At 39.9% G+C, this 57,671-nt stretch carries 42 protein-coding genes and 1 tRNA gene (2 of these 43 cut by a window edge); 20 read left to right on the top strand and 23 right to left on the bottom strand.

What is annotated here, in order from left to right:
* The 9 genes from AC07UV_RS12790 to AC07UV_RS12750 form a co-directional block, all read left to right on the top strand.
* Window positions 1–1,102 carry the 3' portion of a RagB/SusD family nutrient uptake outer membrane protein gene (locus tag AC07UV_RS12790; protein WP_104385658.1) on the top strand. The gene continues 464 nt to the left of window position 1, outside the view, so only the last 1,102 of its 1,566 coding nucleotides appear in the window; its start codon lies beyond the left edge, outside the window; the stop codon is at window positions 1,100–1,102.
* 31 nt (window positions 1,103–1,133) lie between these two features.
* On the top strand, window positions 1,134–2,018 hold the full coding sequence (locus tag AC07UV_RS12785) for a DUF5017 domain-containing protein (RefSeq protein WP_495184040.1): 885 nt from the start codon (window positions 1,134–1,136) through the stop codon (window positions 2,016–2,018).
* Complete coding sequence (locus AC07UV_RS12780) at window positions 2,015–4,666, top strand: glycerophosphoryl diester phosphodiesterase (RefSeq protein ID WP_495184039.1); 2,652 nt, start codon at window positions 2,015–2,017, stop codon at window positions 4,664–4,666. The genes AC07UV_RS12785 and AC07UV_RS12780 overlap by 4 nt, the downstream gene beginning before the upstream one ends.
* Before the next feature lie 22 nt (window positions 4,667–4,688).
* Window positions 4,689–6,134, top strand: a complete 1,446-nt coding sequence (locus AC07UV_RS12775; RefSeq protein ID WP_495184038.1) for a glycoside hydrolase family protein — start codon at window positions 4,689–4,691, stop codon at window positions 6,132–6,134.
* On the top strand, window positions 6,134–7,600 hold the full coding sequence (locus AC07UV_RS12770; protein WP_495184037.1) for an SGNH/GDSL hydrolase family protein: 1,467 nt from the start codon (window positions 6,134–6,136) through the stop codon (window positions 7,598–7,600). Before AC07UV_RS12775 ends, AC07UV_RS12770 begins: the two co-directional genes overlap by 1 nt.
* A 140-nt stretch (window positions 7,601–7,740) precedes the next feature.
* Window positions 7,741–8,418 carry a GDSL-type esterase/lipase family protein gene (locus tag AC07UV_RS12765; RefSeq protein WP_495184036.1) on the top strand — a complete coding sequence of 226 codons (678 nt, stop codon included), beginning with the start codon at window positions 7,741–7,743 and terminating at the stop codon, window positions 8,416–8,418.
* A gap of 65 nt (window positions 8,419–8,483) precedes the next feature.
* A complete protein-coding gene (locus tag AC07UV_RS12760) occupies window positions 8,484–10,766 on the top strand; it encodes an FAD-dependent oxidoreductase (RefSeq protein ID WP_495184035.1) in 2,283 nt (760 codons plus the stop codon).
* Window positions 10,767–10,810: 44 nt separating this feature from the next.
* Window positions 10,811–12,493: a sodium:solute symporter family protein gene (locus AC07UV_RS12755; RefSeq protein WP_495184034.1), complete on the top strand. Its 1,683-nt coding sequence runs from the start codon at window positions 10,811–10,813 to the stop codon at window positions 12,491–12,493.
* 125 nt (window positions 12,494–12,618) lie between these two features.
* A complete protein-coding gene (locus AC07UV_RS12750; RefSeq protein WP_282252500.1) occupies window positions 12,619–13,599 on the top strand; it encodes a 3-keto-disaccharide hydrolase in 981 nt (326 codons plus the stop codon).
* 44 nt (window positions 13,600–13,643) lie between these two features.
* On the opposite strand, the gene AC07UV_RS12745 is transcribed toward AC07UV_RS12750, so the two are convergent.
* Together AC07UV_RS12745 and AC07UV_RS12740 are read right to left on the bottom strand one after the other, a co-directional pair.
* Window positions 13,644–13,937: a Smr/MutS family protein gene (locus AC07UV_RS12745; protein ID WP_282252502.1), complete on the bottom strand. Its 294-nt coding sequence runs from the start codon at window positions 13,935–13,937 to the stop codon at window positions 13,644–13,646.
* Window positions 13,938–13,982: 45 nt separating this feature from the next.
* The gene (locus AC07UV_RS12740) at window positions 13,983–14,402 is read right to left on the bottom strand and encodes a hypothetical protein (protein WP_495184033.1); all 420 of its coding nucleotides are present in this window, start codon (window positions 14,400–14,402) and stop codon (window positions 13,983–13,985) included.
* 295 nt (window positions 14,403–14,697) lie between these two features.
* On the opposite strand from AC07UV_RS12740, the gene AC07UV_RS12735 reads away from it, so the two are divergent.
* On the top strand, window positions 14,698–15,444 hold the full coding sequence (locus AC07UV_RS12735; protein ID WP_495184032.1) for a copper homeostasis protein CutC: 747 nt from the start codon (window positions 14,698–14,700) through the stop codon (window positions 15,442–15,444).
* A gap of 34 nt (window positions 15,445–15,478) precedes the next feature.
* Here the strand turns inward: AC07UV_RS12735 and AC07UV_RS12730 are convergent, their stop codons facing one another.
* Both AC07UV_RS12730 and AC07UV_RS12725 read right to left on the bottom strand, forming a co-directional pair.
* Window positions 15,479–15,649 carry a spore protein gene (locus AC07UV_RS12730; RefSeq protein ID WP_120262149.1) on the bottom strand — a complete coding sequence of 57 codons (171 nt, stop codon included), beginning with the start codon at window positions 15,647–15,649 and terminating at the stop codon, window positions 15,479–15,481.
* 32 nt (window positions 15,650–15,681) lie between these two features.
* Window positions 15,682–15,752: transfer RNA gene (locus AC07UV_RS12725), tRNA-Cys, on the bottom strand.
* Window positions 15,753–16,131: 379 nt separating this feature from the next.
* Between AC07UV_RS12725 and AC07UV_RS12720 the strand changes: the two genes are divergently transcribed.
* Window positions 16,132–16,761: a porin family protein gene (locus tag AC07UV_RS12720; RefSeq protein WP_495184031.1), complete on the top strand. Its 630-nt coding sequence runs from the start codon at window positions 16,132–16,134 to the stop codon at window positions 16,759–16,761.
* A gap of 115 nt (window positions 16,762–16,876) precedes the next feature.
* Window positions 16,877–18,007: an AI-2E family transporter gene (locus AC07UV_RS12715; RefSeq protein WP_495184030.1), complete on the top strand. Its 1,131-nt coding sequence runs from the start codon at window positions 16,877–16,879 to the stop codon at window positions 18,005–18,007.
* 183 nt (window positions 18,008–18,190) lie between these two features.
* On the opposite strand, the gene AC07UV_RS12710 is transcribed toward AC07UV_RS12715, so the two are convergent.
* The 4 genes from AC07UV_RS12710 to AC07UV_RS12695 form a co-directional block, all read right to left on the bottom strand.
* Window positions 18,191–19,747 carry a hypothetical protein gene (locus AC07UV_RS12710; protein ID WP_495184029.1) on the bottom strand — a complete coding sequence of 519 codons (1,557 nt, stop codon included), beginning with the start codon at window positions 19,745–19,747 and terminating at the stop codon, window positions 18,191–18,193.
* 747 nt (window positions 19,748–20,494) lie between these two features.
* Window positions 20,495–21,397 (bottom strand): Abi family protein, encoded by a 903-nt coding sequence (locus AC07UV_RS12705; protein ID WP_495184028.1) that lies wholly within the window; start codon window positions 21,395–21,397, stop codon window positions 20,495–20,497.
* Between the two features lie 239 nt (window positions 21,398–21,636).
* Window positions 21,637–22,299 carry a hypothetical protein gene (locus AC07UV_RS12700; RefSeq protein WP_495184027.1) on the bottom strand — a complete coding sequence of 221 codons (663 nt, stop codon included), beginning with the start codon at window positions 22,297–22,299 and terminating at the stop codon, window positions 21,637–21,639.
* A gap of 47 nt (window positions 22,300–22,346) precedes the next feature.
* Entirely contained in the window at window positions 22,347–22,895 is a 549-nt protein-coding gene (locus AC07UV_RS12695; RefSeq protein ID WP_495184026.1) for a hypothetical protein, read from the bottom strand.
* Between the two features lie 3,219 nt (window positions 22,896–26,114).
* On the opposite strand from AC07UV_RS12695, the gene AC07UV_RS12690 reads away from it, so the two are divergent.
* From AC07UV_RS12690 to AC07UV_RS12675, 4 genes are all read left to right on the top strand, one after another.
* The gene (locus AC07UV_RS12690) at window positions 26,115–26,927 is read left to right on the top strand and encodes a sigma-70 RNA polymerase sigma factor region 4 domain-containing protein (protein ID WP_495184025.1); all 813 of its coding nucleotides are present in this window, start codon (window positions 26,115–26,117) and stop codon (window positions 26,925–26,927) included.
* A 17-nt stretch (window positions 26,928–26,944) separates the two neighbouring features.
* On the top strand, window positions 26,945–27,214 hold the full coding sequence (locus AC07UV_RS12685) for a hypothetical protein (protein WP_495184024.1): 270 nt from the start codon (window positions 26,945–26,947) through the stop codon (window positions 27,212–27,214).
* Window positions 27,215–27,217: 3 nt separating this feature from the next.
* On the top strand, window positions 27,218–28,039 hold the full coding sequence (locus AC07UV_RS12680; protein WP_495184023.1) for a nuclease/transposase family protein: 822 nt from the start codon (window positions 27,218–27,220) through the stop codon (window positions 28,037–28,039).
* A gap of 786 nt (window positions 28,040–28,825) precedes the next feature.
* On the top strand, window positions 28,826–29,416 hold the full coding sequence (locus AC07UV_RS12675; protein ID WP_495184022.1) for a porin family protein: 591 nt from the start codon (window positions 28,826–28,828) through the stop codon (window positions 29,414–29,416).
* 73 nt (window positions 29,417–29,489) lie between these two features.
* On the opposite strand, the gene rpsJ is transcribed toward AC07UV_RS12675, so the two are convergent.
* The 4 genes from rpsJ to rpsL all read right to left on the bottom strand — a co-directional run bounded on the left by rpsJ (window position 29,490) and on the right by rpsL (window position 33,081).
* Window positions 29,490–29,795 (bottom strand): 30S ribosomal protein S10, encoded by a 306-nt coding sequence (rpsJ, locus tag AC07UV_RS12670; RefSeq protein WP_028070501.1) that lies wholly within the window; start codon window positions 29,793–29,795, stop codon window positions 29,490–29,492.
* Window positions 29,796–29,923: 128 nt separating this feature from the next.
* Window positions 29,924–32,047 carry an elongation factor G gene (gene fusA / locus AC07UV_RS12665; protein WP_495184021.1) on the bottom strand — a complete coding sequence of 708 codons (2,124 nt, stop codon included), beginning with the start codon at window positions 32,045–32,047 and terminating at the stop codon, window positions 29,924–29,926.
* Window positions 32,048–32,180: 133 nt separating this feature from the next.
* The gene (gene rpsG, locus AC07UV_RS12660; protein ID WP_046671863.1) at window positions 32,181–32,648 is read right to left on the bottom strand and encodes a 30S ribosomal protein S7; all 468 of its coding nucleotides are present in this window, start codon (window positions 32,646–32,648) and stop codon (window positions 32,181–32,183) included.
* Window positions 32,649–32,667: 19 nt separating this feature from the next.
* Window positions 32,668–33,081 carry a 30S ribosomal protein S12 gene (rpsL, locus tag AC07UV_RS12655; protein WP_100340149.1) on the bottom strand — a complete coding sequence of 138 codons (414 nt, stop codon included), beginning with the start codon at window positions 33,079–33,081 and terminating at the stop codon, window positions 32,668–32,670.
* 360 nt (window positions 33,082–33,441) lie between these two features.
* Here rpsL and AC07UV_RS12650 point away from each other — a divergent pair, with 360 nt between their 5' ends.
* Window positions 33,442–33,921: a hypothetical protein gene (locus tag AC07UV_RS12650; RefSeq protein ID WP_495184020.1), complete on the top strand. Its 480-nt coding sequence runs from the start codon at window positions 33,442–33,444 to the stop codon at window positions 33,919–33,921.
* A 74-nt stretch (window positions 33,922–33,995) separates the two neighbouring features.
* Here AC07UV_RS12650 and rnr read toward each other — a convergent pair whose 3' ends face one another.
* The 3 genes from rnr to fsa form a co-directional block, all read right to left on the bottom strand.
* Window positions 33,996–36,128 carry a ribonuclease R gene (rnr, locus tag AC07UV_RS12645; RefSeq protein WP_495184019.1) on the bottom strand — a complete coding sequence of 711 codons (2,133 nt, stop codon included), beginning with the start codon at window positions 36,126–36,128 and terminating at the stop codon, window positions 33,996–33,998.
* Window positions 36,129–36,388: 260 nt separating this feature from the next.
* On the bottom strand, window positions 36,389–36,817 hold the full coding sequence (locus AC07UV_RS12640) for a Fur family transcriptional regulator (protein ID WP_120262141.1): 429 nt from the start codon (window positions 36,815–36,817) through the stop codon (window positions 36,389–36,391).
* 130 nt (window positions 36,818–36,947) lie between these two features.
* Window positions 36,948–37,607: a fructose-6-phosphate aldolase gene (fsa, locus tag AC07UV_RS12635; protein ID WP_120262140.1), complete on the bottom strand. Its 660-nt coding sequence runs from the start codon at window positions 37,605–37,607 to the stop codon at window positions 36,948–36,950.
* 179 nt (window positions 37,608–37,786) lie between these two features.
* On the opposite strand from fsa, the gene AC07UV_RS12630 reads away from it, so the two are divergent.
* The gene (locus tag AC07UV_RS12630; protein ID WP_282252550.1) at window positions 37,787–39,007 is read left to right on the top strand and encodes an MFS transporter; all 1,221 of its coding nucleotides are present in this window, start codon (window positions 37,787–37,789) and stop codon (window positions 39,005–39,007) included.
* A 52-nt stretch (window positions 39,008–39,059) separates the two neighbouring features.
* Here the strand turns inward: AC07UV_RS12630 and AC07UV_RS12625 are convergent, their stop codons facing one another.
* The 7 genes from AC07UV_RS12625 to AC07UV_RS12595 form a co-directional block, all read right to left on the bottom strand.
* Entirely contained in the window at window positions 39,060–39,515 is a 456-nt protein-coding gene (locus tag AC07UV_RS12625) for an aspartyl protease family protein (protein ID WP_495184018.1), read from the bottom strand.
* A 128-nt stretch (window positions 39,516–39,643) separates the two neighbouring features.
* Window positions 39,644–40,582, bottom strand: a complete 939-nt coding sequence (locus AC07UV_RS12620) for a malate dehydrogenase (protein WP_120262138.1) — start codon at window positions 40,580–40,582, stop codon at window positions 39,644–39,646.
* 398 nt (window positions 40,583–40,980) lie between these two features.
* Complete coding sequence (gene tamL, locus AC07UV_RS12615) at window positions 40,981–43,311, bottom strand: translocation and assembly module lipoprotein TamL (protein WP_495184017.1); 2,331 nt, start codon at window positions 43,309–43,311, stop codon at window positions 40,981–40,983.
* Window positions 43,277–48,562, bottom strand: coding sequence for a translocation/assembly module TamB domain-containing protein (locus AC07UV_RS12610; RefSeq protein WP_495184016.1), 5,286 nt, complete (start codon window positions 48,560–48,562; stop codon window positions 43,277–43,279). Before AC07UV_RS12610 ends, tamL begins: the two co-directional genes overlap by 35 nt.
* 320 nt (window positions 48,563–48,882) lie before the next feature.
* Window positions 48,883–49,257 (bottom strand): DoxX family membrane protein, encoded by a 375-nt coding sequence (locus tag AC07UV_RS12605; protein WP_495184015.1) that lies wholly within the window; start codon window positions 49,255–49,257, stop codon window positions 48,883–48,885.
* 22 nt (window positions 49,258–49,279) lie between these two features.
* Window positions 49,280–49,582: a DUF4342 domain-containing protein gene (locus AC07UV_RS12600; protein WP_335994128.1), complete on the bottom strand. Its 303-nt coding sequence runs from the start codon at window positions 49,580–49,582 to the stop codon at window positions 49,280–49,282.
* Between the two features lie 225 nt (window positions 49,583–49,807).
* Window positions 49,808–52,444: a valine--tRNA ligase gene (locus AC07UV_RS12595; RefSeq protein ID WP_495184014.1), complete on the bottom strand. Its 2,637-nt coding sequence runs from the start codon at window positions 52,442–52,444 to the stop codon at window positions 49,808–49,810.
* A gap of 397 nt (window positions 52,445–52,841) precedes the next feature.
* On the opposite strand from AC07UV_RS12595, the gene AC07UV_RS12590 reads away from it, so the two are divergent.
* Together AC07UV_RS12590 and AC07UV_RS12585 are read left to right on the top strand one after the other, a co-directional pair.
* Window positions 52,842–54,725 carry an LTA synthase family protein gene (locus AC07UV_RS12590; protein WP_495184013.1) on the top strand — a complete coding sequence of 628 codons (1,884 nt, stop codon included), beginning with the start codon at window positions 52,842–52,844 and terminating at the stop codon, window positions 54,723–54,725.
* A gap of 4 nt (window positions 54,726–54,729) precedes the next feature.
* Window positions 54,730–56,655: an LTA synthase family protein gene (locus tag AC07UV_RS12585; RefSeq protein WP_495184012.1), complete on the top strand. Its 1,926-nt coding sequence runs from the start codon at window positions 54,730–54,732 to the stop codon at window positions 56,653–56,655.
* A 6-nt stretch (window positions 56,656–56,661) separates the two neighbouring features.
* Here AC07UV_RS12585 and AC07UV_RS12580 read toward each other — a convergent pair whose 3' ends face one another.
* Window positions 56,662–57,671 carry the 3' portion of a hypothetical protein gene (locus AC07UV_RS12580; RefSeq protein WP_495184011.1) on the bottom strand. The gene runs 67 nt beyond the window's last position, so only the last 1,010 of its 1,077 coding nucleotides appear in the window; its start codon lies off the right edge, out of view; the stop codon is at window positions 56,662–56,664.

Below are 57,671 nucleotides of genomic sequence, written 5' to 3'. Positions count from 1 at the left end.
ACTGTCCTCTACGCAGTCTCCCAACGACCCTTACCCAGCTCAGGCAACACTGGCGGCTTTGTATACGCAAATTGTGAAAGATATGCAGGAAGCCGAAAACCTGGTTCACGAAAGTGGAGTAGTGGCTAATGAAAGAGTGAGCAAAACAGCCGTCCAGGCCGTACTGGCCCGTGTGTTTTTAAAAATGGCAGGACAGCCTCTCAATGACCACGCTCGCTATCAAAATGTTATCGAATATACGGATAAAGTGATTGCTTCAGGAAAACATCAGCTGAATCCCAATTATAAGCAAATATTTATCAACCATTCACAAGATATCAATGAACCGAAAGAATGTCTTTGGGAAGTTGGCATGTTTGGAAATAAGATCGGCAACATCGATCAGGCTGGTATGGTTGGTATTGAGAACGGTATAGAATGTCCCGATGAACGTATTGGATATTCGGGCGGAGCAATGCGGATTACAGCCAAATTATACGATTTGTTTGGTCAGAAAGATACGATGCGGCGCGATTGGAGTATTAGCCCCTACCGATTTGTGACTACTGCGGGAGTTACGCAAAAACAATATTATAGTGGAGCTCAACTTTATGATCGAAACCCTGGAAAATGGAGACGGGAATATGAGACCGGTACCAAAGTAAGAAGTGCCAATTCAACCAATTTTCCAATTATAAGGTATAGCGATGTATTACTGATGAAAGCTGAGGCAGAAAATGAGGTCAACGAATCCCCAACTACTGCCGCCTACCAAGCAATCAATCAAGTGCGTAGGAGAGCTTTTGGTAAGGCGTTAAATGAGGTTAATGGAGATAGTGATGCGCCTGGCGGAATGGATAAAATAGCCTTTCTGGACTATATAAAAGACGAGCGCCTGCGCGAATTTTGTTTCGAGGGTATCCGGAGACATGATCTAATTCGTTGGGGAATTTATATACCTACGATGAATGCCTTGGGACGCGATATTTCAGTCAATGCGCCCGCAGCACACCGGTATGGTGGTAATGCTGGCCTGAACACGACGGAGAGAAATGTGCTGTTTCCCATACCAAATACAGAGATAACTATTAATAAACAGATTGTCCAAAATCCAGGTTGGTAAATCTGGTGGATCACAAAATAAATAGACACAGATGAAAATATCGATGATGTATCTCATGCTGGCCGTATTGTGTGCCAGTTGTATGAAAGAGGATATTGCCAGTGCCGATATGGAGGTCAGGACGAATGCCTCAAGTTACAAGGTAGGTGATACCGTTGTATTCCGATTTGAAGGAACCCCTGACAATATTGTATTCTATTCTGGAGAGAACGGACACAACTATGACTTGAAAGATCGCCTTTATGCGGATAACGATTTACAGGTAGATTTCAAAACACTCGTACAATGGGGTGTTATTTATGACAATCTAAAACTATTCGTTTCCAATAATTTTAGCGGAATATACACTAGAGAAGAGGTTGACAAAGCCACTTGGACCGATATTTCAGACAAAGCCGTTTTCTCCACAGGGCAAGATAATACGCCTTCCGGAACCGTAAGTCTAAAATCGTATCTCAATCCGGTTGACACGGGATCAACATATTTGGCATTCCGGTACACTGACTTCCAAAAGCCGCAACAGAACAGATGGGTCATTCGTACTTTTAATGCGGTAAAGGTATCGCCAGAAGGCGTGCAGACTAATGTTGCTACGATATCCAATGCGGGCTGGAATGCCGTAAGTTTTCTAAATGACAGTAAGGTATGGACGATTTCCGCAACGCAGCTATTGATGTATGGCGGTGTTGCATCCGATACCGACAATGATGATTGGGTGATTACCAAAGGTTTTAAAGTAAAGGAGTCCATTGCAGACAAAGGAATAGCACTAAAAAACGTCAGCTCAAACCTGCGGGAATACAAATATGTATACAAGACCCCAGGTGTCTATAAAGCTGTGTTTGAAACCTCCTCCGACTGGTACAGTGGTCGTAAAGCAGGGTACGCCGAAGTGACAATAACCATTACACCATGATCGATATGCAACGGTTAAATAGAGGATACAGTCATTGCGCTGGGGTATGGAGGACGATGATCATACTGCCATTTTTATGCTTCGCAAGTGTTTTCGCACAAAGCGAGGCTGATGTACGCCTAGAAAATAGTGTGATGCAACTGATCTGGCGTGAGGGTAAAAATGGCTATCAGCTTCAATCCCTCGCCTTGAAAGATGGAGCGGGAGGAAAAAAGCAGCTAACGATGGCGACACAGCAGCGAACGATCCTTTACGCTAAAAATAAGCCGTTAGATAAATCTGCAACTGTTTATAGTCATGATGGGAAGCCCATTCATTTTCCAGACTCTCAATATCGCTATGTAATTCCAATCTGGTCACAAAGTTTATCGTCTGTGAGCCTGAATACTGCAGGAGAAGTATTGCACTATCAACCGACTATAGTGGCTTCAGCTTCGCACTCGGGGTTGAGATTTCAATACGAAAACGAAAAAATTGCCCTGTCAGAAGAATGGAACCTTGATCCAGATCATACGCATGATATCCGTGTACAGATGATTTTAAAAGCGAAACAAAGCGGTTATTATTCCCTGTCGTCGCCATCACTGGCGATTGGTGATCGCAAGCAGTTTCAGTGGGCGGTGATTCCGGGATTGTTTCAAGGGGCAGCGCTCAATCCTGACTTTGTGGATGCCTACGCTTACGGACATGGCATCCCTGATCGTCCGGTCATTGTCCGAGAACGTACAGCCTCTACATTAGCGGCGCTGTTAACGACACAATCTGGAGTGACCTTAGCGACCGTAGCTGAACCCGGAACTGCAAGGGATCCCTGGTTGAAAGACACAAAGACTCATGCGGACTGGAAACTTGGATTGTCATTGATGAATCGAAATAACGAGCTTACACCGACACTCTATCATCCAGTACTGGGTGAGGCTGGGTCTTACTTGAACGAAGGACAAGAGATAACATTTTCTTTTCGCTATACAATCCAGCAAACCTCGTGGTACAATGTTTTAGGGCATGCGATAAAAGATGTTTATAAGTTTAGTGATTTTTTAAAATTGAAAGAGACGAATCGTTCCTTAACGGATCGTCTTTACGCGATGTATGATTATGTCTTAGCAGATAGTACTTCCAAGTGGCGGACCGTAAATGATAAGAATACGGTGATTGGTGCTCAGGATTATCTGGGTGGCGTGTATGGATCTGCAAAAGATGCCATGAAAAACTCTGATTATGGTGCGATGTGGATGCTGGCTAGACTGACTGGAGATACCACGCTCAAACAGCAACGACTCCCTGAAGCCCTAAACTTCAAGTTGCAGCAACAACAGCGGAAACCTGGGTTCTTTTATGGATCAGCTGCCGGGCAGTATTACCTATATCGCAGTCAACAGTTTACCGAAGAATGGGGGCCGTATAGCGAGCCCATTGGCACCAGCTATTACATGTTGATGGATATCGGCAATATATTACTTTTTGAACCAGATCGATCTGATCTTAAACAAGCCTTGCGTAAAGCCGCAGATTGGCTGTTGTCAAAAATGCATCCCGATGGGCATTGGGAGGTTGCATATGATAATAAGTCAGGCCGTCCCATGTTTGAGGACCTATCCGATCTCCGACCAACATTTTATGGACTATTGGTTGCGCATCAGTTGCTAAAGGACGAAAAATATCGAGCTGGCGCAATTAAGGCCGCAAACTGGTTTGTCGAACATGCAGCAAAAAAAGGATGGTTCCTGGGTGTCTGTGGTGATACGCGATTTGCACCTGATTTTGCAACAGCACAGTCTATACAGGCCCTCCTCGACATGTATACATTGACCAAGGATTCACGCTATCAAACAGCGGCTTATCAGGTAGCCAAATATTATACAACATCGATCTATACGCATCCCATCCCATCTCGGGAGCTCAAGCGCGTGAATGGGACTGCTCGTCAAGATTGGGAAATCAGTCAAGCGGGGCTGGGATTTGAACATGGAGGTATTATGGGCTCTGCAAATCATCATGGTCCTATTCTGCTATCGAGTCATGCGGGGTTGTTTGTAAGACTTTATGCGCAAACGAAAGACAGCCTATTGCTGGATATGGCAAGAGCAGCAGCCTGGGGACGGGATGCTTTTGTGGATGCCAATACCGGAGTCGCTTCCTATTACTGGGATGCGATGAATAAAGGGGCAGGACCATTTCCTCATCATGCCTGGTGGCAATTGGGATGGATTACCGATTATCTACTCTCCGAAGCAGCGGTTCGTTCCAATGGTAAAATCTCCTTTCCCAGTGGATTTATAACACCTAAAGTTGGGCCACACCGCAGCTACGGTTTTGATAAAGGGAGGATATTTGGCGCGCCCGTCGATTTGAAAATGGAAAAGGGACTTATCGACCTTGATAATGCACAAATAGATTATATCCTGGCAACGAACAGCGATAATAAGCAGCTCTATATTGTTTTGCTGAACAATAGTGTGGATCAGCAGGAGATTCAGCTCAGGGTGGATAAAGGCCAATCCCAGCGTCTATTTGGATCAGGTCAGCTGGAGGCCTATCTTCTCAACGCCAATGGGGAACATGAAATAGAAATGCCAGCATCTCCGGACTGGAAAATCACCCTGCCGGCAACGGGACTAAAAGTAATGAAAATCAACTATCAATAACCATTTAAAATCAACTAATAGTATGAATAGCAACATTAAAGACTTAAAAAACTTTTGGATTTTACCAGTATTCTTTGGACTAATGTTTACGGTTTTAAGTTGTACAGGGATCGAAAAGAGCTTACAGCAAAATGAACAGCAAAATCAACAACAAGTAGAGCATAAACTTGCACGAATGGCCTCTGCTGCCGGGCAATTGGATTCACCCATGGTGAAAAGTTTGGCTTATCAGGTTATCGTCAACAATGATACCTTGGACGTATGGCAAGAAACCTGTTATGATCTGGCCCAAAATGGTGGGCAGACGGATGTACATACCGCATTGTTTAAGTATGTGCCAGGTACACAGGTCAAGATTATTTGTAACAGTGCATTCTCAAATTTTACGCTTTCGCCTAAAAGATTGAATATTCCGGTTGTGAAGAATGGAAATGAATTGACATTTACCATCCCGGAATATTACAATTATGCGTTAGCTATCCCTGGTCGAGCACCCTTGCTATTATTTGGATCTCCCGATTACAGTGCCTATAAACCTGGGGCGGTTGTTTTTGCCAAGGGAATACATTATGGCGTAAACGGAGTTTTTAAACTTGAGTCTAATAAAACCTATTATTTAGAAGAGGGAGCAATTTTAAGAGGAAAGGTATTGATCGAAAATGTGTCTAATGTCAAACTGATCGGTCGAGGTTATATTGATGATCGTACTGCTCCTGTCGCTGGAAACTTTGTCAAAGTCTACCGTAGTCAAAATGTGGAACTCCGGGGATTTGGCGTTCGGCATGCCGCTTTAGGGTGGCAAGTGGATATGGTCAATTCGTCGAATGTCAACGTTTCCCATCTCAATCTATTGAGCTTTGGGCAGAACAATGATGGTTTGGATTTGGGTTCAGGATGTCAAGATGTGCATTTCTCCCACTGTTTTATTGGATCGGGGGATGATGGTTTTGGTTGGCACGCAACAAATGCGGCTGCAGATGGTGAAACCCCACTTTTAAATTGTAGCGCCCACGACTGTTTGATCTGGAAAAACCAGGTGGGCGTAGGTATTCGTATAGGTTCTTCCTTAGAAACCAGTAGTGTCGAACAGCTCACATTCAAAGATATTGATATAGCCAAAATGACTTGGGGAGGTCATTCTGTGGCGATACCACATTCGGATTGGGCTGATGTGAGGAATATCACCTTCGAAGGGATCCGTGATGAGACCATCGGAAATACACGATTCGTGCTGATGTATATTAAGCAGAACTCGAATTCAAATCCAGTCTATAGACCTGGAACCATTTCTAATATTCGATTTATTGATTGTGTCAGCAGTGCCACAGCGGCAACCTTCGAGGGTTATGATGCGGAGCACATGATTAAAGATGTGACCTTCAAAAACGTAAAGGTCGGGGGCAGGAATATGTTGCAATCTGATATCGTCGCGAATTCCTTTACTTCGAATATCACTGTTGTAGATTGATGTTAAAAATATTTTACGAGAACTTGTATTCAAATGGTATGCGTAGCTATCAATTAATCATAACGATCCTATTGCTTTTTTTTACAATGACTGATTTGAGTGCGCAGAATACCGGGGAGCTCGATAAGATTGCAGCTTCACAAGGTACCGCCTCGCATCTATTATTTTCTGTGGATCTCCATAAAGAGGAGCTTATTCATCCAAGTGATTTTGAGCGAGATGACGAGTGTATAGTTCGCGGTGGTATTCCTAATTTTCTTGCTAAAATTGCCAATGGTCAAGATGTGACCGTCGCATTTATCGGTGGTAGCCTGACACAAGCAAATTATTGTTACCGGATGCAGATTTCCACCTATTTGCAGGCACGTTATCCATCCACCCGATTTAAGTGGGTCAATGCTGGCGTATCTGGAACAGGTACGGATTTGGGAGCCTTTAGAGTTCAGGAGCAGGTATTAACACAGCACCCCGATCTGGTTATCATAGACTTTGCAGTCAATGGCGCCTATGCAGCAGGCATGGAAGGTATAGTCAGGCAGATTATCCAACATCATCAGCATACCGATATCTGTTTAATTTATGCCATCTTGGCTGCACAAACCAAGGTATATAATAATGGAAAGATACCGCCACATATTGAAGCTTTGGAAGCATTGGCCGATCATTATAGTATTCCTACAATACACTTGGGAATGGAGATTGCGCGCTTGGAATCTCAGGACAAGTTGTTGTGGAAGGGAGATGCAGGTTCTGCAGGAGAACGTATTTTATTTTCTACGGACGGAATCCACCCGCTGAAAGCAGGTGGTGATCTTTACGCTGCAGCCATTGCCCGTGGGATTGAGAAGATGAAAGGATGTTCAAAAATGGATATACATCCATTGCCTCAACCGCTGATATCTGATGAATGGGATATCGCAGGGATGTACATGCCTACTGATATTGCTGATTTTGATGCTAAATGGGCCGTCCTTCCTACAAAAGAATCCAAATTAAAGGCGTTCAATGGGTGGTTTGACACGATGATGGTAGCTGGGGAAGAGGGAGCGCGGTGTTCATTCACTTTTGAAGGCGATATATTTGGTCTGTTTGATATTGGCGGACCCGAGGTGGGGCAGCTTGAAGTATGGGTAGATGGCCGTCAGGTAAAACTACAGAAATTACAGTCAGATAGTTTTCAGCCCTATGAAATGACAATAGGGGATAAGGGTGATACTCTGTTGAATCGTTTTAATGCCTACTGTAATAATCGATATCGAGGTCAATATGATTTGATCAAATTGCCAAAAGGGAGGCATGAAATCAGTTTTCGTATATCGCCATTGAAAGCCGATAAAAGGATAATTTTGGGACCATCTCAACAAGAAGATATTGTTCAATACCCCGAGAAATATGACGCATCTGTAATTTATTTAGGACGGATACTGTTACGCGGGAAACCAATTTTAAATACTGCTAGAAAATAAGAAGTATGAAATCATCATGATTTGAAAGCAGCGTGAACCGAGTAAACCGAACGATTGAGCTCATGAATGCTATTGAAAATAAATACTTATGAATAATGCCTTAAAGGGGAAAATCGAGTAATGAATAAAAAAATAATTAGATGAAAGCAATTCAATTAATAAAGCTATTCGGCTGTCTACTACTCAGTTTGAGTATATCTTTTACCTACGCCCAAGCTGTATTGACACAGCAGCAGAAATGGGAGGAAAAGATACAGCGCTATGAACGTCTGGATAAGCAAAATCCACCACCTGACAATATCATCTTATTTGTTGGTAGTTCGACCATTGAAAATTGGAAAACACTAAAGGACGATTTCGTTGGTCAGGCTGTACTGAATAGAGGGGTCTCCGGAACCAAGACAATAGATCTGTATACCTATAGAGACCGATTGATTACACCGTATAATGCAAAGCAAATTTTTATTTATGAAGGTGACAACGACATTGGGTTGCATTGGTCTACAGATCGTATTGTAGAGCAGTTTGCTGCCTTATTTAGTGAAATACGAAAAACCAAACCGCATGCTGAGATAATTTATATCTCCATCAAACCTTCACCGCGCCGATTGAAAGATAAAATACAGATCGAAGAGGTTAATGCGCGTATTAAACAGTTTTTAAAACAACAATCTGGGACTGCCTACGCGGATGTATATTCTAAAATGCTGGATGTTCACGGTGATTTAGTTCCGGCATACTATCGGGAGGATGGTCTGCACCTAACCGTCGAGGGGTACACTATTTGGAAAGATGTGATTTCCGAATTTATAAAATAGACGAATTTACCCCAGTATAAGGGGTGTTGAATAAGATGATAAACTAGATAAAAAAGAAAGTATATATGATTTATAGCAAGGGAGGAACCTCCAGAACATTAAAGAATGAAGTTGTTACCGCCGATTTAGCGGTTGTGGGCGGTGGTATGTCTGGCGTGTGCGCTGCGATTACAGCAGCTAGGCAAGGTTTGCATGTGGTGTTGGTACAGGATCGGTCTGTACTTGGAGGGAATGCCTCCAGTGAGGTTAGATTGTGGATATTGGGTGCCACTTCTCATATGGGTAACAACAATCGTTGGAGCCGAGAAGGTGGGGTTATTGACGAAATATTGGTTGAAAATGTGTATCGCAACCCCGAGGGTAATGCCGTTATATTGGATATGATTTTACTTGACAAGGTAAAACAAGAACCCAACATCCGATTGTTGCTTAATACCAGTGTCTATGAAGTCCACAAAGAAGCTGGTGAACGGATCAAATCATTAAGTGCTTTTTGCAGCCAGAATTCCACACAATATACCCTTGAATCATCTTTATTTTGTGATGCTTCTGGAGATGGTATAATCGGTTTTCTCTCTGGAGCGGCTTTCCGCATGGGCGCTGAAACAAGGGAAGAATTTGAAGAGGCTATGGCACCAGATATTTCCTATGGAGAGCTTTTGGGGCATACACTCTATTTCTATACCAAAGATGTCGGAAAATCAGTGTCTTATACTGCCCCTGCTTTTGCCATGGATGTTACCAAAGAAATACCACGGTTCAAAAATTTCAATGCCAAAGAGCATGGCTGTAAATTATGGTGGGTGGAGTATGGTGGGCGTCTAGATACCGTGCACGATACCGAAGAGATCAAATGGGAACTTTGGAAAATCATCTATGGTGTGTGGGATTATATCAAAAATTCAGGACAATTTCCTGAAGCCGACACGCTGACGTTGGAGTGGGTTGGAATGGTTCCCGGAAAGCGAGAAAGCCGTCGGTTTGAAGGTGATTATATCCTGACACAAAAAGATGTGGTCGAGCAGCGTCAACATCAAGATGCCGTAGCCTATGGTGGCTGGTCCATCGATCTGCATCCTGCGGATGGTGTCTTTAGCGACCGTCAGCCCTGCAACCAATGGCATAGTAAAGGTATTTTCCATATCCCTTATCGTTGTTTATATAGTCGTAATATTCAAAACCTCTTTTTGGCGGGTCGCCTGATCAGTGTATCCCATGTCGCATTTGGTGCAACTCGGGTAATGGCGACATGTGCGTATGTCGCACAGGCAGTAGCGATTGCTGCAAAACTATGTGTTCAGCATCAACTTGTTCCACGGGAACTAGGTCAATCCTATTATATGACCGAATTGCAAAAAGAACTGCAACGAGCAGGTCAGTATATACCAGGTTTTCATTTGTCCGATAATAGCGATCTTGTACAGCAGGCAGAACTCACTTCTTCAAGCAATTTGGACTTTAAGGGATTCTCCAAAGAAAATATTTTGTGGAAAAATCTGGACATTTCCGCCGCACAACTTCTTCCTGTCGTTGCGGGTGCCTTGCCTATCTTTCTTTTGGAGATTGAAGCTATGCAACCAACAATATTGGAAGTAGGGCTGAGAAGCAGTGAAAGGAAAGGTGGTTTTACGCCAGATCAGGAACTGGGAAAAATTAAAATTAGTGTAAAACCTGGTGTTCAGACAGTAACATTGGATTTTGGATTGAAGATACATGAGGATCAATATGTTTTCCTTACGTTTCTCCAAAACGAACATGTGCGATTGGCCTATACCTCTCAGCGAATATCTGGATTGCTTTCTGTTTTTAATGGGGTAAATAAAGCGGTTTCAAATAATGGTAAACAAGTAGCCCTGTCAGGATCTGGAGTGGATTCATTTGAATTTTGGACGCCACAACGCCGGCCCGAAGGACATAATCTCGCCATTCAGCTAACAGCGGGACTGTCCGTCTTTGGGATCGAAAATGTGCGTAATGGTATTGATCGGCCGACAATTCGTCCGAATGCCTGGGTCGCTGCAACTGACGATCAGCAACCAATAATTTCGATTAAATGGAAGCAGAAGCAGCGCATAAGAAGGATAGAAATTAATTTTGATACCGACTGGGATCACGCGATGGAGTCCGTATTAATGACCCATCCTGAGACCGTTATGCCCTTCTGTGTGCGGAATTATAGCATTGAAGATGGAAATGGGAAGACTATTTATACGCAGCGGGGCAACTTTCAGACCAGAAACGTGATAGAACTTTCGGAATCTTGTGTTACAGACCAACTGATGATATCTCTTGAGCACCCTTCTCCAGATGTACCAGCTGCCGTTTTCGCTATCAGGTGTTATGCATAGTCTTATAGAATGATAATATTCAGTAATTTAATAGTTGATACAAGATGATAGATACAGTAGTTATAATCGTTTTTTCGGTATTCATCATGCTGGTTGGGATAAGCTTCTCACGAACCGGAAGAAATTTGAAGTCCTTTTTTGCTGGAGGAGAATCCGTGCCCTGGTTTATAGGGGGGATGTCCCTGTTTATGAGCTTTTTTTCAGCGGGTACTTTTGTCGCATGGGGTTCAATAGCGTATAGTCATGGCTGGGTAGCGATTACCATTCAGTGGACTATGTGTATAGGTGGGCTGATTACAGGTCTTTATCTGGCACCCAAATGGAAGGCCACAGGGAATCTTACTGCGGCCGAGTTTATTAAGGAGCGCTTGGGGAGTACAGTGCAGAAGTGTTACATCTATGTCTTCATGATTGTTTCGGTATTTCTCAAGGGCTCAGTGTTGTATTCTGTAGCCAAACTTGTTTCCGAATCATTGGACTATCCCTTGATTCCAGTTACCATTGTGCTGGGAATCCTAATGATTGCCTATACCGCCATCGGCGGTTTGTGGGCCGTAATGGTGACGGATATTCTACAGTTTGTCGTCCTGACAGCGGCGATTGTAATTGTCATTCCATTGGTTTTTGACGAAGTTGGTGGTGTACAGTCCTTCTTGGACAAAGTTCCAGATGATTTCTTCAACGTTGTAAACGGTGAGTATACCTGGGGTTTTATTTTAGCTTTTGCATTGTATCATATTTTTTATATCGGAGGCAACTGGACATTTGTACAACGGTATACCAGTGTTGATACACCACGATCGGCGTCCAAAGTTGCTTATTTATTTGCTGCGTTGTATATTGCTAGCCCGATTTTGTGGATGATCCCACCAATGGTTTACAAAGCGATCAATCCGGATTTGACCGGTTTGGCGACAGAGACGGCTTACATTATGGTTTGTAAGCAGGTGCTCCCTGCAGGATTGCTTGGATTGATGCTCACAGGAATGTATTTCTCTACATCGGCATCCGCAAATACGGCCTTAAATGTTGTATCAGCTGTTTTTACAAACGATATCTATAAGGGAACGTTAAACCCGCAAGCGTCAGAAAAAAAGCTGATGTTTATTGCTCGTGCATCATCTTGGTTTTTTGGATTTTTTATGATTATTGTTGCGCTGATCGTACCATTGATTGGTGGGATAGTCGAGTTCACCCTGAGTATAGGCGCCATTACAGGCGGGCCATTATTGGCGCCACCGATATGGGCGTTGTTTTCAAAGCGATTGACAGGAAAGGCTACTGTATATATAACTGCTGTCAGTTTAAGCATCAATCTGCTGTTTAAGATTATTTTTCCTTTGTTGATAAACTATAAACTTAGTCGAGCCAACGAGATGCTGCTTGGTGTTGTACTTCCCTTCGTTTTGTTGGTTTGTGTCGAACTGTATGCGAAATCACGCGGGAAGATAAGTGCAGAATACCTTGCACTCAAACAAACTAAAGCCGCACGTAAGGAAGCTGTACAGCAGATTGATAAAGAAGAGGAGATGGCACTGAAAAATCAGAATAAATTTGGATTGAAGATGATAGCATTTTCGCTCACCTTTATTGCGCTGTTGCTTTATGTACTGTGCTTTTTCTTTGCCGACCGTTCTCCATTAGTTGGTGGAATTGCTACGGTAATACTTATCAGTTCATTGATCCCATGGCGAGCAGCCCATCGAGTTTTTATGGATCGGATTTAAAATCCGGTTAACTTGCAAGGCATCGTATTCTTAGCGTTTTTTAACACGATACTCCTTGGATACCAGAAGCGAAACAGTTAAATTGCTGGAAATTTGTTGTCAATTAGAATATAAACATAAACAATATGAAAAGAAAAGCGGCATTTCTTTTAGGGCTTTTGGCTTCCGCTGCGCTACCGCAAGCAACTTTCGCTAAAGATTTAATAAAGGAATCAATTGTTCAAAACCAAGAAATTGAAGGAAAAGAACTGATCGGGCGATGGGATATCGAGGTAGACGTCAATGGTACCTCAGCACCTTCCTGGCTTGAAGTGAAATTGTCAGGTTATAAGACGCTAGTAGGTCACTATGTGAGTACTTCGGGGAGTGCAAGGCCTGTTTCACAAGTTTTTTATGAAAATGGAAAGTTTAAATTTGCGATACCACCACAATGGGAAGGCGGAAAGATGAACTTAAGTGTGGAAGGTGAGATCCAAAATGGAACATTACAGGGTACAATAACGGAACCCGATGGAAAGACGCATCGCTTCAAAGGTGTACGTGCACCCGAATTAAAAAGAACGGCTGCCGTTAAATGGGGAAAACCGATCCAGCTTTTTAATGGAAAAGATCTTTCTGGTTGGAAAGCTACAGGTAAAACAAATCAATGGATTGTGAAAAATGGGATCTTGACCAGTCCACAGTCGGGTTCTAACCTTGTTTCGGAACAAAAATTTGAAGATTTTAAATTGCATGTTGAATTTAAAATTCCTTCGGGAAGCAATAGCGGTGTCTATCTAAGAGGGCGTTATGAGGTGCAGATTGAGGATAGCCCAAAAGATGCACATCCGAATGCTGTACTTTTTGCAGGGGTCTATGGCTTCCTGGCAGCAAATGAAATGATGAATAAAGGGGCTGGAGAATGGCAGACCTATGATATTACATTGGTGGGACGTCTGGTGACGGTTGTAGCGAATGGTAAAACAGTGATCAGCAACCAGGAGATTCCGGGGATTACCGGTGGTGCGTTGGATAGTAAGGAGGCCGAACCGGGACCATTGTATTTCCAAGGAGATCACGGACCTGTTGAGTTCCGTAAGGTCGTCGTTACACCTGCAATCAAATAATACAAAAGATTTATTGAAGAGACTGCCGCCGAGGTGGTCTCTTTTTAAACTCCAATGATGACAACGACAATGTCTTCATTTTGGTAAGAAGTATAGTACCGATCAATTGAACCACTTTCTTTATAGTCCTGTAATTCCTTAAATATCATTTTTTTTAAAGTACCTTTTCCTTTTCCGTGGATAAATTTGATTTCGTTCATTTCCCAATAAATGGCTGCGTCTAAGTTGGATCTCAGGAAATCAATGGATTCTAACATAAGTTCTTCAGCTGAGTAGTCTTCCCAATCTTCAAGGAAAGCATCAGCGTGTAGATCAACTATAGCGGGTGGTTTGCGCATGATTCAATATTTTACAGTGCCGCAAATGTAAAACAAAACAACGACTTAATAGCTGAGGTCCGCGAGGAAATAAACTGCATCGGCAAATTTTTCATGCCATTTTTTTATAATGGCTGCCATTTCATATTCTTCCTCTTCGGCATGAGTGAGCATCAATAGTTCGATCCCATCCAGTAATTGTTTGTGATCCAGAAAGAAACCATCATAGTCGCGGTAGGCTGAGACCGTTTCCTGAATAAGTTGTAGGCTATCGTGTCGAATCAGAATCATTGTATGACGGGAGGAAATACGGTCCAATAACCATTCCTTTTTGAAATCAGATGCGATATGCCTATTACATGCTTGGTTAAACAATATTTCGAATTCAACAATCTGGCTTTTTAGACTATGTATAGCGGACTGGAGTTCCTCAAAAGTATTGATGATCCGTTCCTGTGTCTCCATATTTCTTGATATAATAGCCATGATATTTTACTTAAAGTTTATATGATGTTGGTTCTTAATGTTTTAAATAAAAGCATGTAAGGTATATACAAATAGTTTGGCGAAATGTTTTCCCAATTATGAATAATAATAGACTGGTGATCTGTCGAATGCTGTACAACGTGAGTTAGAAGCCAACTGCTTTTGTGAAAATTTGATACCATTTAAAGCTTATTCCAGAAAGAATGGCTTTACTTTCTCAATAGTGGAAAATAGGTAATTTGCGTTTTTTTTACGTTATTCGCATAGCATAAAAACAGGTTAAAAATTGAATTGAATGAAGGAGAAAGCAATCGGAAATTATCAATTAGAAATATGTTCCAATTCAGTCGCTTCGGCGATCGAAGCTGAAAAAGGTGGAGCAACACGTATTGAATTTTGTCAAAACTTAGAGAATGGAGGAACAACACCCTCTTTTGGTCAATTGAAGTTGGTACGTGAGCTTGTGCATATCGGTATTCACGTGCTGATTAGGCCACGTGGAGGAGACTTTCTATATACAGAAGAAGAAGTGTTGGAAATGATCACCGATATCGAGCTGTGTAAGGAATTGGGCATGGATGGCGTTGTCATAGGTGTGTTGAATGCAGATGGTACCGTGGATAAGATCAATACGAAGCGTTTGGTTGATGCCGCACGTCCTATGCATGTGACATTTCATCGTGCTTTTGATCGTGTGGAAGATCCTTTTAGTGCATTGGAAGATATTATTGCTTTGGGTATTGATCGTATACTGACTTCAGGTTTGAGAAATTCAGCTTTATCGGGTGTGCCTTTACTGCAACAATTGATCGAGCAGGCAAATGGGCGTATTGTGATTATGCCGGGAGCTGGAGTGGACTCTTCTAATATCCAGACGATCTTAGCGGAGACCGGGGCTATTGCTATACACAGTTCGGCAAAAGAAAGCCAGCCTTCAAAGATGCAATTTGCACAGGATCAGGTCAAGGGAATGGATGAGGCACAGTGGATGAGCTCAAAAGAAAAAGTCCACCAAATGGTAGACTTATTAAAAAGCCTTTAAAGTATAACTTTAAAGGCTGCTAATTTCTTTTTGCTTACTTAGCTAATTGATTTAAGATAGCATCGTTTTTAACGATTTGGTTGTCAGCTTTCATTTTTGATCTTGAACCTAACTCAACGTTAGTTCCTAATTTCAAGAACTGAACTTCAACACGTGAAACAGTTTTATTTCTTCTATCTTTTCTTTTTAAACGTGTAACTCCCATTTTGATAATATTTTTATTGTTTAAATAAAACGAGGTCGGAAGCGGATTCGAACCGCTGTAGGAGATTTTGCAGACCTCAGCCTAGCCACTCGGCCATCCGACCCTATTTTTTTCCTTCTGAAGGTCTGCAAAAATAAAACTTATAATTGGAATTAAAAAATCTTTGTGATAAAAGTTTTGTGTTTTTGAGCATTATTCTGAAAACCAGTCTGGTAGTTTTCGACTCGGTCATCACTTCGCATTCATAATTGTCTCGCCATTGCGTGCAAGCATATGGATAAAGTAACAATTTTGGCGATCCACTGTATCTTTTAGAGGACATTCAAAAAAAATCTGGCCCGACTTTTTTCGTTTGTTTTTGAGTGTATATGAGCAGATTATGGATTTTGGAATAGATATTGCAAATGAGACTGTCAGAAATCTCATACAAGAAATATATGAGAGTAAATGATAAAAGAACAAAGTAAATTAAATTAGGAAACATGAAAAAACTATTATTATCTGCAACAATTTTATTTGGTTCAATAGGAGCTTTTGCACAAGGTGGATTGGGATACGGACTACGTGCGGGTGTAAATATTCCTAAATATTCATTTGAAAATGGAAGCTCTGAGTCAAACACGGGTTTCTTTGTAACGGGTTATTTGGACGCCCCGATTTCGCCGAACTTTTCCATCCAACCGGGATTGTCTTTACAGAATAAGGGGAGTAAATATTCTGCCACTGTTGATAATGCTTCAGGGGAGTTAAAACAAAGTATTATGTCTTTGGATATTCCAGTAAATGCAGTGGCTAAATTTCCTACAGGAGGATCGGGTAATTTCTTTATTGGAGCAGGGCCTTATGTTGGATTTGCACTCAGTGGCAAGAACAAATTTGAAGCAAGTACGGATAATGCTAATGTAAAAAGAGAATGGGATGTCGAATTTGGTAGTGGATCAGGTAAGGAATTGAAACGCACTGACTTTGGTATAAACTTTCTTGCTGGGTATCAGTTGTCCAACGGTTTCCAGATCAATGCAGGTTACGGCTTGGGTTTAACAAATTTAGCTCCTAATAGTGGCTCAATTAAAAACCGTGTTTGGTCAGTCGGTATAGGCTTTGGACTATAAGAAATATAAGTACTTAAACTTATTATGAGGAAGAAGTCCCTGCATTTGTAGGGACTTTTTTATTTCATAAACTTAAGTCAGCCGAAATTGTTATTTTTATTCAAAAGAATATTCAATGAAAAGATTCCTCTCTTTACCCTTCTATGTCAAGTTAGCCTGCGTATTAATTAGTATCCTGCTTTTGGGATATCTGGCCAAGATTGGTGATACCATTCTTGTCCCGATGATTTTGGGCTTACTGTTTTCCCTACTTTTGATTCCATTGAGCAATTTTATGGAACGGAAGCTACGTTTTCCAAGGACATTGGCAGGAATACTCAGTGTGATTCTGTTTTTTGGGGTATTGGGCTACGGTCTTTTCCTGTTGGCCTCTCAGCTTACCTTGTTGAAAGAAGACTTTCCTGCATTTAAAGAACAGATCATGGATGGGGCAGGTAAATTGCAGAGCTGGGTCAGTCAACAGTTTGGGATACAGCATAAAGAACAGATGGAATTCATCAATAAGACGGCTTCAAAGTCGGTTGATTCAGGTACGCTGTTTTTGGGAACGGCACTGGTGTCACTCTCCTCCTTGTTTATTTTATTTGTTTTTACTTTCTTGTATACTTTCTTTCTACTGATTTATAGAGGTCATATCGTGAAGTTCCTTTTATTTGTCAATCGTGTCGAAGACCGGCCAATTGTTGTGGATGTGGTCAGACAGATTCAATATGTGGTTAAGAAATATTTGATCGGTCTGTTGATTCAGATGAGCTTGGTTTCCCTTTTAGTTTTTATTTGTCTCTCTTTAATTGGTGTAAAATACAGTCTGCTTTTAGCCTTGATTACAGGTGTATTCAACGTATTGCCTTATGTAGGTATTTTCTCCTCAATGCTTATCATAGCTATTTTGACCTTTGCAACAGCTTCGTTTACGCACGTGGTATTGGTGATCTTGGCATTGATTATTGTGCACATGATTGACAGCAATTTTATTGTTCCCAAAATTGTGGGATCAAAGGTAAAGGTCAACTCCTTATTTGCCATGTTGTCCATTATTATCGGTGAGATGGTTTGGGGTATTTCGGGAATGTTTTTAGCAATCCCTATTTTGGCTATTGTTAAGATTGTAATGGATCGCATTAAAGAGCTGAAACCTTGGGGATTTCTGCTAGGTGAGGAGGATAGCAAGGATGAGGTCTACAAAGACTTATTTGAGACTTTAAATCCGATTGAGAAGAAGATTATTGATGAGGGGAAAGAGTAGTTTTATTCAAATCATTACCCCGATTATTTGGTTTCATAATTTAATGGCTATTTTCTGCTATAAATTGAGGCAAGCAGGTAGTGGTGAGTCAGATTGGATTATAAAGGCAAACAGGAGATTCCTTTTCGGATTTCTTGTTTGCCATGTTTTCTAATTGGCTCAAAAGAGAGGCCTTTTGAACAGTTATTGGACTCTTCGTGGTTCAATACCGATTGTATACATTCCCGAGCTGTATTCTCTCGTTGTATAGGACGATCCATCAAAAGCCGTTGCAATCTTATCTGCAAAATTAACAATTACATCCCCCAATTGGTCACTTTGTTTAGTGACTTTATAAGATACTGTAGATGTTTTATCTTCTTCTAAGCTTGCCCCAAATTTTAATCCAATTTTAGCTTTTTCATTTCCCAACGAAGCATCAATTCCAAAGTTGGTAGCGAATTTAACTACGCGGGTTTCAGATCTGCTTTCTTCTGCTGTGTCGTCGACCTCCTCTACGATTATCTTAATAGTTGATGCATATTCGCTTAAATCCCAGTTGAATAAAGGGATATTTAGAGGTACTTTTTTAGGAGTGATGGACTCCAGTAGCCAAATATCCTGGAAACGAGAGTTAAATGTTCTGTACTTAGCATCATATAAGTCTGAAGGATCTATAGTAATATATTTATCAAAACTAGCTCCTACGGAATTCTTTGCATTGACTAATACGTTTACTTTGAACCTAAAACTCCCTGCTGTCCATGGACTGTAAGGTCCACCCGACCATCTCGGGCCATTATAATTCTTATTGTTGCGTGGATCTCCCTCTTGATCAGAAATAACTCCTAGGCTATTGGCGTCATTCATACTGAATGATGTGATATGTTCTTGATAATCGTAGTTGAATTTACCTTTTGGCTGTCCAGGGGTAATATCATAATAGATATAGTCTCGTTGCCAGCCATCTGTGTTTTTATAGGTGTCATAAGCTGTCTTTATTTTAGAATCAATTGCAGAGGCATTTATTGTTGATGCTCTAAGTTTTGACGATGATTTTTGATTACTGTCATTTAAGCCGTTAAATGCTTCATCTAAAAATTCGAAGGTGTATAAACTACTTTTCAATAATTGTTTTTCGGTACCTATTGCGTTATTCTTATTAGAAGCTGAAACTTTTGATAGGTTAGTCTGTCCAGAACTTACTCTTACCACCTCATTCTCTTTTATAACGACAATAGGGAAGGAAGGGGTGTACTTGGCATCTAAAATATATTCTTCACCCTTTTCATTCACAATAGGGACATTGGCCGTTGTATTTAATGTATAGGCTACTTGAGGAATTTCTGTTTGAGTGTTCCATTTTTCAGCCGAAAAACTATTCATCGGTAGCTTAGGGACAAAAATTGTAAGCGTTGGATATAGTCGATCCAATTCATTTAAATTTTCTTTCTTTTCATATTGTTCAGCAATAATATCCTTGAATTTTTTATCCCCAATCATTTCATCTTTTACCATCTGATAAAGAATATCATAATCTTGGTCAAACTTTTTTAGAGCTTCATTTTTTATAAAAGCTCTTAATTCCGAGTTGGAGGCTAAAGCCTTAGCAAAAGCTTTAGAAAATTCCTGTTTGTAGACAGATTTGGCATCTAATAAATTTTGTTCGATTTGTTGTTGATCGCTCTCAGAAGAGAGGTTATCCTTCTTACAGGCTATAATGCTTGAAAGTAAAATAGCTGAAAATAAAATTTTTCTCATTTTTGAAATTTATTTATATAATTAGATGTCGTAAATATAAATATTTATTTTGTATATGTTGTTTTTTTTATTTATTATTTTGTTTTTATTTCTCTTGTTTTTTAATTATAATGACTTTTTGTCATTATTTTGGGTGTTTTTAAAGGAAATAATAACTATTTTTGAAATTTAGTTTCTCTGAATTTTTTGTATATTGTGGTTTTTGATTTCTTTTATTTTCAAATAAATGTTATGCTTATGTGTTTTTCTTTGATAATTTAATGTTAAGGTTAAAATGTACAGAGCTTTAAACTTCATGGCTTAGATTTGCGTGAAGCAGTTAACTGGGCTACTTTCAATTAAATATTGAAAATGATTAGGAATAAGCAGCTTAGAGTTTTTTTGATTTAGTATTGGAATTCTAAGCACTAGATTGCTATTCACAACGAAAAAATAGTTGGTTTTGCTAGGTTATTTCTTGGGGATACCCAATATCGACCTTCTCTGATAGAGGGATTTGATAGAAAGCAAATTAATACCGTGTTATTGCCAAGTTGAACATCTAAGTAGATTCAGTGCACAGTGAGTTCCGTTTTGAGTCCACCTTTTCAGGCTCTTTCATTGCGCCGGCATAGTTTGAAAATTATAACCTTGATGTTAAAGCAAATAATTGTAGTTAAGATTGTCTTGAATTACTGCAATACTAAAATGTCGATTTCTGGATAAGACCTGCCTTATTTTTTTACAGAGTAAAATTTGTTTTAAATTTTATTTCCATAGAGCTTCTGATTCCCAATTTTCTTTTAAACCTAATGCATTCGGATCAACATTTGGATATTTCTTTAATAACCCTATTAATTGGATAGTAAATGAGTTTTCCGGTTGAACGATATTTAATAAATATTTCATGCAGCATAAATGGATATAAAGAAATTGAAATTCATGTGGCTTCGGAACATTCTGAATCCATGAATGGGGAGGATTACTCAAAAGTTTTGGGCTTCCAGGTAAATTTCTGTTCCATAATCTACTATGATGAGCACAATAATTTCTTATTTGGGCTATAGACTGAAGCCAACTTGGGAGATAGGTATGGTTAACAGTGCCGAATTCTTTAGCAATGATATCTTTAGAAACTACGTCATTCTTTAGGTTTCCATATAATTTTGATAATGCGCCAAAACTTGTTTGTTCTAAAGATTTCCAAGCAGGAGGGAAGCGTCCATCATCTTTATGTTTCTTTTTGTGTTCCTTTATAAAAATATCTTTTGATCTACCGATTTCTTCCTCCAGAGCAGCTAAAGTTTTTACAAGGTCACTGGCATTCTGAAAAATATTGAAATTTTGAAACCACCATGGGTCAAACTCATGAGAAAGATGATAGATTAATTTGGTTCTTAAGCTTATTTCAAGTTTTTCAATAACATCAAACAATAGTATTCTCAATTCTCTATCAAAATTGTATAATGCCAGTACATCACTAAATTTAGCATTTGGCTTGAACTTGTGGGCAGTTTTATCTTCTTGCATTGGCCACCAATAACCAGCCAGTCTATAGTAACTGATATGAGATAAATAATGTTGTATATTGTCAGATTCAGAGATAAATAATCCGCGATCTTTTAATTGTTGAATTTGGTCATCTATCGTGAAAGCTTTCTTTTCATACATAGAATGTGGCTTAAAAAGGTTATAAAACAAAAGACACGCCCTGGGACGCTGTTCTTACGGGTAGCGTGGCGTGTACTGTTGCTACAAAGATAAGTATCTGTTTACTTTTTTGCAAATTTAAAATAAAAGTGTAATGAACATAAACCAATATATTAGATGTCAGAAAAATTTTAGGACCATCCTGACAATTGCATCTTCTTAAGGTTGTGGAAAGATTATGTGAGTAAAACTTCAAGAGTTTAAACATCCTCCTTATACAATAACCACTTCTCAGCTGTTTTAGGCAGCTTTCTATGTGGTAGTAATTTAGGTTTTTTGCGTTTATTGGACAGAGTTGTGATTGCGCGCGATACGAGGATAGGTCGAAAAGAGTCAGGCAGTTGTATTTCTCCGCATCCTGCTTTGGTTAATAAGTCTTGGTAAAGTTTATAACCAGTAACGCCCTCTTTAAAATACCCATCCTTTAGCCAATCTTCAAGTATGCTCAAGACCAAAGCCTGGTCTTCTGAAGAGACATCATAATCTGGATCTACTGGAATGGAATAGGATTCTATCACGGTTGACTTTTTGTTAAAGCTGCCCGTTCCCTTAAATTTAATTGTTTTCTTACCGGTATTCTTCTTTTCTATTTCTGTTTTCGTGGCATATATCTTAATGGTAGCCTCTTCAAATGAATTCTTGAAAAACATATCTTTGGGTAATTTTCCCAAGACCCTTGCATAGAAATTAGTGTGATTGATATCATATGCAGAATCAGTCGTGAGATCCTCATTATCTTCCACCTCCTTGACGTCCTTGCCAATCAAAAACGCAAATTCCTCCTGTGTGTAGCCTTTGGCTTCACGATGCATTCGGACTGTGGTATTAAGCTCGTACGAAAGTGTGGGTATGATAATCGGCATATAATGAGTGATACAAATTCAAATTTAGGAAATAAAGGGTAAAAGACTCAATCTTCTTTCAATTCCATGTTGCGGACAAAGCGAATAAGTTTGCCTTTCTTGTCGTCGGCGTCATTCGATTGAATTTTTAGCATTTTTCCCTCTATGTATAAACTTTCTAAAGATGATGAAATATCTGAATCTGCTTTTTTGTCTTCTTCGGATAAAAAAGAGTTATAATAAGAGGTGATTTCAGCACGTAGACGCGGGGTATCAAAATAGCCATCCTGTATAAGTGAATTAAGTGCAGCTTTAATGCTCATCTTTTTCAGAATGGGTATTCTAGTTTTTTCTATTAGTTGATCATCATTTAGCAGTTCATCAGGTAAAATATCCTGCATAGTTAATCCGAAATGGTTTAAAGCTTTTTTCGTAAGCTCAGGAGAGTATTTCTCATTATTATATTCACTTTCAATACCGCCAACTCTTGTAGGATTTGTTTTGTCTGTAATAATCCGAGAAAACTCTCTTCCTGATATTTCCTCTTCAAGATAGAGAACTCTAAATGTGTCTATAATGTGTTGAGCAAACGCTGTAATTTTCCCTTTTGGTTTCATTACAGCTAATAGCGTTAAAATTTATAAAATCAAATGTTATGTTAAATTTGCATTTTATTTAAAAAGTGTTTATATTTGTTTAATTAATAGAAGATTGAAAGTCTTCATTGGTGTTTAAATCAAAGAGTCTTGTGCCTGTATTTTCTGACGCCACACCGCAAGACAGCAGATTAAACACCCATGTCTATACTTTTATGTTATATTTGCATAACAGATAGATGTGGGTACTGCTGTAAATCCGTGGTGTGTAAGGCGTCAGAAACTTTATTTCAGGTACGGTGTGCAGTCCCACATTTATCATGAGGAGACCTACCGAAAAGACTCGTTACCAATAAACGAGTTATGAACAAAAAACAGCCATTAAAAAACATTATCACGGCCCCCGAGTAGCTCGGTGACCAAAGTCATACGATGACTTTCCTAGCTGCTGAAGACGTATCGAACCAATTATGAATTACTTGAAACTGTCATTTTAACGTCTTGCGCTTCTCGCATTTACAACAATTTTATTATTTGTGACCTAAGCTAGGCTTAGGAGCAATAAGATACGTTTGTAAGTATCAATATCCGAGTCAGCAGGTCACAACCTTCAACTCCTTTAAAAATGAACAGTTTTTACAAGGGTGGGAGTGAACTGCCTACTGGACAAGATTCCTCTTACTCAAACCAAATTAAATCAAAAAAAATCAGGGTTCAATTACCTGAGTTACTAGACAGTTTTCAACTGTATTTTACCCGTATATTCCAAGTACGTGTTAAGCACTACTTAAGCACAGATATAGCACTATTTACGCAATCGTTGCGTAAGAAAATTGACAATGGAAAAATGTACTATAAAGGTACTTGTCCAGTGCTACAAAAACGTTCGCAGAGCAACGATCAAAAAATAATTAAGCGGGAGATTTCTTCGAGCAGCCTTCGGGCTTTGTTCGGCTGGCCTTCGGGGCTGCTCCGTACCTGCGTCGGCCCTTCTTCGGGAGTGCTTCGGCTGCTGTTCGGCTGTTCTTCGGGACGTTCCCGAAGCGTAGCCGAACATGTCTCGAACAAGCCCCGAAGAGTTCCCGAAGCGTTGCCGAAGAGCACCCGAAGGGGAGCCGAAAGGGCATCTTCTTCTGACAATTTTCGAATTAACTTCGCCCTTTCTTCTACCTTTTATGCAGTGGGCTATCCGTCTCCCTCGAATTTTCCTTTGATTTTTCCCGAGGGTGACCCGAAGCCCATCCGAAGAAATTCCGAGCAACGCTGGGAGAAAGGGCGAAGTTGGTCAGGAGTTGGTAGGTACTTAAACTCAGCTAAAATTTTTCGAGCCAAACAGCGTCCGCACAAGGACCTTACTAGTTTGACACAACAAAAATGCAAGCATGAGACAAGCCTGACCCTATCACAAGACTGTCCAAGCACAGCCTAAAGACAAGGATCGTACAGGAAAACCAATTTCTAAAGCATAGAAAATAGCGGATCACTAGCATCAGAAACTACAGTCGATTCACCGTTAAGCTACTGGGAGTGTACCAAAAAGGTACTGGGAAGATACTAAAGAGCTACCGGAAAGATACAGGCTTGCGGTAGCAATCCGTTGAATCTCTGGTGGAAGCTGGGTAGCGCAAACAACAGTCCATCAAAGAAAAAAATGCTTTGGCAAGTGGAGCGGATAAATACCGTGTAAAAATTAAAGGGTTTCGGCGCGTCTGTAGGTTTGAATTAGGGAAGAAGGGCTGTCGTTTTTCAAAATGAAATAATCGCTCAGAACGCTTTAAAATACGTTGGTCATTTATCGAGTTCATAAACGAATTTCCAACACCCTGAAGGAATAGTAGGGGAAGGTAGATTAGAAGAATATGCTGTTGGACAATTAAAAACCAATGAATAAAAAAATAAGTGTTAGGAAAAAGATAAAGCCACCGGAATAAAGGTGCTATACATTTTTATACGCAAATTATTTTGCGTGTAATGATACGGACGTTCTTTGACTTATTGGTATTGAAGAAATAGGATTTAAGTTGGCGAGAAGTTTTGCAGATCGGTCCGATTATTAAATGAGGCATCTTGTTATGCCGTAGGGTGAGCGTAAGGACGACTCACTAAATACCCTTTTTTAATAAAGATGTTGGGTTAAATTTTAGCCTTTGTTCTTGATTATTATTGCTATAATAGGAGCTGGGTTATTGATGATATCAAAATGTAGGGATATACAACAAATTAGCATTTAAAATTTATTCTTCCAGATGTTGATGACCTTAAGATGTAGGGTATACACGAATACTATATAATTGTCTCTAATCATAAATTTGATGTTAGCAATCACAGAAAATAACGTATACACAGCTTATGGAACATTCCTTTGTGATTCGGTTAGTTGTCAGTGCTTATACATTTAGAGTAATAACAACTCGTAATTCCGTTTCTGAAATAAGTTTGAAATTGCCAGCTGCAACTAAATAGGAATATACAACTTCAAACGCTCTTTGGCTTAATAAGGAGCTGAAAAGCCTAAAAATTAGCAAAACAAAGTTTTATCAATCCTTCGGGAGGTACTTGATAAAATAAGTAATAATATTCAAGAAATTATATATTGAGGCATCTTGTTATGCCGTAGGGTGAGCGTAAAGGCGACTCACTAAATACTCTTTTTTAATAAAAAAATGAAATCACCGACAGTGTCTCGGTCTATAGCCGGCTTTCGTTGTTTTGGATTTAGCATAGCAATAATAGAAATTAGGCTGTGGTGATTTTCGAAAGATTAAGGGATATACAACTTCAAACGTTCTCTGGCTTAAAAGGAGTTGAAAGTCTAAAAATTAGCAAAGCAATGTTTTCCTGATCTTTTCGGAGGTATTTGAAATGTTAGCATTAAAGTTCACGAAATTATATATAGAGGCTTCTTGTTGAGCCATAGGGTGAGCGCAAAGGCGACTCACTGAATACCTTTTTAATAAAGAAATTGAAATCACTGACAGTGTTGTTGATCCATAGTCACCTTTAGGATCCTTTTAGTTATCAAAAGATTAGGTATATGCAACTTCAAAAGATTTCTAGCTTAAAGGAGTTAAAAGTCTAAAAATTAGCAGAACAAGCTTTTCCCGGTCCTTCCTCAATACCAATAAGTTTTTATAAACACATAAGGATTTAGACTTACCCGGCTTCGGTTTCCAAAAAATCCGTCAAGTCCGCCGGAGCTGTGGTAAGTTTTTGACATACTGTTAACCCTAAAAACTAAATATGAACCTAATTTTATCTAATAAAGACATTAAATCAGCACTAGAAAGCCTGCATCAAGGGGATGAAACCGGCCTCAAATTCTTCTATCAGAAGTTTTATGACTACTTCTTCTTTCGGGCACAGCGTGCCACGGATGATGAATGTGCCGGCGAAAGTATCGTTCAGGAGGCTTTCCTCCGTCTCTGGCTTTTCCGTGAAAACGTAAATTCCGAAGCCGACATACTTGACTTTTTAAAATCTCAGGTCAGATCTGCCATTCGGGCTTTCTATCAAAAATCCCGAAATAGATTTCATCGCAGCCTACTCCGTCTGGACAGCATCGAAGACTATCAGGAGTTTATGCTGGGCTACGAACTGGAAGAAGATCAGGAAGAAGATGTCGTGTATCTTGAACAGCTGGAAGAGGAGAAAAAAAAGAAACTGGAACGGTTGCATGCAGTTCTTCCCAACCTGAATACGGACCAGCAGCTCTTTATCCGGCTCTGTCTCAAATATAGTTTCAACTACGAACGTATCGCTTATTATATGGGCGGAATATCAGACTATGAGATTAGTCTGAGAGTGGAGAAAACAATTGAGCTGCTGCGCAACATCCTGAATAGTGAAGAGAAAATGCAACTTATCGCAAAGCCTGCTGAATTCAGGCTGAATGGTGAAATGACGGAAGACGAAGCCGAAGTCTTCCGTATGCGCTATGAACTGCAATATTCCTTTGACCGGATCTCTGAAGCATTACAATTGGACGGTGGACAGGTGCGCACATTGTTCATAAATGCGCACGCAAAAATTAAGTCCGTAAAAGAAATGGCATAAACCAAATAAATAGAGATATGGCTAGTGATACAATAGTGCTGACCCGCAAAATTCAGATATTCGTGAACTGCGACGATAAGGAAAAACGGACGGAATACTTTAAAAAGCTATTCGAATGGCAGGATCTTGCTTTCCGTGGCGCCAATATGGTGATCACGCATCAATATGTGCAGGAGAACCTGAAAGACCTGGTCTATCTACAGGATGATGTCAAAGTAAAGCTGGCAGACCGGACAAAGGATTCAGAAGGTATACTGAATACTTCACGGATGAACACCACTTACTGATTGTTGTCCGGTTATTTTAAAGGACGGGTACCAACGGAAATTCTGTCCCAGATCAATACTTCTCTGATCAAATATTTTCAGGCGGACCGCCTCTCCTACTGGAAGGGTGAAAAATCGCTCCGCAATTACAAAAAAGATATACCCATTCCTTTTCCCGGCAGACGGTTAAACTTGAGCAAAGATGAGAATAATCGAGATTTTAGATTTACACTGTTCAAAATACCTTTTCGTACCTACCTTGGTAAAGATCGCTCGGATAAAAGGGTACTGCTCCAGCGCGCCCTTGTGGGGCAGATCAAAATCTGTAGCAGTGCGATCAAAATCGTCAAAGGCAAAATTTTTCTGCTGCTGGCGCTCCAGCTTCCGAAGAAGATTAAGGAGTTAAAAGGTAATGTTATCGCCGAAGCTTCCCTCTCCATCGAACATCCAATTGCCGTGACTATCGGTAAGGAATCCTTTCAGATCGGTAACAAGGAAGAGTTCACCTATCGCCGTATGGCTATCCAGGCTGCAAGGCACCGATTACAGAAAGCCGCCGCATTTGATAAGGGGGGGCGGGGAAGAAAGCGAAAGATGAAGAGCCTGGAGCACTATAATGATAAGGAAAAAAACTATGTAAATGCTAAACTTCACCTGTATAGTAAGCGGTTGATCGAGCTATGTGTCAGAGCTCAGGCGGGTACTCTTTTATTGGTCAATCAATTCAATAAAGAAGAAATCGCCAAAGAGGATCAATTCCTGTTGCGCAACTGGAGCTATTATGGCCTTATCGAAAAGATTAAGTATAAAGCCGAAATGGTCGGTATAAACCTTATTGTTGAATAGTAGTTCTAAAAGAACGCACGAGTTATGTATAACTACAAAACCAAATCCGAGACTTGGGAAATACCGAATGTGTTAGAAAACTGGAATTATTTGATCGAATAAATTTAGTTGGCAGGTTATAGTGCTTCACTTTATATTCACCATTGCTTCGCCCTTTGTTCGTACCATCTTTGGCATGCTCTAATATATTCTCTACCTATTCTCCACTGATTCCCTACATAATAAGTAGGGAATCAGTAGAGAATGAGTAGAGAAAAGTAAGGTGATAGGCGAATAAGGGGCGAAGTGTTTCCGAATGAGTTATGAAGAAACAATGAACAAGTTGCAGCAATGGTAATCGCACTAACTTCCTGCTTTCTTTGTCATTTTTCCTGAATTTCTTCGCTTGTTGTCCCACTTGTGGTCTACTATTGGCCTACAATCACCTTACTGTAGTAAGTCAATAGTAGGAAAACTGTAGGCCAATAGCAGGTGAAACTTAGAAGGATGTTAGAAAACAATAGGAAGAATGTGCTTATTTAATCGTATAGTACTTGGTTTAAATTTCTGGACAAAAAAAATATTTTGGATATGGCTATGTAATTTCTTCTGTCGGGGCAGTTCAAACATATCTCTACGCTGTACAAAATTACTGATAAATCTGTCTTCCTCATTGTTAAGAAATTCTGGATTTAATTGCGCTTTCAACATGATGAATTTCTAAATTTGATTTTTCTACGATAAAAGTTTTTAGTTGTATTTCGATATATTAATTCTTATTTTTGTTCTATATTTAATTTATTTTTAATGAAAAGAAAATTACTCTCAATCGCTGCAGCACTATGTTTTATTGCTGGAGCAAAAGCACAGACTTCTTATGGTATAAAAGCGGGTCTCAATTTTTCAAAATTAAAAGCAGCAGAAGGTAATATTAGTGAAACTTCTAACACCTCTACTAATTTTTATGTTTCTGGTTATGCGGATATGCCACTAGCAAATAATTTTAGTATTCAGCCTGGAGTTTCCTTACAAGGTAAAGGAGGTAAAGATGTTGAAGATACAAAGTTAAATTTGATGTATATTGAAGTTCCTGTCAATTTTGTATATAGCATACCTACAGGAGATGCAGGAAATGTCTTTATAGGTGCTGGTCCATATGCTGGATTTGGTATTCACGCTAAGGCAAAAAGCGGTAACGTAAGTGAAAGCGGTAGTTTTGGTGATTTTGGTGTTAAAACTTTTGACGCAGGTCTAAATGTTTTGGCTGGATTTAAACTAACTAATGGATTCCTGATTAATGGGGGATATGGTTTGGGATTGACAAACATAGCTAAAGACTCAGGGGAATCTTCAATTAAAAACCGCGTATTCTCAGTCGGTGTTGGTTACCAGTTCTAAGTAAAAAGTATAACAAACGAAAAAAGGGCTTTTCTTACGAAAGGCCCTTTTTGTTTTCAGTGACTGAAATCTATCACACTTTGATTTCTACTTCAACACCTGAAGGTAATTCAAGTTTCATCAATGCGTCAACAGTTTTAGCGTTTGATGAATAGATATCCAACAATCTTTTGTAAGCACACAATTGGAATTGCTCACGTGCTTTTTTGTTAACGTGTGGTGAACGTAATACCGTATAGATTTTTTTCTCAGTAGGCAATGGAATAGGACCACTAACAACTGCACCTGTAGGTTTTACTGTTTTTACGATTTTTTCAGCTGACTTGTCAACCAAATTGTAATCGTAAGATTTCAATTTAATTCTGATTCTTTGGCTCATTTTTATTTATTTAAAATGATTGCTAATTAGAGCTATTCACAACTAGCAATCGGTGTGTATTTTTGATTTAAGGGACAAAGATAAAAGATTATAGTCCTTCATCTTTGTCCCTTTATTCTTGAGTTCTATTATTCAACAGAACCTTTGATTTTACCTTTTGATTTTGCGATTACTTCTTCAGCAACGTTACGAGGAGCTTCTTCGAAGTGATCAAATTCCATTGTAGATGTTGCACGACCTGAAGTGATTGTACGTAATTGAGTTACGTAACCGAACATTTCAGAAAGTGGAACCAATGCTTTGATTACTTGTGCACCATTACGTGAATCCAAACCTTGCATTTGACCACGACGACGGTTTAAGTCACCCATTACATCACCCATGTTTTCTTCTGGTGTTAAAACCTCTATTTTCATAATTGGTTCCATTAACACTGGAGAACATTTAGGCAATCCTTCACGGTATGCTTGACGAGCAGCTAATTCGAAAGACAATGAATCTGAATCGACAGCGTGGAATGAACCATCAATCAAACGAACTTTCATTCCTGATAATGGGAATCCTGCTAATACACCATTTTTCATTGAAGTTTCAAATCCTTTTTGAACAGAAGGGATAAATTCTTTAGGGATTTTACCACCAACGATTTCATTAACGAATTGAAGAGGTGATTTAGTTAAATCGAAATCTTCGTCCGCTGGAGAGATAACAACTTTGATATCCGCGAATTTACCACGACCACCTGATTGTTTTTTGAATACCTCACGGTGCTCAGTAGTACCGTTGATAGACTCTTTGTATGATACTTGAGGAGCACCTTGGTTTACCTCAACTTTGAATTCACGTTTCAAACGGTCGATCAAGATCTCTAAGTGAAGCTCACCCATACCAGAGATAACTGTTTGACCAGTTTCTTCGTCAGTTTTAACAACGAATGTAGGATCTTCTTCAGCTAATTTACCAAGACCAATACCTAATCTATCTACGTCAGCTTGAGTTTTAGGCTCAATCGCTAAACCGATTACCGGCTCAGGGAAAGTCATAGACTCTAATACGATAGGTGCTTTTTCGTCACAAAGTGTATCACCAGTTTTGATGTCTTTGAAACCTACAACAGCACCGATATCACCAGCTTCGATGAAAGGGATAGGGTTTTGCTTGTTCGCGTGCATTTGGAAGATACGAGAGATACGCTCTTTGTTACCTGAACGCGTGTTCAATACATAAGAACCTGCATCTAACTTACCAGAGTAAGCACGGATGAAACACAAACGACCTACGAATGGGTCAGTCGCAATTTTGAAACCTAAAGCTGCGAAAGGCTCGTTAACAGATGGTTTACGCTCGATTTCTTCGCCAGTTTCAGGGTTAGTACCTTTTACAGCCTCTACATCAAGAGGTGAAGGCAATAATTCCATTACTAGATCCAACATGGTTTGAACACCTTTGTTTTTGAAAGATGAACCACATACCATAGGAACGATCGCATTATCTAATACGGCTTTACGTAAAGCATCTAAGATTTCGCGCTCAGTCAATGAATTTGGATCTTCGAAGAATTTCTCCATCAAAGTCTCATCATATCCAGCTACTGCTTCTAATAATTTCTCACGGTATTCAGCAACCTCGTCCACCATATCTTCAGGAATAGGAACTTCTGTAAAGGTCATCCCTTTATCATGCTCATTCCATACGATACCACGGTTGTTAATTAAATCAACAACACCTTTGAAAGTATCTTCAGCGCCGATAGGTAATTGTAAAGCGACAGCGTCAGAACCTAACATTGATTTTACTTGACCAACAACTTTTAAGAAGTCAGCTCCTGAACGGTCCATTTTATTAACGAAACCGATACGTGGAACTTTATAGTTATCTGCCAATCTCCAGTTCGTCTCTGATTGAGGCTCAACACCATCAACCGCAGAGAATAAGAATACTAATCCGTCTAATACACGTAATGAACGGTTTACCTCAACCGTGAAATCCACGTGTCCAGGAGTATCGATTACGTTTACTTGGTATTTACTACCACGGTATTGCCAGAAAACTGTAGTAGCAGCAGAAGTAATTGTAATACCACGCTCAGCCTCTTGCTCCATCCAGTCCATTGTTGAAGCACCTTCGTGAACTTCACCAATTTTATGGTTTACACCTGAGTAGTAAAGGATACGCTCAGTTGTTGTAGTTTTACCAGCATCGATGTGAGCAGCGATACCGATATTTCTAGTGAATTTTAAATCTCTTGCCATAATATTTTTAAGCAGCTGGCCTTATCGGCCTTATGTGTTTAAATGTAATGTTAAATAAGTACACCGACCTTGATAAAAGATTGTTCGTTTATCGGAGGTCGGTGTAATCATATTTTTTTGAATGTCTTCAAAATTAGAATCTGAAGTGTGAGAACGCTTTGTTAGCTTCCGCCATTTTGTGCGTATCTTCTTTCTTCTTAACAGCAGCACCTTCACCTTTAGAAGCTGAAATGATTTCTCCTGCTAATTTTTCAAACATTGTTTTTTCACCACGTTTGCGAGCGTATGAAATTAACCATTTCATACCCAAAGCGATTTTACGGTCTGGACGAACTTCCATAGGAACTTGGAAGTTAGCACCACCCACACGGCGTGATTTAACTTCAACAGCAGGCATAACGTTGTTCAAAGCTTTTTTCCAAGCTTCTAAACCGCTTTCTTGTGTTTTTTGTTCTACTAATTCTACTGCATCGTAAAAAATAGAATAAGCGATAGATTTTTTACCATCTACCATCATATTGTTTACGAAACGTGTTACCTGAACGTCGTTAAACTTTGGATCAGGTAAAATGATTCTCTTTTTCGGTTTTGATTTTCTCATTTTTCTTTCCTCCGTTTAATTATTTCTTTTTACCTTTTGTTGGAGCTGCAGCTGCTTGTCCTGGTTTAGGACGCTTAGTTCCGTATTTAGAACGACGTTGGTTACGACCTGCTACACCTGAAGTATCTAATGCACCACGGATGATGTGGTAACGCACACCTGGTAAATCCTTAACACGACCACCACGGATCAATACGATCGAGTGCTCTTGTAAGTTGTGACCTTCTCCAGGGATGTAAGCGTTGACCTCTTTACCGTTTGTTAAACGTACACGAGCTACTTTACGCATTGCTGAGTTTGGTTTTTTAGGGGTAGTAGTATATACACGTGTACATACACCTCTTCGCTGTGGACATGAGTCCAACGCTGGTGACTTACTCTTATCAACCAGAGCTACTCTACCTTTTCTAACTAATTGTTGAATAGTAGGCATTTACCTGTTTTTGTTTATAAATTTGATACCTAAATTATTTTAAGTTCGCAAAGATACTGATTTCGTTTTGAATATTAAATAGTTAGTATATAAAATTTAGATTATTTTTTTGAAAAGACCATTCATCATCCTTGCCTTTATATAGCGGTAACCAACTCTGTCTGAAATGTACTTTCAAATTACTGGCTTATCTCTCCCTCGCGAAGAATACGCATTTTATTTTCCAGTTTCCCTACAATTTTCAATCTACTGGTTTCTGAGTATATTGGAGATTTTGCTTGATTTTTCTGCCCTTTGGTAGGACATTTGTTGAAAACCAACAGGTAATTTTTAGTAGAAACAAATTAAAGTATTCAAGTTATGAAAATGAAATTAATGTATGCAATGGTATTGGCGCTGGTGACCTTCGCTTTTGTTGGATGTTCAAAAGATGATGATCCAAAACCGGTGAACTTCAAAGATCATGATATCACGGCAACAATTACCGTGTCAAAAGAATTTAAAAAGGCTGAAAATGATAATTTTGAAGTATCTATCAGCGGAATGAAAACAAACAGTGTTTTTGTGGACTGGAATGTAAATGGTGTGAAAGTGACTGATGACATAATAAAATTAGGGACCGATGATTTTAATGGAGGAAAAACTGTCATATTTAAATCATTGGAAAAGTTTCAGGTTGGTGATTTAACTATGAGTGGATTTAAATTTGGAACGACACCATTTACTGTCACCTGGAAAATTGAAGATAATGGGAAAGTAGTGGAAGAAGGTAGCAAAGTTATCGTTAAGAATGCTGATCCTCAGTTTTTGAAGATATTCAGATTTAGCGAGGTTGAATAAAAGCAACATACTTTTTTCAAAAGTAATCACAAAATAAAAAAGGAGAACTCATTCTCCTTTTTTATTTTGTGATGCTAAGACAACAACGTAAAATCTATCTGCCTTTTATCCAGATCTACTTTCTTCACGCGGATCTGAACCTCATCACCCAATTGGAATTTCTTTTTCTTCCGCTGGCCAATAATCGCATAGTTCTTCTCATCCAGTACATAGAAATCATCCGTGATATCACACAAGCGTACCATACCCTCACACTTGTTCTCCTGAATCTCCACATACATGCCCCATTCGGTCACACCTGATACAATACCCGTGTATTCGGTACCAATTTGGTCTTGTAGGAATTCCGCCTGTTTGTATTTAATAGATGCACGTTCAGCTTCAGCTGCCTTTTTCTCCATTTGTGAAGAGTGCTCCGACATTTTCTCGTAGTGCTCGGCATTGACCTTTGTCCCGCCATCCAGGTAGAACTGCAAAAGACGATGTACCATCACATCCGGATATCGACGGATAGGGGAGGTGAAATGGGTATAATAGTCAAATGCCAATCCATAATGGCTTGTTTTCTTCGTTGTATAGATTGCCTTGGCCATGGAGCGCACCGCCAGGGAGGTCAGCATATTCTGTTCCTTGCTACCTTCGATCTTGGTCATGATAGCGTTGAGGGATTTCGCAGTTTCTTTGTCTGTTTTAATGGTCAATTTGTGGCCAAAACGTGCAGCAAATTGCGAAAATGTAGTCAATGTCTCAGGGTTCGGAACATCGTGGTAACGGTATACAAATGTTAATTTGTTTTTACCACGGCCTTGCTTACCAATATATTCAGCCACTTTACGGTTGGCCAACAACATAAAGTCTTCGATCAACTTGTGGGCATCTTTACGTACTTTGGTATATACACCCGTAGGCTTGCCGTTTTCATCCAAGGTGAATTTAACCTCCTCACTTTCAAAGGCAATCGCACCATTTTTAAACTTACGTTCACGAAGGATATAAGCGAGCTCATTTAATTTTAATAGCTCATGGCTGAAATCACCGGATTTCGTCTCGATAACTTCCTGTGCTTCTTCATAGCTAAACCGTCTGTCCGAATGGATAATCGTACGGCCGAACCATTGCTCATGAATAGTCGCTTTTTCATCCATTTCGAATACTGCCGAAAAACAAAGTTTGTCTTCATGTGGGCGTAATGAACATACGCCATTGGACAAACGCTCCGGAAGCATTGGAATGACTCGGTCTACCAGATAGACTGATGTCGCGCGGTTAAATGCTTCTTTATCCAACTCGGTATCCGGAATCACAAAATGCGATACATCGGCAATATGCACACCGATCTCGTAATTGCCATTCTCCAGTTTTTGGAAAGATATGGCATCGTCAAAATCTTTAGCATCCGCAGGGTCAATCGTAAAGGTCGTGACCCCTCTGAAATCACGTCTCTTGGCAATCTCTTCCTTGCTGATTTTCTCCGTGATTTTATTGGCCTCATCTTCTACCTTCTTCGGGAATTCCAATGGAAAGCCATAATCTGCCAGGATCGCATTCATCTCGGTGTTGTTTTCACCTTTGACGCCCAGAACATGCTTGACTGTTCCTACCGGATTCTTACTACCACTTGGCCAGTCAATGATCGAGACCACGACTTTCTCTTTGTCATTGGCACCATTCAGATTGTCCAGTGGAATAAAGATATCGTGCAACATCTTGCGATCATCGGCGATAAAAAATGCGAAATTATTTGAAATGCTGATCGTTCCGGTAAAGTCGGTTTTGGCCCGTTGTAGGATTTCAATAACTTCACCTTCTTTTTTGCGGCCACCTTTTCTTTTCTCAAAAGTGTGCACCTTGACAATATCGCCATGCAGGGCTTGTCTTAGTTTACGCGGCGCAATATAAATATCGTTTTCAAATTCATCCTCAGGAATAATATAGGCGGAACCATCTGCCGTCATATCCACTTTTCCGGTGACATATACTTTAATTTGTTTCAGGTTAAATTTTCCGCGTTCTACTTCCACAAAAAGTCCGCTTCGCACATTTTCCTGTAAAATATCTGCAATGGCAACTTTGGAATCGTTGTCCGTCAGATTCAATTTGGAAGAAACTTGTTTATAGTTGAGTGGCTTGTTTCCTGATTTTTCGAAAATATCGATGATCAGTTGTGTTAATACCTCTTTATAGGGATTATCTTTTCTTGTCTTCATTCGTTTTATTATTTACTCATTCGTATTAGCCACCAAGTCATTTGTATGATCGCTAGTGTGTAAAACAGTGGTTATTAGACCCGCAGGTACAATAAACCAACTCTATGCGCAATCATTCTTCAGTATGATTATGGTGTTGATACAAGGTACAAAAAAAATCAGCATTCACCTGTACAATAGCCGAGCCAATCGGAGCGAATCCAATTCTCAAACTATAGACAGATCAAGCGAAAAATTGTTTTGAAGCTGTACGTTGTGATTTATTTTTTACAATGATTACATACACCGAGCGCGTTTACGGCAATCGCCTCCAAACTAAATCCATCGGGGATAGACACTTTTGGCAATGTAATTTCGTCCAGACAATAGACCGAGTTGCATACTCGACAGATGAAGTGCACATGTTGGTCATGATGGTCATGTTCGGAGCAGTTGGTGGAACACATGGCATAGGTAGCGGTCCCGTGTAGATCAAAGATCTTATGGATAATACCCTTTTCCTCAAAACTGGCCAATACACGATACAATGTCACACGGTCAATATCCTTACCCAATAATTTCTCCAGTTCCGGCTGGGAAATAGCCGAATCTTTCGTTGAAATAATTTCAAGCACCTTTAAGCGGGGTTGGGTGATTTTTAAACTATTTCGTTTCAGAATTTCTGGATATACAGTATTGGATTGTTCCATGGACTTATTCGTTAAATCTTAGATCAGTTACAAAAATACGGAATTTATCCGCATAAGAAAACCGATAAAGTTAAGATTATTGTCATCTTCCCCTTATCGGTTCAAAACCTATACCGAAGTATAGTCTATTTTATTTACCTGCAGCTTTAGCGTGGTCAGCCAAGAATGTCGCTAAACCGCTATCTGTCAATGGGTGTTTTAATAATGCTAACATTGCTGATAATGGACCTGTCATTACATCTGCACCGATTTTAGCACAACCTAAGATGTGTGCACTATGGCGCACAGAAGCTGCTAAGATCTGGGTTGGGTATTGGTAGTTATCGTAGATCAAACGGATATCTTCGATCAATGCCAATCCATCTGTAGAGATATCATCCAAACGGCCAATAAAAGGAGATACATAAGTAGCACCTGCTTTGGCCGCCAATAGCGCTTGACCAGCAGTGAATACCAATGTACAGTTTGTTTTAATGCCTTTTTTGCTGAAATATTTAATTGCTTTCACGCCATCTTTGATCATAGGAACTTTTACCACGATCTTGCTGTCAAGAGCTGCTAATGCTTCTCCTTCTTTGATCATTTCTTCGTAAGTTGTAGAAATAACCTCAGCACTCACGTCGCCGTCAACAATTGCACAGATTGCTTTGTAGTGGTTGATTACGTTCTCATCACCGCTGATACCTTCTTTAGCCATTAAACTTGGATTGGTCGTTACACCGTCTAATACGCCTAAGTCTTGGGCTTCCTTGATTTGCTCTAGGTTCGCTGTGTCAATAAAAAATTTCATTGTGTATGTTATTGAATGATAATTATTTGATTATTTAAATGTTCAAAATAATAGGTGCAAAGTTATTGATTATATTCCAGTATTACACATCTATTTCGATGAATTATAGCATTATTTTTGCAAAATAGAATCTCTTCCCGTTCTTTTTTGTTATACTTTTATAAGTATTATCTTTATATATGCAGGTTTTTAGGTCTCTCCATTATAGAAACTTCCGTTTACATGTAATAGGACAAGCAATTTCCCTAATGGGGACTTGGATGCAGCGGATAGCAATCAGCTGGCTGGTCTATGAACTGACAGGTTCGGTCTTCTGGTTGGGTTTCGTTCAGTTTATTTCCTTATTACCCTCCCTGGTCTTGTCTCCTTTTATCGGAAGTTTTGTTGATAAACATAAGAAGTATAAACTGGTGTTATTGACGCAGATCGGCCTGATGATACAGGCAGGTATGCTTACGTTGCTGGTTTACCTCAAATTGGAGACTGTGCTGTGGCTCTCGGTTCTTGGTCTGATACAAGGGGTCATCAACTCCTTCGATGTGCTCGGTCGACAGTCCTTGATGATGTATCTGGTTGGCGACCGTAAGGATCTGCCCAATGCCATTGCACTCAATTCGACCATCTTTAACGGTGCACGGATGCTGGGACCCGCCATCGGAGGGATCTTACTCAGTACCTATGGTGAATTGGTCTGTTTTGCATTGAATTTTATCAGTTTTGTGCCCGTTATCATTACATTGTTGATGATGAAGGTGGATGAAACCAAAGTGCAACTAAGTAAAGGTAGCAACTGGGAGGGGCTGGTCGAAGGTTTTCGCTACCTCAAACGTTCGCCGCATATCTCTTCCTTGATTATTATCATGACTTTTTCCAGTTTGATCGTCATTCCTTACACCTCACTCTTGCCTGCTATAGCAAAAGAAATGTTTCATGGGGATGAGCGTATATTTTCCTGGTTTGAAAGTGCTGCTGGATTGGGGGCCATGATCGGTGCATTTAACATGGCTCGACTGAAATCGGGAACGAATCTGCGCTATCAGGTGATGGGAGCGGCTGCACTGATGGGGCTAGCGTTGTTATTCCTAGCACATTCAAGTATGTTACAGATGGCTTTAGTCTATGTGATGCTGGTTTCCTTTGCTATGATGATGCAGAACTCCAGTATCAATACCTATATTCAGACACATGCCATACCGATCTATCGGGCACGGGCTATTTCGTATTATGTCATGGCCTTTCAGGGTATATTTCCAATAGGTACACTCATGATTGGTTCCCTCGCAAGTTACTGTGGTCTCCGAACTACCTTATATCTGATGGGTGGACTGGGAATAGTTATTGCGCTGCTCTATTATACCTACCTGCGGATGCATATCCATAAGCGGCTTTTTAAACTGTAGTATTGAGTAGTTAATATTGCGCATTGAGATTTTCGGAGTACCAACCGAGGACTTACTTACTCTTTATTTTTCGGTCCCGCAAGCGTAATGTTTGTTTCGCATAATCAATGACGGCGCCATAGTCGGCAAAAATATCACCCCCTAATACCCCAATGACCGGGTCAAGTTCCATTTGCCCGTAGGCATAATTGATGGAACTAAGGTCCAATACTGCGGTTTTTAATTTATTGATTAGCCATGTGCCGATATGCAGGCTGGGGATTTCCATTGTAAAACTCTCCATGGAGTTGGTGCCGAGACCAGTTGATAGGGTTTCCGATGGTTCCAACAGCAACTGATCTTCCAGAAGATGCGCCATTTGGGTTTTATCAAATACGGTTTTAGATGCTCCCGTATCGATGACCATTTTAAAGCTGCGTTCATATAGTGTTACATCAACGAGAATATGTGTTCCTTGCCCCTGAAGATCTAAGATTTGAAAAGGTACTGTTGTCATATTCCCAAACATAACCAAAAATTTAATTAAAAAAAAAGTTTGGGTAGCCTTATCTTCCTGTGAAAGTAAAATCTTTTTTGCAACATGAAAAAAGGCCGTTATTTAGAATAACAGCCTTTCCTCTCGTTAGTTTATGTTGATTACAATACCTTTATCTCTTTCAATACATTATTCATGGTACGTACGGCATCAGCACTTTTGCTGAATTTTTCCTTATCTTCCTCATCCAGTTGTAATGGAATAATACGGTCCCAGCCTTTTTTGTTAATGACAACCGGAACACCGAGATTAATATCCTCCTGACCAAATTCACCTTCGAGGTAAACAGAAGCGGTAAATAATTTACCTTGATCACGTACAATACTTTCTACCACTGCGGCAGTAGCGGCACCAGGAGCATACCAGGCCGACGTACCGATGAGGCTCGTTAATGTTGCTCCACCTACCATGGTCTTATGGACAATCTCTGCCTGCTCCTCAGCTGTAAGAAAATTACTGACCGGAATGCTGTTCCACGTGGAGTGCTTTATCAGTGGAATCATAGTTGTATCACCGTGGCCACCAATGACAATGGCATTGAGATCTGCGGCCGATGCATTTAATTTTTCACTCAGTTGATATTTGAAGCGTGCTGAATCCAATGTGCCTCCCATTCCGATAATCCTATTTTTAGGCAAACCACTTGATTTGAGCGCGAGGTAGGTCATCGTATCCATTGGGTTGGAGACAATGACAATAATGATATCCGGAGAGTGTTTTACTAAATTCTCTACAACCGATTTGACAATATTTGCATTTGTCCCGATCAATTCCTCGCGGGTCATTCCCGGTTTGCGGGGAATACCCGAGGTGATGACAGCAACAGTAGAGCCCGCGGTGGACAGATAATCATTGGTTACACCTTTGATTTTGGATTCAAAACCCAGTAGGGCTGCGGTTTGAGCCATATCTTGCGCTTTTCCTTCTGCAAATCCTTCCTTGATATCCAATAATACAATCTCCTCGGCGACATTTCGACGGATTAAATTGTCTGCTGTAGTTGCTCCTACAGCTCCAGCACCAACAATAGTTACTTTCATATGTAAATTATTTGTTTGTTTATGGCCATATGGAATATCCAGTCCATTTTCACTAATGCTTGTACTGTTTTTTGACATGGATATTTCATGAGCATTTATGTGGATTAGTAAATAATGCTTGAATTTAACGAATTATTGTCAGTTAATCAATCAATTTCACTGGAATAACTTGTTTTTAAAAAGATCATGGAAGCGCCCATACGGATTTTGCTAATCGTGATACCCTTCAGGCATTATGGGTGGTATAATCTTTTATTGCCTACTAATGGATGCAAATGCTTATAGAACCAAAAAGCAAAAAAAGACTGTCCTAAAAGACAGTCTTTTTTATGTTTGAGGTAAATTTTAGAATGAAAATTTACTGATTTCAAATTTCATCCAAATAGTATGACTCAGTTCTAGAACGGATATCCAATAGCCAGATTGAACATCAAGTTATCTTTTCGCCATTGCGAACTGCCAAAATCTATATCCTTAAATACCCAACGTTCCCCTTTAGGTAAGTAGGGGATACGGAATGGAATTGAAAAATCTGTCCGGATGATCAGGAAGGTAAAGTCGAAGCGCAAACCGGCTCCGCCACCTACGGCAAGTTCATTCAAAAAGTTTTTGCTGAACTTAGCCCCGGGCTTGTTTACATCTTCTCGTTGTAACCAGACGTTACCTGCATCAATAAATGCTGCCCAATGTACAAAACCAGCCAGTTTAGAACGATATTCTGTGTTCAGTTCCAATTTGATATCACCGGTCTGGTCAGCATAAAATAACCCATTGCTCAATTTCTCCGGAGCAACGGTTCCCGGACCTATAGCGCGCGCACCAAAGGCACGGATGCTGTTTGGCCCACCGACAAAGTATTGCTTCAAATAGGGAAGGGATCGCGAGTTTCCATAGGAATAACTCAAGCCGAGACTCACTCGGGATGCCAATTGTGAATTCTCAGACAGTTTCATATAATGCCTTCCGTCGCCGCTTAATTTAATATACTGAGAGAAGTAGGCATCGAATAATTTAAATGTCTTGCCCTTATTGAAGTCTGCCCCTTTGATTAAACCAAGGATATTGCCCGAAAGATCCAAATTTCCTTTGAAATAGAACGTATTCTTCAATTGCTGCTTCATCGTATTCTGGAACGTGAAGTTGTAGTTTGGTCCGATCGTAAACTGTGGGTCAATGGCATGTCGCAAAGCGGGAATGGTATCCATCTGCCTTTGATAATTCTCCGAAATACCTTTAGGCTGAACATAGGTAATTTCCAACAGGGCAAGGTCATGCTGCTTTTCCTCCGATTCTTGCCAGATATAACCATAATCTAGGGCGATCGAATTGAGCGTATAGGCCTTACGACGATTTAAGAATTCATAACGTCCCTTGACATAGGTTTTAGGAATAAAACGACGTGAGGGATTAATACTGCCAAAAGGAGACAGGATCCGGGGAAATGTCAGGGTTGCTTCCATTCCGTAGCGGTAATAGCTGGAATTCAGATCCGCATTTCCTCCGGTTTGGGTTTCATATCCTCCAAAGACATTAAAGCTCAATTGCTCGGCACCCTTAAATGCATTGCGCAGGGTCCAGTTTACGTTGACCTCTGTGCCATTATAGACCGATGCCATTTTGCCCAGTAGTTCTACCCGCAAGGATTTTTTTGGTAGTGGTGTGAGATAGTAATAGACATCCAGTGCATTGGGTGCTTCCTTACTATCCACAAAGTTGTTCTTGAGAAACTTCCAGCTGTTCAGATTGACCAAATGGCTGATCGTCTGGTTGTGCGCTGTACGGTTGTACGTATCTCCGGGATGAAAGAAGATATGTTTTGCGATAACGGGTTTGCGGAATGTACGATTACGGTCAATAAAATAGTAGCTGCTGTCAAATAATTCTGCATTTCGGGTCGACCGTTGGTAGCCCGAACTGGTCTCCGTGTAATTCGGAAAAATATAGATCTTATTGATTTTGGACGGAACCTTCGCTTGCGGCGGTGTTTCCTTCTTTACGGTTACGTACATGTCAACCCTGTTGTTCCGATGCGAACTGTCGACTTCAACCAAAATATAATCTGGACTAAAATAGTAATAACCTTTGTTTTTAAGATCATTATCAATGCGGTTACGTTCATTCAGCACAACATCAAGACTGTAATGTTTACCTACCTGCAAAAGACTCTTGTCTGAGGATGATCGGATATCCCGACCCAATTGGCTTGTGCTATCGATATCAAATTTGACCGACTGGATTTTGTAGATGATATTTGGTTTGGCGGTATAATTTACGGTTGCTTTTTTTTCTTCCACCAGCGTGTCGGATTTTACCTCGGCATTGAAAAAACCAATGTTCTCCATACGGTTCCGCAGCAGATTCTCATTGTATTCACGGTTGACATCACTCAACAAAACGGGTTCTTCACCAATTTTCTTGAAGAACCTCTTGATCATGTTTTTATTGGCAGAATCACCGGCCATATTATTAAAATAAAGCTTAAACGGAACACCAGCCAGACGTTTATTGGGTTTGGGCATCAATGCCGACTGAAGATAGGTTGCAAGCTTTTCCTTATTCTCCTTTGAAATGGTATCTGAGTCTATAATCACATTGCCTTTGACATACAGGCTTTCCCCCTCTTTCAAATTCTTGGTGGAAGAACAGGAGGCTATTATTGTGCCCAGTGTCAATATTCCGATAGCAAATTTCAGTTTAGCTCGCATGATAACTCCTTTCCTCATCTTCATTTTTAATCGCAGTCGTTCTGATCGTATCTAAATTTGTTTTTGGACTTGGATTTTTTGGTGCATTTTTGCTTGAGTCCAATTGTTGTTTACGTTTTTCTTTTTCACGCTCTTCAATACGTTTTCTATATTCTGGACTATGGAGCATCAAACTGTCTCTAATGACTGTACGTACGCTGTCCCGATAGACGGAATCCGTTTCCATCCGCTCCACATTAAAGCGTTTTCTAAATCCTTTGCTATCGGTATCATAATATTCCTTAAGTTTTTTGGAACTCATCCAGATCTCTTTAAACTTATTATAGTCCATATTGATAATAAACCCGATACCTGTTTCAACATATTGTCCCTGAAGGGTCACCTGATATTGGTTTTTGCGATAAACGCGGGCGAAATAACGGCCGTCTTGAGATAGTTGATAATCCAGTTGGATATCACCCGCAATATTGTTGGCGGTCTCTCCAGGCCTTGTATTGCCCTCAACCTCGAAATTAGAGCCTACGGTGATTTTCAGGCGGTCATTCAAGAGCATTTTTGATACACCAATATTTAAATCTGTTCGGGTCTGTCCAGCTCCGGTTGCATAGTCCTGCTCGGAGGTTAAGTTGAAATCCAGTTCTACACCGGTGATCAACTCTGAAGCCAAACGGTTCAACTGTCCGCTCAGGAACGAACTGATACTATTCCGAACAATAGCCTCAGTACCGCCACCACCGGATAAACTTTCAAATGGATTGGTCGACATAAATCGTCCCAATACAATGAGTGAGAATACCTGTTTATTGAGCTCTGATGGATTTTCACGGAGTGTCGTCAGCGCATTGTTTACTTTGCTGACCACATCTTGAGAGACAATGGAGTTATTTTCGTCCAAATCAATATCAAAACCCAATTGTGGCTGAAAGAGTTTGTCGGTAATTTTCAACAAAACATTAAATGGTACCCGTTGTTTATACAGGTTCGCATTTTCTGATCCCAATTGCGTTGCCACCAATTCTAAGGTAGGCGCTTTGGTCGTATATGCTGCCGTAATATTAAGTCGCGCGTCCAATGGATCTCCATTCCAGGTGATGGTACTTCCTTTTTGGAAGGTAAAATCTTTTTTCACGGGGCCAAAACTAAAGGAGTAGCTTCCTTTGTCCACGGTAAATGTCCCAGACAGGGTAACCTTACTGCTGGCATCTATACCGGCGTTTAATACTGCCTGACCTTGAATATTAAGCGCATCTCGCGATCCTGCGTCCAAAAGAATCTTAAATTTAGCCTCTTTATCGGTCTGTAGATTTAGATCCACATCCATACCGGTCAATTTAGTAACAGTCATCGAATCCAACTTTGCAAATATATTTGCACGTGTGGTATCACTCTTATCAACAAATTCGACCACACCTTTACGATCAGCCATACCCGGGTTCTCATTCGGCATAACAAAGGTGAAATCGGTATCACCAAGGACCTTGATTGTTCCATCGACAACAGGTTTGTCCAGATTTCCTCTGATCCGTAGGTTGGATGTCAGGTACATCTTACCATAGAACATGTCGTTGTCCGTCTGGGTTGAATTTAGTACCTCAAAATTGTCCGTATTCACGTTCAGATTAAAATCAAAATCAGTATAGGTTTTTGTATCGATCGAACCTGTAACTTTGGCAATATTTCCTTTTTTGTCTTCCAGTGCAAATTTTGGAAAGCTGATGCCACTATTGTCAAAATGCACAGTTTCATCTTTTGCTTTAAAGAGGGCATTTAACATGGCGATATTGAATTGAGCGTCTTTAAATTTGACGTTGCCATCTATACGAGGTTTCGAAGGGGAACCGGTTATTTTCAATTGACCTTCTAGGTTTCCTTTTGAATCTTTCAGGTAGCCTAAACTAAATGCTTTTACAGTTTGCATGCTCAACGGTTGGATATCCAATGTGAAATCCAGACTGGATTCTCCTTTCGGTGGGCTAATAAAATCACCGTTTAATACAACATTATTGCCGTTTTCACTGATACTGACATTTGCACTATAGGTATTTTCTTTTTCGTTGTTGACTTTGATATTCACATTTCCAACGGTATCTTTTCCGACATAGAATTTGTCGATGAGCAAATCCGAAACAAATACAGGGTTGCTTTCCAGGCGTGATATTGTTGCCTGGCCATTGATGCCACCACCTAGATCCATAATATCGCTTTCAAGCATTTTACTTATGGTTTCGATACGGAAATTCTTAAAGGAAATATTTACGGGTGAATTTAATACGCTGTCTTGTGACGATATACTCAATTCTTGCCCCTTACTACTCAGAATAAAATCTTTTGCCTGAATACCTGTGTTACCAAATTTAAGTACGTTGGCCGGATTTACGTTCCATTTATCATAGTTCAGCATTAACCCATCTTGATGCAGGCTGAACACAAATGCTCCATTGTCGGCACGCATATCCCCACCCAAATGATACCGTTCTTTCTCTTTTTTATCTTTTATCCATAGTCCAAAATCCAGGTTATTCTGAATGACGGAACCACTAAATACAGTATTGACAAGTTCAATGTTGCTGACCTTGATTTTATTGATCAGAGCCGAATAGTAAAGGGTGCTATCCAAGGTGTTAATATCCAAGGTAACATTGTTTATCTCTGTCCCACTATAGACTATTTTTGGTGCATCCAATTTGGCCAATATTGTTTTTGTTTCACTGTTAAACATCCCATCCAGCGTGATATCTTTCATTTCTGTCAGTTCTGGGACAAAGTCCTGGACAAATTTGGTACGGGTCAACTGTGCCGAAAACTCGATGCTTTGCGGCTCATATTTAGGTGCCTTAACAGGTTGTCCGGGTTGGTAATACACTTGCAAAATATCCTGAACCGCATTTTGCAGTTCCAGAATTTTGTACTTTCCGACCAAGTGCGCATTGAAAAAAGCGGATTTTAAAAGCAGTAAATTTCTGGTTGTATCCGATTTTGCAATCAGGGAAATACTATCCAGGGAATAATAGGCGTCGTTGTACGCAATAGAAGAGTTGGTGATATGGGCCTCCCCATTCAAAAAGTTTGGATCTGCTGAAGTAAAATGCCCGACCATCTTACCGTGGTATTTGAAATCATCCGCCATTAGCTTCAGATTTTTGAGGTTGATGGTGTCAACCATCAATTCAAAATCCACTTGTGGATATTTAGATTTCATATTGGCCGTGGCATCCAGCTTTAATTTAATATTGGGGTCAGGACTCACCACGGAAGCTTTAATATCTCCTTTGTCTGCAGTGAGGTTCATATCGATATTCTGGTAACGATAACCCATCGCATCCATACGGTTTACTTTGCCGTCGAAATTGGCGACAAGTTTTTTTGGATCCGTTCCGTGTCCTTTTATTTTTCCCTCAAATGAAAGTATACCCAGGGTGCTATCCATTTTCATGATCTGGCCAATATCAAAATCACGGATGCTAACAAAAGCATCGTAGGTCGTATCTCTGCCCGCCATGCTCACTTTCCCATCAACTTTGGCTGTTCCTTTTTCGGTCACCAGTGAGAGGTTGGTGTCAAAGGCAGTCATTCCCCCCTTAAAGGTTCCGGTTAGTCCGATTGTATTGGGCAGCTGAAGACCTGTTGGCAACATGGTTTTGGCGACAAGTTTTTCAATATCTGAGCGACCTGTTGTTAATTTTTTCAGATTAAGGTCCATCGACATCTTATCTACATCCGGCAGCCCCTTTAGGCGCAGACTTGCAATAACCCGTGTATTGGACAAGGTCTGGAAATCAATACTGGGAATATTTAGATCATTTAGTTTGCCCACCACGCGACCATCGATATTGAACTTTTTGTCCATCAACGGCTTCATAACCTGCATCGTGTCAAGGAACGGTGCAAAGAAATAAATGTCGCGCATATCGACATGGCTCTTTTTGATCGTCGCATTCACGTAAATCAATTCTGGTTTTTTAGTAATAATATCCAGTGAAGGGTAGCTTACTTTTAGGTAGTCCCGAATGAGTGTACGTGGTGTTTCCGCATAGAGGTTCTTAATTTCTGCCCCTGTATTGGTATATTTAAAGTCCCCTTTAAGCTGTTTGATAATAAGGCCTGAGTGATCGGATGCGGTCAATTCATGCAATGATCCACTGATCGAATCCGCACTATAATATAAATCCGTCAGATTTGTTTTTATTCCCGGAATCTTGATGTTGAAATAATCAAAGCCTTTCATACGGACTTGATTGTCATCACGGTAAGCTAGACTTGTATTATTGATATTGATATCTTTGGCCGAGACCACCCATTTGATTTTTGTAGTATCAGCAGTTGTATTACCTTTTTTTGGAGTTTTCTTGGCTATTTTACCAAAGAGTATATCATTGTCGGAACCATCCAAGTGGATAGTTTGGATATCGACCAGTTCCTTATTTAAATCAATCTTGTTGATATCCGCACGGAGATTTTTAATGTTAAACTTGGTTTTCAACGCACTGGATTGATCCTCATAGCGGACAAGGATATTGGCCAGGTCGGCAATTTGTATCCCCACATCCGGAAGCAGGGTTGTTGTCTGTGCCGTCTTGTCTGTGATACCAAAGTCTTTGACTGTTGGGGCCGTGCCTTCAACGACCGGTTTCCATTGTTTTACGGTCGCATTTAAACCATCTATTTTTACCTTCGGTAGGTTGAAGGCCATGTTTCTGGTCAGGTCAAATTTCTTGATATTGGTGTTTAGTGTACCTAAATAGACGTCAGCACTTGTTCCGATAACGTCATCAGCGTAAACGATATGAAATTTATCAAGCTTTATTTTATCGAGATTGAACAGCAGGGCAGAGGTGGTATCGGCCGTAGGCTTGCTTTCCTTTTCGGATGCAAATGCTTTGACGATATAATCAAAATTAAAGGAACTGTCCGGTAGTGTTCTGCGAATTTTTGCGGTAATTCCTTTCGCTTCGATACTTTGGATCTCGACGGTGTTTTTCAATAGCTTGAGCATATTGATGTCTACAGCTATACGCTCTCCAGCGACCAGGGTATCTTTGCTCTGATCTTCTAGATAGATATCCTGTAACACTAATTTTTTTGGAAAATCAATGTTTATATAACCGATTTTTACCGGCGTACCTATTTTTCCTTCGACATAATGAGTTACTTTTCCTGCAATATAGTTCTGAACGGAGGGTATTCGGATTAAAAATACAACTAGAATAACCAGCGCAATTATTACTCCAATAATCCACAATATTGTTTTGAAAGCAATTCGGGTAAATCTGTTCAACGTATAATTTGATTTAAGTATCTACTAATAAAAATTAAAACGGAAAAAAGTTTGCAAAGTTTTTCAGATATATAACTTATATCACCGCCATTTCAGCAAACTAAGATAAATTTGCTTGTATATGCAAGTTTAATTTGTACAACATATGTATGCAAATATTAGACAATTCCCCATTTTCCCCCTAAAAGTTGTGTTATTGAGAGGATCACATATAAAACACATCAAATAATTGACCAAACCATTTTTGGAGTATAAAGTTTTTTGTTTTTTAATTTTATGCTAACAAAAGCATGTGATATCGATCACTTTGTTAAAAGAGATTACTCCATGAGCTTTTTGTATTTTCCCCAATTTTCAAAAATCACCCATAACCAGATAATGAAAAGTACAGCCCAGATAATTAATCCCATTTGGCTATAAAAAATCATGTTATGTGTAAAAATGCCGATGAGTATTGGAAAGATGACCAATGCGCCTAAGGTTCTCGTCTTGGGGAGGATAAACAATAAGCCCCCCAGAATTTCGATGATTGCAACGAGCGGCATCAACCATTTTATCGTTACAAAAGCCTGAAACACCTTTTGCATATCCATTTCCATAGGTGGAACAGGCATATAATGAAAGATTTTATCTAAGCCCGCATTGATAAAAAGAAGGCCAAACAAGACACAAAGGATATTCTTTATGATGTTCATGATCGTAAAATTTAAGGACCAATTATTTAACAGTAATTGTTGTTGGAGGTTCCGCAGAATCATCCGGCTTTTCCTCTTCTTTCTTTTCGCTGTTTCGTTCCACAGTGATTGTACATTCGGTGAGCAGCGCAGCTACTGCACCAATAGCAGCAAATACAGGTGCTAAGATCAGCCCTAGTGCGCCAACAGTAATTGGAAAACTCATGATTTCTTTGCCATGTTTGTCCGAAATACTGATTTTATTTACATTACCCTCTGCAATGATTTCTTTGATCTTTTGTAAAAGGTTCTCACCGTTGATTTGAAATGTTTCCTTGAATCCCATAATGTTATAATTTAAGTTCGCTCTTATAAAGTTATTCATTTTTTTACAGGAATTCTTATAAAGTTAAAAATCAACAGAAAGGCGATAACACAAAATTTTTGTCATTCCATGGAATCATATATGAGCATGAGAGTAAATGAAGGGAACGCAGTCCGAAAAGTAAAGGCAAATCAAAAAAAAAGTCCCGCAAAACTCGCGGGACTTTGAAAAATATTGTTGATCGTTTTAACCTAAAGTGGTCAAGCTATCTTGAAGAATCTTGATTTTAGCTTCTGCATCAGCTTTCTTGCTTTTTTCGTTTTCAACGATTTCTGGTTTTGCATTTTGTACAAAACGTTCGTTTGAAAGCTTTTTGTCTACCGACACCAAGAATCCTCTCAGGTAGTCTAGTTCTTTTTCGATACGTTCGCGCTCTGCATCTACATCAATATTGTTTTCCAGAAGCACATAACACTCATCCTTACCCGCCAAGAAACTTGTTGCACCAGCTACTTTTTCCGTAACAAAAGTGACAGCTTCTAGGTTAGCAATTTTCGTGATGATTGCAATATACTGTGCCAGATCAATGTCAGACTGTTGGTTGATCGCCAGAGGTAATGCTACTTTTGGTGAGATACCTTTCGAATTCCGGATATTACGAACTTCGGAAATGATCTGTTGTGCTACAGCAAAATCTTTAATCACCTGCTCGTCAAAAGCATTTACTTTTGGGAATTCAGCGACAATGATACAGTCTTTTTCCTCTTTTATACCAAACAGTTCATCGTGCCACAGTTCTTCCGTTAGGAAAGGCATAAACGGATGCACCAAAGTCAATATACGTTGGAAGAAGGATTTTACCATTTCCAAAGTTTCTGAAGCAATTGGTGAGCCATAAGTTGGTTTCACCAGTTCAAGGTACCAGGCACAGAAGTCGTCCCATACCAATTTATACGTTGTCATCAAGGCATCTGATAAACGGTAATGCTTGAAGTTTTCTTCAATTTCAGTCAATGCTTGGTTGAATCGTGCGTCGAACCATACAGCTGATATTTTGTCCGACGCTGAAGCTGGAGCATCGATGATTTCTAAGCCTTTCACCAAACGGAAGGCATTCCAGATTTTATTGGCAAAATTACGACCCTGTACACACAGCTCAACATCAAAAGGTAAGTCATTTCCAGCAGGTGCTGTCAATAACATGCCCATGCGCGTTGCGTCAGCACCATATTCGTTCATCAAATCAATAGGATCAGGTGAATTACCCAAAGATTTTGACATCTTGCGACCTAATTTGTCGCGTACAATACCTGTAAAATAAACATTTTCAAAAGGAAGCTGTCCACGGAATTCATAGCCTGATACAATCATGCGTGCTACCCAGAAGAAAATAATATCCGGTGCAGTGACTAGATCCTGTGTTGGGTAGTAATAGTTGATCTCTTCATTTTCAGGTTCATTGATACCATTGAATACCGAAATTGGCCATAACCAAGCTGAAAACCAAGTGTCAAGCACATCTTCGTCCTGACGTAGATCTGCAAGCGTTAGACCCGCATTGCCCGATTTTTGCTGTGCCAGTGAAAGCGCTTCTTCGGCGGTCTGTGCAACGACAAAATCATCGTTACCATCACCATAGAAGTAAGCAGGTATTTGATGTCCCCACCACAATTGTCTTGAAATGTTCCAATCTGTTACATTTTCCATCCAGTTGCGATAGCTATTTTTGAATTTCGTTGGATGGAATTTAATGGTATCATCCATGACATTATCCAAGGCAGGTTTTCCCAGGTCTTCCATTTTCAGGAACCATTGGTTAGAGATCTTAGGTTCAATAACAGCACCGGTTCTTTCAGATGTTCCGACATTATTGGTGTAGTTTTCTACTTTTTCCAGCAATCCTTTTTCTTCCAGTTCTTTTTCGATCTCTTTACGTACTTTGAAGCGATCCATACCAGCATAATGTAAGCCGTTGTCGTTTAATTTCGCTTCATCGGTGAAGATATCCACAAATTCCAGATCATGCTTTTTACCTAGTTCGTAGTCATTGATATCGTGTGCTGGAGTTACCTTAAGACAGCCTGTACCAAATTCAAGATCCACATATTCATCTTCAATGATATTCACTTTACGTCCGACGATTGGTACGATCACTTGTTTTCCTTTTAACCAAGTGTAGCGTTCGTCGTTTGGATTGATACATACTGCTGTGTCACCAAAGATTGTTTCTGGACGGGTTGTGGCAACGATAATATATTTGTCCGTTCCTTCAACCTGATATTTCAGATGGTATAATTTACCGTTCTTTTCCTTGTAAACAACTTCTTCGTCGGAAATATTGGTTTTTGCTTCTGGATCCCAGTTAACCATGCGGTAACCACGATAGATTAATCCTTTATTGTAAAGGTCAACAAATACACGAATCACCGATTGATACAATTCAGGATCCATGGTAAAACGGGTACGATCCCAATCACAGGAAGCGCCTAGTTTTTCCAGTTGCTTTAAGATAATGCCCCCGTACTTTTCTTTCCATTCCCAAGCATGCTTTAAAAAATCCTCACGAGATAGGGATCTTTTGTCAATGCCTTGCTCCTTTAACATAGCGACGACCTTAGCTTCAGTGGCGATGGAGGCGTGGTCTGTCCCCGGTACCCAACAAGCGTTTTTACCCTGCATGCGTGCGCGGCGAATCAAAACGTCTTGAATAGTATTGTTCAGCATATGACCCATGTGCAATACGCCAGTGACATTCGGTGGCGGCATTACAATCGTATAAGGTTCACGTTCGTCAGGAGTAGACCGGAAAAATCCGTTCGCTTTCCAATAGCTGTACCATTTTTCTTCAGCTTCTTTTGGATTGTAAGTTTTCGCTATGCTCATTTTAAATTCTATATTCAATTTTTTAAGGAATACAAAAGTAAGGAATTCTATGTTATTTTCCTTGTTATCATTGATCTTGTTATTGTTTGTAGATCAAAGACCAAGGATAAGGGGTGAAGGATCAACGTTAAGGAGCAATGATTAAAGATCAGAGCTGAGTGATGACAAGGGGCGAGCATTAAAGATCGAAGAGAATGTACAAAGAGGCAAAAATTAATAAGTCGGAACCATTCAAATAAGCCGAAGGCTTGTACAAGTAGAATCTCAATACTCACTACTAACTACTCAATACTCAAACCTTAATACTTTTTTAATCTTTTCTTCATATTACTAGTCGATTAGCCTGGTTTTAACGTAAATTAATGTAAATTTGCTTGTTTTATTTTTACACGAAGGGATGCAACGATTTGCGAACGAACTTAGGGCGTTAACACAATATTTTTTGTTTTGGCTAATTATCTGTTTTATAGATAGATTTATTTTTATTTCTGCTTTTTTTGAGAAAATAGGAACAGCTCATTTCACTGAGGTTTTTAGAATTTATTTTCATGGATTAAGCCTTGATTTTTCAGCCGTATCCTATATCTGTACCATTCCCTTTCTTGTTTATTGTATACTTGGATTTTTTCCAAAGGCCCAGCCGAAACGCATCATCCTTGATATTTACACCATTGTCGTACTGGTTTTATTTTTTGTGACCAGTTTTATCAATGTTAATATCTATCGAGAATGGGGCGATAAAATATCAAAACGAGCTATAGATGCTTTCCTGGCATCACCATCCGGAGCGGTAGCTTCTGCGGAGTCTACACCTGTTTTTCTTCCGATCCTCGGAATGTTAGTGGGGATATTTTGCGGGTATTTTCTCTACCGTTGGATGTTTAAAAAAGTACATTTTTATAATGTTAAATCACCGATTGGCAACTTTGTAAAACTGGCTGTCGGCATTTTTGTTCTCTTTACCTTTATCCGCGGGGGCTATGGCCGTGCGACACTAAACCCTAGTAAAGCTTATTATTCTGAGGTTACCTTTTATAATCATGCGGCTGTGAATACACAATGGTCGCTTTTGCGCGACTTTTTTACCAAGAGTACAAAACTGAAAAGTCCTTATGATTTCTATGGTTCGGATCAACAAGGTCTTCAAGAGCACTTGAAGCCTGCGTTCCAGAGTCAGCCTGATTCTGCTGTCGAAGTTTTATCTACCACACGTCCCAATGTTGTTATCATCATGTTGGAGAGTTTTGTCGGTGACCTCATCCAGTCTTTGGGTGGCGAAAAAGGCATTACACCACATATGGAAGAATTGATCAAAGGTGGAATTTTATTTGATCACATCTATTCCGCTGCCGATCGTTCGGATAAGGGGATGGTTGCTATACTCAGTGGATTTCCAGCACAGGGACCGGAAAGTATTATTAAGTATATTGACAAACACGAAAATATGCCTGCCATTGGTCAGGAATTTGACCATGCAGGTTATGAAACTTCATTTTATCATGGTGGACAAAGTGAATTTTATAATTTCAAGTCCTACATGTTGACACATGGTATTTCCAGAGTGATTGATAACGCCAATTTTGGTTTGGATGCCGAGCGCGCTTCCTGGGGAGTCTACGATCATGTGGTGTTCAACCAGATGATTCATGATTTTAGAAAGGAGAAACAACCCTTTTTTTCGACGATATTTACATTGATCAATCACGAACCATTTGAATTAAAGCACGGTTATAAATTTGGTAGTACCAATAACGCCGATAAGTTCAGAAGCACGGCGAATTATACGGACTCGGCTGTTTTCGATTTTATTGGTAAAGCCAAGAAAGAAGCCTGGTACAAAAATACACTTTTTGTGATTGTCGCGGATCACGGCCATCGTTTGCCATCGGAAAAATGGGAACTTTTCCATCCCAATAGATTCCATATCCCACTGCTGTTTTTTGGGGATGTCATCAAACCGGAATACCGGGGTAAAATCTTCAATCGCATCGGAAACCAAACAGATTTGGCAACGACACTGTTGACGCAGTTGAAACTTCCGACCAATAGATATCATTGGAGCCGTGATTTATTTAATCCGACGACCCCACAGATCGCTTTCTATAATTCCAAAGATGCCTTTGGTGCTGTTACACCAGAACAGGCAGTATCTTTTGATAATGTTGGCCGAATCATCAATTATAGATCCAATAAAGAATATCCTGCTGCCAAAACCGATAGTATATTGAATATTGCCAAAGCGTATTATCAGCAGGTCTATCGTGAATTTCTAAAATATTAAACTGATGAAGTTAAGAGGAATATTAGCACCCTATTTTGCAGTCGCCATTCGCTTTGCCTTTCTTTTAATCGTTTATGCCCTGCTCAGATGGGGGTTTTATCTGCTGAATGCCTCATTATTTCCTAACGTAAATGCAGGAAAACTGTTTGTAATGTTTGGCGGAGGTGTGCGTTTTGATACAGTAGCTTTGCTCTATCTGAATATTCTTTACATTGTTATGCAGACGGTCCCTGGACCATTCACTTATAATCCGACCTATCAACGGATTTCCAAATGGATCTTTGTCGTAGTTAATTCGCTAGGGATCGCCTTGAACCTGATAGACTATGCCTATTACCCTTTTACACTAAAACGGACCACTGGTACAGTATTGAGCCAGTTTTCAAATGAATCCAACTTGTTTAAATTGGCATTTGACTTTTGTCTTGATTACTGGTATCTCCTGCTGGTATTTGCATTACTCGTCTATGGCCTATCGAAATCGTATCAGTTGATCCAACTGGAAAAACCAAAACGTTATTCCTGGAAACCTTTCCTCGTTCAGGTTCCTTTCTTTTTATTGACTGCTTTTCTTTTTATAGGTGGTGTTCGTGGCGGCTGGGCACACAGTACCCGTCCGATTACATTGAGCAATGCGGGTGACTATGTGGACACCCCCGAAGAAATGAATATTGTACTGAATACGCCATTTAGTATATTGAAAACCTTAAAAGCTGTTAGTCTCAAGCCGGTGAACTATTATACAGAGCAGGAGCTGAACAAGTTGTATGATCCGATCCATCTTCCACAAACAGACAAACCCTTCAATAAAAAGAATGTTGTTGTATTGATTTTGGAAAGTTTTGCAAAGGAACATTTTGGTGAACTGAATAAAGATATTCAAGATGGAAAATATAAAGGTTATACTCCTTTTCTAGATTCTTTGATTCGCAACGGCTATACCTTTACAGATACCTATGCTAATGGTCGCAAATCCATCGATGCCTTACCTTCGGTGATTACAGGTATCCCTTCCATAGGCGAACCCTTTGTGCTTTCAGTGTATTCTGGTAATGAGACCACTAGTTTGGCTAAACTCTTGGGAAAAAAAGGATATGAAACTGCATTTTTCCATGGTGCTCCGAATGGAAGTATGGGTTTCTCAGCCTATATGAAGTTAGCAGGAATTCAACATTATTTTGGTAAAAACGAATATAACAATGATCAGGATTTTGATGGTATCTGGGGAATCTGGGATGAACCTTTTCTACAGTTTACCGCTAATAAAATCAATACGTTAAAACAACCGTTTTTTGCAAGCTTCTTTTCGCTGTCCTCACACCATCCTTTTAAGGTGCCAGAAAAGTATCAGGGCAAATTTCCGAAAGGACCGCTCCCGGTGCAGGAACCAATCGGCTATACCGACAATGCACTTCGCGAATTCTTTGCGACTGCATCTAAAATGCCTTGGTTTAACAATACCTTATTTGTGATCTGCGCTGATCACGCAACTGTAAGTTACCTTCCCGAGTATCAGACTACAGCTGGAGGCTTTCAGATCCCGATAATATTTTATGCTCCAGGCGAAGGATTGGTCGGTAAGGCGGATAAACTGGTGCAACAGATCGATATTATGCCCACCGTTTTAAATTATCTCCATTACGATGAACCCTATTTTGCGTTCGGTTCGGATGCGTTTAAACCAGGAAGGGATAATTTTGTCCTGAACAATAATGCTGGGAGCTACAATTTTTACTACAAAGACTATATGATGTCTTACGATGGCTTAAAGCCGGTATCCCTTTATAATATGAAACAGGATCGGTTGATGAAGCAGGACCTGATAAAACAACATCCGGCAGTCTTGGATACGATGGAAACTAAGATGAAAGCCTTTATTCAACAATATAACAATCGGATGATTGAAAATAAGTTGATCTATAAAAAGTAGGTCAGCTTAATTCAGTTGCTGTTTTTGAAATTTGATCCGGATGCTCCTGTCTATAACAAAAAGAACCAAATCATAAATGATATAGATGAATGGCAAGGTAACAATGACCAATAGGATAAACCCTCGACTGTTATCTGTAAAAATACCATTGACCAGGTAATTTGCCAAACTGGTCCAAAACCAACAAAATCCATAGAATGAGCCTGGTACGATCAGGTTTCCAATGAGTAGTGCATAACGATACCGGCCTATTTTGTACTTTTTATAGATATACTTGATGTGTAAATAGAATAGTATAATGGATCCGATCAATGCAAGGAGTTCAGGATGGATCCAGAGAATTGCGCTCGCTAAAAATGAGGTCTTTTCCCCAACTTCGATTTTAAAACTTTCTTGTTTTCCGACAGACGCAATAGTCCAATGAACGAGCGTGTCAGTTTGCTGTTTAGGAGCGCCCAAATTCTGCGCATAAGCCTTCATCTTATTTCCCGTATGCAGGTACAGATCAATTGGTCCAAAGGAAGACCAGTACTTCGAAGGAAATAGGAGATATTCAATTTCATATTTTGTGAGGATATCCCGACGGTCATAACCCATCAAAGCACGGTACTGAATTTTAATACTGTTTTCACCCTTATGAAGTTTGGCTGTAAAATAAAAGGCGTCATTTAGGTTAATTCGCTCCCATTCCGCATTTCCATAGCTGATCTCATAGTAACCATCTTTGAACCGTAAAAACGGTAATTTAGGATTTTTTTGATCTAATGGAATAGATTTAATCTCTTTTTGGTTAACAGTCACGTTTTCTAATCCATCTAAATTGAGCGCAAGAAACACCAAGGGGAAGTCCATGTTTTCCTCGGCATGGATGATATATTCTATATTGAATTGGCTCTGATAATCATAATCTACCGTGTCGCGCACAAGGTGTATATCAATTCGTTCGCGAAGTACTTTTGCTTTACTCGAAGGAACCAATTGGGCCGTAATGCTATGGGGACCAAATGGATTGGCCA

The organism is Sphingobacterium sp. GW821-FHT03E03, from assembly GCF_059420745.1.
Note: the sequence above shows the minus strand (reverse complement) of the source record. Positions and strands in the feature narration are given on the sequence as shown.

Excerpts from the sequence above, each read along its gene's own strand:
- AC07UV_RS12785 (WP_495184040.1), top strand. The coding sequence starts at position 1,134 with ATGAAAATATCGATGATGTATCTCATGCTGGCCGTATTGTGTGCCAGT.
- AC07UV_RS12780 (WP_495184039.1), top strand. The coding sequence starts at position 2,015 with ATGATCGATATGCAACGGTTAAATAGAGGATACAGTCATTGCGCTGGG.
- AC07UV_RS12775 (WP_495184038.1), top strand. The coding sequence starts at position 4,689 with ATGAATAGCAACATTAAAGACTTAAAAAACTTTTGGATTTTACCAGTA.
- AC07UV_RS12770 (WP_495184037.1), top strand. The coding sequence starts at position 6,134 with ATGTTAAAAATATTTTACGAGAACTTGTATTCAAATGGTATGCGTAGC.
- AC07UV_RS12765 (WP_495184036.1), top strand. The coding sequence starts at position 7,741 with ATGAAAGCAATTCAATTAATAAAGCTATTCGGCTGTCTACTACTCAGT.
- AC07UV_RS12760 (WP_495184035.1), top strand. The coding sequence starts at position 8,484 with ATGATTTATAGCAAGGGAGGAACCTCCAGAACATTAAAGAATGAAGTT.
- AC07UV_RS12755 (WP_495184034.1), top strand. The coding sequence starts at position 10,811 with ATGATAGATACAGTAGTTATAATCGTTTTTTCGGTATTCATCATGCTG.
- AC07UV_RS12750 (WP_282252500.1), top strand. The coding sequence starts at position 12,619 with ATGAAAAGAAAAGCGGCATTTCTTTTAGGGCTTTTGGCTTCCGCTGCG.
- AC07UV_RS12745 (WP_282252502.1), bottom strand. The coding sequence starts at position 13,937 with ATGCGCAAACCACCCGCTATAGTTGATCTACACGCTGATGCTTTCCTT.
- AC07UV_RS12740 (WP_495184033.1), bottom strand. The coding sequence starts at position 14,402 with ATGGCTATTATATCAAGAAATATGGAGACACAGGAACGGATCATCAAT.
- AC07UV_RS12735 (WP_495184032.1), top strand. The coding sequence starts at position 14,698 with ATGAAGGAGAAAGCAATCGGAAATTATCAATTAGAAATATGTTCCAAT.
- AC07UV_RS12730 (WP_120262149.1), bottom strand. The coding sequence starts at position 15,649 with ATGGGAGTTACACGTTTAAAAAGAAAAGATAGAAGAAATAAAACTGTT.
- AC07UV_RS12720 (WP_495184031.1), top strand. The coding sequence starts at position 16,132 with ATGAAAAAACTATTATTATCTGCAACAATTTTATTTGGTTCAATAGGA.
- AC07UV_RS12715 (WP_495184030.1), top strand. The coding sequence starts at position 16,877 with ATGAAAAGATTCCTCTCTTTACCCTTCTATGTCAAGTTAGCCTGCGTA.
- AC07UV_RS12710 (WP_495184029.1), bottom strand. The coding sequence starts at position 19,747 with ATGAGAAAAATTTTATTTTCAGCTATTTTACTTTCAAGCATTATAGCC.
- AC07UV_RS12705 (WP_495184028.1), bottom strand. The coding sequence starts at position 21,397 with ATGTATGAAAAGAAAGCTTTCACGATAGATGACCAAATTCAACAATTA.
- AC07UV_RS12700 (WP_495184027.1), bottom strand. The coding sequence starts at position 22,299 with ATGCCGATTATCATACCCACACTTTCGTACGAGCTTAATACCACAGTC.
- AC07UV_RS12695 (WP_495184026.1), bottom strand. The coding sequence starts at position 22,895 with ATGAAACCAAAAGGGAAAATTACAGCGTTTGCTCAACACATTATAGAC.
- AC07UV_RS12690 (WP_495184025.1), top strand. The coding sequence starts at position 26,115 with ATGAACCTAATTTTATCTAATAAAGACATTAAATCAGCACTAGAAAGC.
- AC07UV_RS12685 (WP_495184024.1), top strand. The coding sequence starts at position 26,945 with ATGGCTAGTGATACAATAGTGCTGACCCGCAAAATTCAGATATTCGTG.
- AC07UV_RS12675 (WP_495184022.1), top strand. The coding sequence starts at position 28,826 with ATGAAAAGAAAATTACTCTCAATCGCTGCAGCACTATGTTTTATTGCT.
- rpsJ (WP_028070501.1), bottom strand. The coding sequence starts at position 29,795 with ATGAGCCAAAGAATCAGAATTAAATTGAAATCTTACGATTACAATTTG.
- fusA (WP_495184021.1), bottom strand. The coding sequence starts at position 32,047 with ATGGCAAGAGATTTAAAATTCACTAGAAATATCGGTATCGCTGCTCAC.
- rpsG (WP_046671863.1), bottom strand. The coding sequence starts at position 32,648 with ATGAGAAAATCAAAACCGAAAAAGAGAATCATTTTACCTGATCCAAAG.
- rpsL (WP_100340149.1), bottom strand. The coding sequence starts at position 33,081 with ATGCCTACTATTCAACAATTAGTTAGAAAAGGTAGAGTAGCTCTGGTT.
- AC07UV_RS12650 (WP_495184020.1), top strand. The coding sequence starts at position 33,442 with ATGAAAATGAAATTAATGTATGCAATGGTATTGGCGCTGGTGACCTTC.
- rnr (WP_495184019.1), bottom strand. The coding sequence starts at position 36,128 with ATGAAGACAAGAAAAGATAATCCCTATAAAGAGGTATTAACACAACTG.
- AC07UV_RS12640 (WP_120262141.1), bottom strand. The coding sequence starts at position 36,817 with ATGGAACAATCCAATACTGTATATCCAGAAATTCTGAAACGAAATAGT.
- fsa (WP_120262140.1), bottom strand. The coding sequence starts at position 37,607 with ATGAAATTTTTTATTGACACAGCGAACCTAGAGCAAATCAAGGAAGCC.
- AC07UV_RS12630 (WP_282252550.1), top strand. The coding sequence starts at position 37,787 with ATGCAGGTTTTTAGGTCTCTCCATTATAGAAACTTCCGTTTACATGTA.
- AC07UV_RS12625 (WP_495184018.1), bottom strand. The coding sequence starts at position 39,515 with ATGTTTGGGAATATGACAACAGTACCTTTTCAAATCTTAGATCTTCAG.
- AC07UV_RS12620 (WP_120262138.1), bottom strand. The coding sequence starts at position 40,582 with ATGAAAGTAACTATTGTTGGTGCTGGAGCTGTAGGAGCAACTACAGCA.
- tamL (WP_495184017.1), bottom strand. The coding sequence starts at position 43,311 with ATGAAGATGAGGAAAGGAGTTATCATGCGAGCTAAACTGAAATTTGCT.
- AC07UV_RS12605 (WP_495184015.1), bottom strand. The coding sequence starts at position 49,257 with ATGAACATCATAAAGAATATCCTTTGTGTCTTGTTTGGCCTTCTTTTT.
- AC07UV_RS12600 (WP_335994128.1), bottom strand. The coding sequence starts at position 49,582 with ATGGGATTCAAGGAAACATTTCAAATCAACGGTGAGAACCTTTTACAA.
- AC07UV_RS12595 (WP_495184014.1), bottom strand. The coding sequence starts at position 52,444 with ATGAGCATAGCGAAAACTTACAATCCAAAAGAAGCTGAAGAAAAATGG.
- AC07UV_RS12590 (WP_495184013.1), top strand. The coding sequence starts at position 52,842 with ATGCAACGATTTGCGAACGAACTTAGGGCGTTAACACAATATTTTTTG.
- AC07UV_RS12585 (WP_495184012.1), top strand. The coding sequence starts at position 54,730 with ATGAAGTTAAGAGGAATATTAGCACCCTATTTTGCAGTCGCCATTCGC.